This is a genomic window from Saccharomonospora halophila 8 (assembly GCF_000383775.1).
GTDB classification, from domain to species: Bacteria; Actinomycetota; Actinomycetes; order Mycobacteriales; family Pseudonocardiaceae; genus Saccharomonospora; species Saccharomonospora halophila.
Genome location: NZ_KB912586.1, coordinates 135,188 through 175,662, shown reverse-complemented (window position 1 = coordinate 175,662; position 40,475 = coordinate 135,188). Strand labels below are relative to the sequence as shown.

Annotated in this window: 23 protein-coding genes and 1 pseudogene; 15 read left to right on the top strand and 9 right to left on the bottom strand. The window is 68.3% G+C overall.

What is annotated here, in order from left to right; genetic code table 11:
- Nucleotides 1-191: 191 nt before the first annotated feature.
- Nucleotides 192-830, top strand: a complete 639-nt coding sequence (locus tag SACHA_RS0119255; protein WP_019812390.1) for a TetR/AcrR family transcriptional regulator — start codon at nucleotides 192-194, stop codon at nucleotides 828-830.
- A gap of 398 nt (nucleotides 831-1,228) precedes the next feature.
- Entirely contained in the window at nucleotides 1,229-2,245 is a 1,017-nt protein-coding gene (locus SACHA_RS0119250) for a serine hydrolase domain-containing protein (RefSeq protein WP_232211926.1), read from the top strand.
- Between the two features lie 25 nt (nucleotides 2,246-2,270).
- Here the strand turns inward: SACHA_RS0119250 and SACHA_RS23220 are convergent, their stop codons facing one another.
- Entirely contained in the window at nucleotides 2,271-3,563 is a 1,293-nt protein-coding gene (locus SACHA_RS23220) for an MFS transporter (RefSeq protein ID WP_019812388.1), read from the bottom strand.
- A gap of 521 nt (nucleotides 3,564-4,084) precedes the next feature.
- Here SACHA_RS23220 and SACHA_RS0119240 point away from each other — a divergent pair.
- The 10 genes from SACHA_RS0119240 (at nucleotide 4,085) to SACHA_RS0119195 (ending at nucleotide 31,609) form a co-directional block, all read left to right on the top strand.
- The gene (locus tag SACHA_RS0119240; RefSeq protein ID WP_019812387.1) at nucleotides 4,085-10,543 is read left to right on the top strand and encodes an amino acid adenylation domain-containing protein; all 6,459 of its coding nucleotides are present in this window, start codon (nucleotides 4,085-4,087) and stop codon (nucleotides 10,541-10,543) included.
- A gap of 76 nt (nucleotides 10,544-10,619) precedes the next feature.
- Entirely contained in the window at nucleotides 10,620-10,838 is a 219-nt protein-coding gene (locus tag SACHA_RS0119235; protein WP_019812386.1) for an MbtH family protein, read from the top strand.
- 75 nt (nucleotides 10,839-10,913) lie between these two features.
- A complete protein-coding gene (locus SACHA_RS0119230; RefSeq protein WP_083935919.1) occupies nucleotides 10,914-15,785 on the top strand; it encodes a non-ribosomal peptide synthetase in 4,872 nt (1,623 codons plus the stop codon).
- On the top strand, nucleotides 15,785-23,416 hold the full coding sequence (locus SACHA_RS23215) for a non-ribosomal peptide synthetase (RefSeq protein ID WP_051110282.1): 7,632 nt from the start codon (nucleotides 15,785-15,787) through the stop codon (nucleotides 23,414-23,416). Before SACHA_RS0119230 ends, SACHA_RS23215 begins: the two co-directional genes overlap by 1 nt.
- A gap of 30 nt (nucleotides 23,417-23,446) precedes the next feature.
- Nucleotides 23,447-24,406, top strand: a complete 960-nt coding sequence (locus SACHA_RS23505) for an alpha/beta hydrolase family protein (RefSeq protein WP_019812383.1) — start codon at nucleotides 23,447-23,449, stop codon at nucleotides 24,404-24,406.
- Between the two features lie 29 nt (nucleotides 24,407-24,435).
- The gene (locus tag SACHA_RS0119215; protein WP_039739834.1) at nucleotides 24,436-25,260 is read left to right on the top strand and encodes a thioesterase II family protein; all 825 of its coding nucleotides are present in this window, start codon (nucleotides 24,436-24,438) and stop codon (nucleotides 25,258-25,260) included.
- Nucleotides 25,261-25,331: 71 nt separating this feature from the next.
- Nucleotides 25,332-26,249 carry a TauD/TfdA family dioxygenase gene (locus SACHA_RS0119210; protein ID WP_019812381.1) on the top strand — a complete coding sequence of 306 codons (918 nt, stop codon included), beginning with the start codon at nucleotides 25,332-25,334 and terminating at the stop codon, nucleotides 26,247-26,249.
- 316 nt (nucleotides 26,250-26,565) lie between these two features.
- Nucleotides 26,566-27,858 (top strand): helix-turn-helix domain-containing protein, encoded by a 1,293-nt coding sequence (locus SACHA_RS23205; RefSeq protein WP_019812379.1) that lies wholly within the window; start codon nucleotides 26,566-26,568, stop codon nucleotides 27,856-27,858.
- Between the two features lie 621 nt (nucleotides 27,859-28,479).
- On the top strand, nucleotides 28,480-30,315 hold the full coding sequence (locus SACHA_RS0119200; RefSeq protein ID WP_157601763.1) for a B12-binding domain-containing radical SAM protein: 1,836 nt from the start codon (nucleotides 28,480-28,482) through the stop codon (nucleotides 30,313-30,315).
- Between the two features lie 115 nt (nucleotides 30,316-30,430).
- Nucleotides 30,431-31,609 carry a MalY/PatB family protein gene (locus SACHA_RS0119195; protein ID WP_019812375.1) on the top strand — a complete coding sequence of 393 codons (1,179 nt, stop codon included), beginning with the start codon at nucleotides 30,431-30,433 and terminating at the stop codon, nucleotides 31,607-31,609.
- 98 nt (nucleotides 31,610-31,707) lie between these two features.
- Here the strand turns inward: SACHA_RS0119195 and narI are convergent.
- A pseudogene (narI, locus tag SACHA_RS23200) lies at nucleotides 31,708-32,447 on the bottom strand (respiratory nitrate reductase subunit gamma).
- A gap of 80 nt (nucleotides 32,448-32,527) precedes the next feature.
- Nucleotides 32,528-32,887, bottom strand: a complete 360-nt coding sequence (locus SACHA_RS0119185) for an ArsR/SmtB family transcription factor (protein WP_019812372.1) — start codon at nucleotides 32,885-32,887, stop codon at nucleotides 32,528-32,530.
- Nucleotides 32,888-32,966: 79 nt separating this feature from the next.
- Here SACHA_RS0119185 and SACHA_RS0119180 point away from each other — a divergent pair, with 79 nt between their 5' ends.
- A complete protein-coding gene (locus tag SACHA_RS0119180; protein ID WP_019812371.1) occupies nucleotides 32,967-34,043 on the top strand; it encodes a cation diffusion facilitator family transporter in 1,077 nt (358 codons plus the stop codon).
- A 72-nt stretch (nucleotides 34,044-34,115) separates the two neighbouring features.
- On the opposite strand, the gene SACHA_RS0119175 is transcribed toward SACHA_RS0119180, so the two are convergent.
- A complete protein-coding gene (locus SACHA_RS0119175; RefSeq protein ID WP_039739831.1) occupies nucleotides 34,116-35,162 on the bottom strand; it encodes an iron-siderophore ABC transporter substrate-binding protein in 1,047 nt (348 codons plus the stop codon).
- Nucleotides 35,163-35,298: 136 nt separating this feature from the next.
- Here SACHA_RS0119175 and SACHA_RS0119170 point away from each other — a divergent pair, with 136 nt between their 5' ends.
- Nucleotides 35,299-36,114, top strand: a complete 816-nt coding sequence (locus SACHA_RS0119170; protein WP_019812369.1) for an alpha/beta fold hydrolase — start codon at nucleotides 35,299-35,301, stop codon at nucleotides 36,112-36,114.
- Nucleotides 36,115-36,136: 22 nt separating this feature from the next.
- Here SACHA_RS0119170 and SACHA_RS0119165 read toward each other — a convergent pair whose 3' ends face one another.
- Genes SACHA_RS0119165 through SACHA_RS0119145 form a run of 5 tightly spaced genes read right to left on the bottom strand, consistent with a single transcriptional unit; the run spans nucleotide 36,137 to nucleotide 39,921 of the window.
- A complete protein-coding gene (locus SACHA_RS0119165; RefSeq protein ID WP_028663353.1) occupies nucleotides 36,137-37,138 on the bottom strand; it encodes an Rv1681 family radical SAM protein in 1,002 nt (333 codons plus the stop codon).
- The gene (locus SACHA_RS0119160) at nucleotides 37,129-37,941 is read right to left on the bottom strand and encodes an Rv1680 family SBP-like protein (RefSeq protein WP_019812365.1); all 813 of its coding nucleotides are present in this window, start codon (nucleotides 37,939-37,941) and stop codon (nucleotides 37,129-37,131) included. Before SACHA_RS0119160 ends, SACHA_RS0119165 begins: the two co-directional genes overlap by 10 nt.
- A gap of 15 nt (nucleotides 37,942-37,956) precedes the next feature.
- Nucleotides 37,957-39,072, bottom strand: coding sequence for an Rv1679 family acyl-CoA dehydrogenase (gene fadE16, locus SACHA_RS0119155; protein ID WP_019812363.1), 1,116 nt, complete (start codon nucleotides 39,070-39,072; stop codon nucleotides 37,957-37,959).
- A gap of 4 nt (nucleotides 39,073-39,076) precedes the next feature.
- Nucleotides 39,077-39,451 carry an Rv1678 family membrane protein gene (locus SACHA_RS0119150; protein ID WP_019812362.1) on the bottom strand — a complete coding sequence of 125 codons (375 nt, stop codon included), beginning with the start codon at nucleotides 39,449-39,451 and terminating at the stop codon, nucleotides 39,077-39,079.
- A complete protein-coding gene (locus tag SACHA_RS0119145; protein ID WP_019812361.1) occupies nucleotides 39,448-39,921 on the bottom strand; it encodes a TQO small subunit DoxD in 474 nt (157 codons plus the stop codon). Before SACHA_RS0119145 ends, SACHA_RS0119150 begins: the two co-directional genes overlap by 4 nt.
- A 346-nt stretch (nucleotides 39,922-40,267) precedes the next feature.
- Here SACHA_RS0119145 and SACHA_RS24195 point away from each other — a divergent pair.
- Nucleotides 40,268-40,475: FAD-dependent oxidoreductase (locus tag SACHA_RS24195; protein ID WP_039739828.1), on the top strand; the 208-nt coding region annotated here is incomplete at its 3' end.

Below are 40,475 nucleotides of genomic sequence, written 5' to 3'. Positions count from 1 at the left end.
GGGCGTCGGCCGGGTCCACGGGTGGTCCGGGCGGGACGGCCCCGAGGGCGGTCATCGCGTCGGCGGCGGCCTCCGGGAGGTGGCCGGGTGCGTCGACGTCGCCCCACAGATACGGGTGGCGGCCGACGGCGGGCAGGTCGTACTCGGTCACTCTCGGGCACCTCCAACTGGTCGCTGTTACACTTTGACATATGGTGTCGCAGCGACACAACGAGATCGGTGCCGGGCCGGGCGAGTCGCCGGGGGAGGCCGGGGTGCCCCGCGCCGCGAACGCGATCCCCGAGGAGTCCCTGCTGGACGCGGCCTACGACCTGTTGCTGGCCGTCGGGATGCGGCGGATGAGCATGGCCGACATCGCCCGGCGCGCCGGCATTTCCCGCGCCTCCCTCTACCGCCGCTGGCCCCACGTCCGCGCCGTGGTGGCGGCCCTGGTCACCCGCGAGTTCTCGGCGCTGGCCGCGCAGGCGCCGGACGTGGGAGGCACCGGGCGGGAGGCCGTCGTGTCCGCGGTGACGCACCTGGTCACCACGCTGCGGATGCACCCGCTCGTGCGCAAGATCGTCGAGGTCGACCCGGAGTTTTTGGTCCCGTACCTGCTGCACCGCACCGGAGCGACCGCGGACGCCCAGCTCGCGATGATCGAGGACGGGCTGCGCCGGGGCCGGCGGGACGGCTCCGTCCGCGCGGGTGAGCCGGCGATGCTCGCGCGGTCGGTGCTGCTCACCGCGTGGTCGTTCACCCTCACCGGGCCGGTGCTCGTCCCGGAGGACTCCTACGACGCGCTCGATCAGGAACTCACCCTCCTGCTGGAGCGGTACCTGAGGCCCTGAGCGAGTCGTGACGTCCGACCGGTGCAGACCGGGTCGATCATCCTTTCTCAAAGGGTCGGGTTCGCGGAAGGCCAACCACTGCGACGCCGGCCGAGTGGAAGTGAGCGGACAAAGTAATGAGCTCTGTCGTCGCCCGTTCCCCGCACTGCGAGATCACGCTCGGCGTCCGGTGGATACCAGGGGCGTGGTCAGGGTGTTCCCCGATGGCCGAGTCGCCGGTTCTCCGTACCGTCACCGGCATGAACCATTCTTGGGTCATCCATGGGCTTCGGACAACTGTCGGTCTCGTTGTGACGGTCGTGGTCGCCATGACGTCGGTGCCGACGTCCGCCGGGACCACCCGCCAGCACCGTCCGTCTTGGTCCGGCGATCCGGGCCATGCAGCCACCGGCGCCGCATTGGAGAACCTCGTCGCACAGGGCACGCCCGGTGTCATCGCCAGGGCCGACCTGGGGCGGCGGTCGTGGCAGGGCTCGGCCGGCGTGGCCGAGCTGGACCGGAACCGCCCGCGGGTCCCGGCGGAGCATTTCCGGATCGGCAGTGTCACCAAGACCTTCACCGCCGTCACGGTGCTCAAACTCGAGGCGGAAGGACGCCTGAGCCTTCAGGACAGTGTCGAGGCGTGGCTACCCGGAACGCTCGACGACACCGGTTACGACGCCCGGAGAATCTCGATCCGCCAGCTCCTCAACCACACCAGCGGTGTCTTCGACATACTCCAGGACCGCGGATTTGTCGACCGCTACCGCGGTCCGGCGTTTCTGGAGCACCGGTACGACAGCTGGACACCGGAATCGCTCGTGGGAATCGCCACGGCGCACCCTCCCCTGTTCGCCCCGGGCGCGGGGTGGAGCTACTCGAGCACCAACTACCTGCTGGCAGGGATGATCATTGAGGCGGCGACCGGGGAGAGCTACGCCGACGCGGTCCGGACCCGGGTGCTCCGGCCCCTCCGGTTGCACGGGACCGTTGTGCCCGGATTCTCGCCCACGCTTCCGAAACCTCATGCGTTGGCGTACTCCCGGTTGTTCGTCGACGCCCCGGATGCGGACATCTACGACGCGACCGAGTTCAATCCCTCCCTCGCCGGTGCGGCCGGCGAGATCATCTCCACCACCCGGGACCTGAACCGGTTCTTCCGCGCGCTCTTCGCGGGGCGGATCCTGCCCGTGCCACAGCAGCGGGAACTGCTCACCGGGGTCGACACCGGGCGGGGATACCACTACGGGCTCGGGGTGCGCACCTATCGGTTGCCCTGTGGAACGCGGTGGGGCCACGACGGCGACATCCTCGGTTCGGTGACGCGGACCGTGTCGACCGCCGACGGTCGCCACGTGCTGTCGGTGAACACCAACGACAACTGGCACGACGACGACCTCATGACGGAGGTGTTCACCGCCGAGTTCTGCCGTTGAGCTCCTGGTCGCCGCACCGTCCCGGTCACCGTTGCGTCGGCGTCCGAGCCGCATCGGGGCGGGACCGGTCGTCGTTCGTCGATCTCTGCTCGCTGCCGACCTGCCTCCACGTCCTTCGGTCGAGAAGCGGAGCGACGGTGGCGGCGAAGAAGAGGGCTGCTGTGAGCAGCAGCGACGCGGTGAAGCCCAGTGACGGCATACTCCACGCCGCGAGCAGGCTGCCCAACGGCATTCCGGCGAACGCGGTCGCTGTCACGGTGCCGAACACCCGCGCTTGCATGTCCGTCGGAGTCCGCTCGTACAGCACCGCCGTGATGATCGGGTTGACCGCGGCCAAGCCGAGCCCGGCGACGAACATGACGAGGGTGACCAGCAGCATCGAGTCACTCGTTCCTACCGCGAGAAAGCGAGGTGCGCCGCCGATCAGCAACCCGGTCACCAAGGTCGCATAGCGCGGGATCCGCTTGGTGAAGGCGACGATCCCGACATTGCCGACCAGGGCGCCCGCCGCGAAAGCGCCGCTGCACAGGCCCAGGGCGAGCGGAGAACCGACGATCTGCTCGGCCCACACCGGAAGGTAGACGCTCAGCGCCGCCGTGTCGAACAGGTTGACCAGGAACATGATGGCCATGACGGACAGCATCAACCGGTCGCGCCTCAGGTGTCGGAACCCACGCCGAAGCGCCGTCCAGTAAGGCTCTCGATCCTCGGGAGGGGAGTGCGGGTCGCGTGTCGACGAAGCGTCGCCGTCATCGGGGCGCCGTCGGATCGTGAGCATCACGACAACCGCGCACACGGCGAACGATCCGGCATCGATCCCGATGACCACCGGGGCTCCGAACCATGCGATCAGGACACCGGCGACCGGTCCCCCCACCAGAGCGCTGAATCGGTGTACACCGTCATACAGGGCCGTCGCACGGGTCATCGGCATGGTGGCGTCGCGGACCGTGTGCGGCAGGAGCACCCGCTTCGCGAGGTCGCTCAGACCACGAAGTCCTCCCACCACGAAGACGAGCGTGAGAAGCAGAGCAGGACCGAGGTGGTACAGGAACGGCACGGCACCCAGCACGGCCGCGCTCAGCCAGTCGGCGAGCAGGGACGCGCGCCGTGCACCGAACCGGTCCACCAGGGGGGAGCCGAGCGCTCCGGCGAGCACGTAGGGCACCGTCTCACCCGCGGCGACGATGCCCGTGAGCGCCGGACTGCCGGTCGTGGTGAGAACGAGCCAGGGCAGGGCGATCAGTGACATCCGGCTCCCCATGATGGAGATACCCTCGGCCGCCAACAGGCCGATCAGTGCTGATCGTCGGGCCATCACGTCCCTCGATGCGCCGGTGACACTGAACTCGCGGACACGGTTCCGCGAATTCTACCGAACCAGAACGGTGAAGCGTCGTCCAGAAAAAACACGGAAACGCCGGTAATCCGGTGTGGTGTGGTCGTCGAAGGCGGCCGGAGCGGGACACCGACACCCGGCAGACGACCCCGGAATTGTCGCCGGGATGGACGAAGCCGAACGGCGGTCCCTTTGGTCACCAGCACGTTCGTGTCCGGTTCGTGCTGCGCCGAGCCCGATACCGAGCTCGCGTCCCGGTCCCGCCGGTCCCGGGGCGGCGCCGTGCGCGGTGTTTCCCCGAAGAGGAAACAGAGAAACTCTTTGCCTCGGACGGGGCTCGGACGGACGATCAGTGGCACGGTCGATCCGTCGCTTGCAGCCCGGTTCGAACGGCGCGTCGAGTTCGGCGTCGCGGTGATCCGGGCAATCCTCTCGGAGCATCGACGGATCGCCGATTTGAAACCGGAGGAACGCGTCTTTCGGTCCGATGGAGGTTGACGTTGCCAGAGGAAGCACGCGAACCGGAAACCCTGGTCGACCTCTTCTCCGTACGTGTACGGGAGCGGCCGAACGAGGTGGCGGTCGAATGCTCGGGAATCGAGCTCTCCTACGCCGAGCTAGACCGGCGTTCCGCGCGTGTCTCCCGGTTTCTCGAAGAGAACTACACCGAGGTCGAGGAACCCGTCGGGATTTTGATGGACCGCGGTTGTGATGCGGTGGCGTCCGTCCTCGGTGTCGTGAAGGCGGGATGTGCGTATGTCCCGTTGGACATACGGTCGCCCGACGAGCGCCTCCGTCTGATCATCGAGGAGAGCGGCATCCGGCTCGTGCTCGTCGATCGCGAGAGCAGGGCCGAATACCTGCGTGGTGTGTGTGGTCGTACGGTGCGGGCGATCGTTCACGGTGAGATCCCGCGCGCGAGTGGGACCGGAGTCGCGAGCGGCGCCCGCGGCCGCCGTCTCGTATCGCCGGCACAGCTCGCCTACGTGATCTATACATCGGGATCGACCGGCGTCCCCAAGGGCGTGGAGATCACGCACGGTGACCTCGCCACCTTCGCGACCGACCCCTGCTGGTCGGGTGTCGACGGCAGGGTTCTGCTGCATTCGCCGCTGAACTTCGACGCCTCCGTCTACGAGATGTGGGTACCGCTGCTGCGCGGCGGATGTGTCGTCGTCGCTCCGCCTTCCGCGTCGGACGCGGCGGCGTTGCGCAGGATCATCGCGGACGACAACGTGACCTCGACGTTCGTGACGACATCGCTGTTCAATGTCGTGGTCGACGAGTACCCGGATGCCTTCGCCGGGGACTGCCAGGTGTGGATGGGTGGTGAGGCCGCCTCCGCGGCGACGGTCCAGCGTGCGGTACGGGCCTGTGGTCCTCGGTCCGTGGTCAACGTCTACGGCCCGACGGAAGCGACCATCTTCTCGACGTACCACGTCGTCCCGGATCCGGTCGGTGATTCCGTACCGATCGGCACACCGATGGACCAGGTCCGCGCCTACGTCGTCGACGAGGAGTTGGTCCCCGTGAGCGGAGGCGATCCAGGGGAGCTGTGTCTGGGTGGAGTGGGGGTCGCACGGGCGTACCGCGCGCGTCCGGGACTGACGGCGGAACGGTTCGTGCCGGACCCGTTCGCCGGTGACGGCACCAGGATGTATCGGACCGGCGACCTCGTGCGGACGGGCCGGGACGGCCTGCTCGAGTTCGTCGGGCGCCGGGACGACCAGGTGAAGATCCGGGGTGTCCGGATCGAACTCGGCGAGATCGAGAACCATCTCGCCCGACGGGCGGACATCGCGCGCGTCGCCGTCGTCACACGCGAGGACGAGCGCGGGGAGAAGGTCCTGGTCGCCTACGTCGTGCCGCACGAGGCGTGCGTGCGCGTCGGTCACGGATCCGAAGAGCCCGTTGTCGACGACGAGTCCGCTCGCTGGGGACGGCGGTTGCTCACCGAACTGCGGCGGCACCTGCCCGAGCACATGGTTCCCTCGGACTGTGTGGTCCTCGATCGGTTGCCGCTCACGCCGAACGGCAAACTCGACCGGCAGGCCCTGCCCGCCCCGGTCCGCACCGGTGGATCCGGTGCACCGCGCAACGCGGACGAGTCGTGGCTGTGCGGACTGTTCGCGGAGATCCTCGCGCTCCCCGTGGTCGGGGTCGACGACGACTTCTTCGAGTTGGGTGGTCACTCCCTGCTCGCGGCGAGGGTGATCGCTCGGGTCGAGGAAGCCTACGGCATCCGATTGTTGATCAGCGACCTGTTCGACGCGCCGACCGTCGCCGGACTCGCGCCCCGTCTGAGCGCCCCGCCGAAGACGGCGACACACACACGCCGGAGCCTCGTCGCCGGGGTGCGCCCGGAGACCGTACCGCTCTCCTACGACCAGCATCGACTGTGGCTGCTCAATCAGATGGAGGACAGCGAGGCGCATCCCGCTCAACACATCGCGGTGTTGTTCCGGCTACGTTCCCTTCCCGACGTGGACGCGCTCCGAACCGCGATCACCGACGTCATGCGCCGGCACGAGGTTCTGCGGACCGTGTACCCCTCTGCCGACGGTGCCCCGCGCCAGCTCATCCTGGAAGCCGATCAATGCGACGTCGGTCTGTCCGTGGCGGACATCCCCGGGGAGAAGCGCGACGAAGTGATCACCGCTGCGGCGCGGCATCCGTTCGATCTGCGGCGGGACCCGCCGCTCAGGGCGCGGATATTCCGTACCGAGGACCAGGTGGTGCTACTGCTGGTGCTGCACCACATCAGTGCGGACGGGTGGTCGCTCGCACCGTTGAGCCGGGATCTCGGTGAGGCCTACGCTGCGAGACGTGCCGGGTCGGAGCCCGGGTTCTCCCCGCTGCCGGTGCAGTATCGCGACTACGCCGCCTGGCAGCGTGATCTTCTCGACGCCGGGGGAGACCCGGACGGAACCCTCACGGAGCAGGTGAGCTACTGGACGAACAGACTCGCCGGAATCCCGGACGAGCTACGCCTGCCGACCGACCGGCCACGGCCGGCCGTCGCTACCCACCATGGTGATCTGGTCCGGTTCCGCCTCCCCGCGGAGGTGCACCGGAATCTCGAAGAGCTGGCTCGTCGCCACCGGACGACGCTGTTCGTGGTGCTGCACGCGGGATTGGCCGCGCTCCTGCATCGGCTCAGCGGTGAGGAGGACATCGTCGTCGGCAGTCCGGTGGCGGGGCGCTCGGAGAGCGTTCTCGACGACCTGATCGGCTTCTTCGTCAACACGGTGGTGCTGCGGACGAGGGTGTCGGAGGATCCGGATTTCCACGAGCTCGTCCGCCGCGTGCGGCAGGAATGGGACTCGACCCATGCGAACCAGGATGTGCCGTTCGATCTCCTGGTCGAGAAGGTGAACCCGACCCGGAGTCCTTCGCGTCACCCGATCTTCCAGGTCGCGCTCGGCCTGCTGAACACGCCGGGGTCGGTGATCGATCCGGACGGGATGTCCGGAAACTGGGAGTTCGCCGACACCAGGGCGGCGAACTTCGATCTCGCCTTCACCTTGATACCCCGACCGTCCGTCGACGGTCACCACCGGGGACTCGACGGCGTACTCGAGTACGCCACGGACCTCTTCGATCGTGCGACCGCCCGTCTCCTCGTCGATCGGTTTCTGGTGCTGTTGCGGGAGGCCGTGGCGAAGCCCGGCGATCCGATCCGGTCGCTCGATCTCCTCGTCGACGGACGCGAACGTGCCGCGCTCGTTTCCGGGTCCGCTGCGGAGGGGGACAGCGATACCGTCGTCGACCGGTTCCGGGATCGGGTGGCACGGCGGCCGGACGATTCGGCCGTCATCGCCGGCGATGCCGTCCTTACCTACCGGGAGCTCGACGATCGCTCGGATCGTCTCGCGCACCGCCTGCTCGCACAGGGGAGCGGGCCGGAACGTTGTGTCGCACTGTTGTCGGATCGCGGAATCGAGGCGGTCACGGCGCTACTCGGAATCCTCAAGAGCGGGGCCGCCTATGTGCCGCTCGACCCTCGTTTCCCCGCGTCACGGATGCGCGACATGCTCGCCGAGTGCGAGGTGGGTGTCGTGCTGGTGGACTCCGAGGAACGACGCGCGTTCGTCTCCGGTCTCGGGGCGGAGGCCGACGTGTTCCGTATCGGGGACGCGGTGCACAGCGAGGGAGGGTCGCGCACCGGGATGCTTCCCGGGACGGACCCGGATCGGCTGGCGTATGTGATGTACACGTCGGGTTCCACCGGCAGACCCAAGGGTGTCGCGGTCACGCACCGGGACATCACGGGACTCGTCACGGACACCCGGTGGACCGATGAGGATCTCGCCAGGGTCGCGTTGCACTCACCACTGGCGTTCGACGCCTCGGTGTTCGAAGTGTGGACACCGTTGTCACGCGGTGGAACGGTCGTCGTGGTTCCGCCCGCTCCGGTGGACGGGGCGGCGTTGAGTCGTACGTTGATCGACGCCCGGGTGACCACGGTCTTCCTCACGACGGCACTGTTCAACCTGATGGTGCAGGAGCACCCGGAGGCACTGGCGTCCGTGCGGCAGGTGTGGGCCGGAGGTGAGACGGCGTCGCCGACCGCGTTCGCGAAAGCCACCGAGGTGGTCGGCGGGGGGACTGTCGTCCACGTCTACGGCCCGACCGAGACCACGACGTTCGCGCTGTGTCACACCGTGGGGGAGGTCGACGGACCTTCGGTACCGCTCGGCGGTGCGATGGACGGCGTCCGCGCTTACCTCGTCGACACGTTCGGGCAACTGGCCGGCTTCGGCATGGTCGGGGAGCTGTGCCTGGGTGGTTCCGGTCTCGCGCGGGGGTACGTAGGTATGCCGGGACTGACCGCGGAACGGTTCGTTCCCGATCCTTACGGACCGCCCGGGTCCCGCATGTATCGGACCGGTGACCTGTTTCGCCTGCGTGCTGACGGGTTGCTGGAGTTCCTCGGCCGGGTGGACCGACAGGTCAAGATCCGTGGATTCCGGATCGAGCCGGGCGAGATCGAGTCGGTCCTGACGGGGTGCGCCGACGTCGGACAGACGGTCGTCATTGCCCGTGACGACCGGTCGGTTGGCAAGACACTCGTGGCGTACATCGTTCCGGCTGACGGTGCCGACGGTGCCGACGAGGACGTGGAAAGTCTACGGGAGCGTGTGCGGGAGTTCCTGCGGGGACGCGTGCCGGACTACATGGTTCCGACGGCAATCGTCGTACTGGAGACGTTCCCGCTGACCACGAACGGCAAGATCGACCTTCGACGTCTGCCGGAACCGGTGGTCGACACGGGGGCCCGTGGCCCCCGGACAACGGCCGAACGCGTGTTGTGCTCGCTGTTCGCCGAGACGCTCGCGTTGGACACGGTGGGCATCGACGACGACTTCTTTCGATCGGGTGGGCACTCGGTGCTCGCTGTCCATCTCATCGGCCGGCTGCGGACCGAATACAAGATCGATCTTGCGATCAAGCAACTCTTCCGTGCCTCGACGGTGGCCGATCTCGCCGTCGAACTCGGTGCGTCCGGGGAGGCCGCACTGGCGACCGGGAAGGGGGATCCCTCGCAGGACGGGACGACGATACCGGTCACGACGTGCCCGGACGTGGGTGCGCCACTGTCGTTCGCGCAGCAGCGCCTCTGGTTCCTCGACCAGATGTGGCCGGGGCGACCCGATTACAACGTGCCGGTGGCGCGGTGGCTGAGTGGATCGCTCGACACCTCGAGATTGCGCGGCGCGATCAGCGCACTGGTTCGGCGACACGACATCCTGCGGACACGGTACGAGATGGACGACGACGGTCCTTACCAGATCGTCGACCCTACCGCGGAGCCGGATCTCCGGGTCGTCGACTGTTCCGATGGGGCACAGGGCCGGGCGCGACGTTCCGCCGAGCACGTGCTCAACGAGGAAGCCCTGCGGCCGTTCGAGTTGAATTCGGCTCCCGTCGCACGTTTCCTGTTGATCCGGCTCGCCGATGACGAACACATTCTTCTGTTGGTGGTGCACCACATCGCGACCGACGGATGGTCGAACGAACTGTTGTGGCAGGACCTGGCGTCCCTGTACAACGACGGCGACACGGCGGTGCTGACGGCACCGCCACTTCGCTACGCCGACTACGCGCGATGGCAACACGAACAGCAGGAAACGGCGCGACTGCGCCGCGACGTCGACTACTGGCGTGAGCGCCTCGCCGGTTTCGAGCCCGTGGAACTGCCGACGGACCGGGAGCGTCCACCCTTCCAGAGCGGCCGCGGCGCCGAGATCCGGTTCCAGGCGGGGCGGGAGTTGCGCAGCCGAGTCCTGCGGGTGGGGACCAGATACGGCACCACCGCCTTCATGACACTGTTCACCGCGTTCGAGATTCTCGTGGCGAAACTCACCGGCCGGCGCGACATCGGGATCGGAGTTCCCGTGGCAGCGCGCGATAGACCCGAGTTGGAGTCCCTGGTCGGCTTTCTCGCCAACACCGTCGTGATCCGCTCGGACATCGACCCCGAGTGCGGATTCGGCGAACTGCTCGCGAAAACGAAAAACGACGCCGCGGAAGCCTATTCGCACGGCGAGTTGCCCTTCGACCGGGTGATCGGCGAGCTGAGGACGCCTCGAGATCCGAGCCGTAACCCTCTCTTCCAGCTGATGTTCGGGACCACCGAATCGACTCTTTCCGGTGCCCGGGAGCAGTGGCCGGGGCTGCGTGCGCGGGAACACCCCGTTCCCTTCAGCGCGGCCAAGTTCGACCTGGCCCTCGGGATAGCCGATCACAGTGATCGGCTCGTCGGTCAGGCCTGCTATGCCACGGACCTGTTCGATCGGACGACGGTCGAGCGGTTCCTGCGCCGATACCTCAGCCTGCTCGAAAACCTCTGCGAAAAACCGGATGACCCTGTGGGCACTCTTGATCTGACGGACGAGCACATGGATACCACGGCTGAGTTCGTCCAGCCCTCATCGGTGATACCCGTCAGTCCCTGAACAACGGGAAAGTGAATACGCGAACGACCGAGTGGGGGCCGCCCGCTCCGTCCACGTGCAGGGAAAGGAATCTGTGATGTCCGACGAGACTTCCGACGACCGCACCTACTGCGTCGTGCTGAACGACGAGGAACAGTATTCGATCTGGTTCGCCGACAGGGAGCTGCCCGCGGGGTGGCGCAAGGACGGTGTCGAGGGGACCAAGAACGTCTGCCTGGCCCATATCGAGGAAGTGTGGACCGACATGCGTCCGCTCAGTCTGCGCCGAAGGATGGCGGAGAACGGGACCGACTGACGGAGATGACACGGACGTCCTTGTTCTCCGTGGTGGGGAATCGACCGATCAGCCGCGAGCTCACGGGTGGGTAACATGACCGTATCGTCCAGTCCGGTTCGACGGCCCGCGCTTTCGGGTGCGTGTCTGTACACCCTGTTCGAATCTGTGAAGGACCGGGCTCCCGACGCGGTCGCGATCGAATCGGAGACGCGGAGCGTGACCTACGGTCAGCTCGCCGACGAGGCCGAGACGCTCGCGGGTGCACTCCGTGCACAGGGCGCAGGTCCGGAATCGACGGTCGGCGTCTGCCTTCCGAGCGGGCCGGAACTGGTGGCGACCGTGTTGGCCGTCCTCCGAACGGGAGCCGCCTATGTCCCGATGGATCCCGGTCTTCCGGAGAAACGACGACGGCTGATAGTGCAGAACACCGGAGCGCTCGGCGTCGTGCGTCCGGAGTCACCGCCTTCCGCCGTGCCTGACGGATCGATCGTCGCCGATCCCCCCACGGTCGGTCCGGACAATGCCGCGTACATCAGTCACACCTCGGGGACGACCTCGCGGCCGAAAGGCGTGGTGGTGCCGCACCGGGGTGTCATCAATCGCGTCGTGGACACGATCCGACGACACGGAATCACCGCGGACGACCGCGTGCTCCTGCGCACACCGGTCGGGTTCGACGCCTGTGCCTGGGAAATCTTCGTCCCGCTGCTCGGGGGAGCGACCGTGGTCGTCGGTTCCGGAGACACCGCCGGGGACCCGGAAGCGGTCGCGCGGACGGTCCTGGAACGCGGTGTCACCGTGCTTCAGGTGGTTCCGTCGATGTTGCGTCTCGTGGGCGAGACCCTCGGGACGCGCCACACGAGACTGCGACTCGTCTATTCTGCCGGTGACCAGCTCGACGAAGCTACGGCCCGGGACGCCCGCACGGCCCTCGGTCCGATCGAGCTGTGGAACGTGTACGGGCCGACCGAGTGCTCGATCGGCTGCGTCGAGGGGCGGTATGAAGCCGATGGGACGGGAGTCGTCCCCATCGGGGAACCGATCGACGAGATCACGACCCGGGTTCTCGATGCGCAGGGGGAACCCGTTCCCGCCGGCGTCCCGGGCGAGCTGTACGTCGGTGGTCCGGGGGTGGCTCGTGGATACCTCGGAATGCCCGGGCTCACCGCCGAGCGTTTCGTACCGGACCCGTACGGGACAGCCGGAGCGCGCCTGTATCGCACCGGCGACCGCGTCCGCGTGCTGGCCGACGGACGACTCGAGTTCCTCGGGAGGATCGACCACCAGCTCAACATTCGAGGAGTCCGGATCGAGCCGGACGAGGTGGAACGGGCGCTACGGGAGCACCCGGGCGTCCGGCACGCGGTCTCCGCGGCGAGCCGGGACCGGCTGATCGGGTACGTCGTCGGTGCCGACGACGTCACCGCAGGCGGGCTGCGAGAGCACCTCCGAAGCCGGGTACCGGCCGAGTACGTGCCGTCCCACTTCGAGTTCCTGGACGAGTTCCCGCTGAACGACAACGGCAAGGTCGACAGGACCGCGTTGCCGGAACCACGGTGGGATGACGAGCACGTCGCACCGCGCGACGCCGCCGAAACGTTCGTCAGTCGGATCTGGGAAGACCTGCTCGGAGTCTCCGGGGTGGGCGCGAAGGACGACTTCTTCCAGCGTGGGGGGTACTCGCTGCTCGTCCCGCGCCTGGCGGCCCGCCTGAGGGAATCCGGCCATCCGATTCCGGTGGCCGAGCTCTATGCCGCGTCGACCGTCGAGGCCCAGGCTCGACTGGTGAACGAGGAGCACGACGGTGCCGGGCTCGTTCGCACCGAGCAGCGCGGGGGCAGGCCGCCCTCGCCGGGACAACGTCGGTTGTGGTTCCTGCAGCAGCTGGACCCGGACAACACCGAGTACCTGGTACCGCTGGTCATCCGGCTTCCCGGGCGCCCCCACCCCGGACGTCTCCGGGAGTCGCTGGGCGACCTCGCCCGAAGACACGAGATCCTGCGGACCCGGTACGTCGCCGAGGAGGGTGAGCTGCGGCAGGTCGTCGACCAGCAGCCGCACATCGAACTGGATGTGCCGGGACACGAGCTCGCGCAGGTGCTCCGTACGGAGATCACGCGAGGGATCGACCTCGGGCGGGGACCGGTCTGGCGTGCCACCCTGACGTCCGACGATCGACTCGTGGTGCTGATACACCACATCGCCTGCGACGGCCTCTCCGCGGCGATCCTGGAACGTGATCTGCTCGAATTCGAGGCCGGGCGAGCCGAGAACCGCCGACCACGACTGCCCGAGCTTCCCGTGCAGTACGCGGACTACGCCGTGTGGCAGAACCGGCGACTGGACGACGGTGAACTGGACGGCGAGCTGGAGTACTGGAAACACCGACTCGCCGGGATCACCACGCTGACCCTCCCGATGGACCGCCCACGGGGGCAACAGCGGGATTCCGAGGGAGCCGTGTACCGCTTCGACGTCGATGCCCCACTGAGTGCGGCGGTCCGGCAACTCGGGCGCGAACGCGGGGCGACCCCGTTCATGACTTTCCTCGCGGCGTACTGCTGTGTGTTGGCACGTCTCTGCGGGACCGACGACGTCACCCTCGGGACCCCGGTCGCCGGACGGCTCCGGCCCGAGGTGCACGAGCTGGTGGGGTTCTTCGTGAACACCCTCGTGTTGCGTTGCGACATGACCGATGTACGGGAGTTCGCCGACGCCGTGTCCCGCGCCCGGGAGACGGCACTGGAGGCGTTCGCGCACCAGGAGCTTCCGTTCGAGCGGCTCGTCGAGGAATTACAGCCGGAGCGCGACCTGTCCAAGACCCCGTTGTTCCAGGTCATGTTCGAACTGGTCGACCAGCGCTCCCCGGGCGCGCAGGACTCCTCCGAGGCGGTGCTCGAACACTGGGACACCGCCAAGTTCGACCTCACGCTGCATCTCGAGAACCGCGCCGGTGGGTCACTCAAGGGCTCCTTCGAATACGCCACCGACGTGTTCGACCGGGAGACCGTCGCCCGGATGGCGCGTGCGTTCGTCCGTGTGCTCGACGGGGCCGCGACCGGAACGCCGCTGACCGAGCTGGACCTCATGGATCCCGCGGAGCGTCACCGTGTCGTGGTGGAACTCAACGACACCGCCACCGAGGTCACCGACCGGTGCATCCACGAACTGATCGAGGAGCAGGCACACCGGACACCGGACGCCGTCGCGGTGGAGTACGAGGGCTCACGGCTGACCTATGCGGAGGTGGACGCCCGAGCCAACGCCCTGGCGTTACGCCTGCGGAAGCTCGGGGTCGGGCCGGACATCCCGGTGGGGGTGCTGTTGGATCGCTCTCCCGCACTCGTCATCGGGATGCTCGGGGTACTCAAGGCGGGTGGGTGTTTCGTACCGCTGGAAACGGACTTCCCCGTGGCGAGAGTGCGGCAATTACTGAACGACGTCGGCGCCCGGACGTGTCTCGCCGACGTCGGCACGCCGGTCCCGGAAGGGGTCACAGCCGTGACCGTGGGCGACGACGAAGCCGCTGCGGGACCGCCTTCCCAGGTGATGGCGGACCACCTGGCCGCCGTCTACTACACCTCGGGATCCACGGGGAAGCCCAAGGGTGTCGCCGCGACCCATCGCGGTTGGGTCAATCGCCTCGTCGCCATGCAGGACGCACTCGCTCTCCAACCCGGGGAAGCGGTCCTGCAGAAGACCACGGTCGTCTTCGACGACACCCCGGTCGAATGTTTCTGGCCGCTCATGGTCGGCGGACGCGTGGCAGTGCTGGCTCCCGGCGCTCACCGGGACCCGGTCGCGATCCTCGACGCGACGGCGCAGCACGACGTCTCGGTCGTCCTCTTCGTTCCCAGCATGTTGTCCCTGGTGGTCGATGCGCTGACGCCCGACCGGAGGCGCGGGTTGCGCGTGCTCCGCGAGATCGGGACGAGTGGCGAGGCATTGAGCGCGGAGCTGGTGCGCTCGTACCGGGACCGTGTCGGACCAGAGGGGCCGGCGTTGCACAACCACTGGGGTGTGACCGAAGCCTCGATCGACTCGACCCGACACACGGTCGGAGCGGCCGACGCAGCCGGCTCCGGAACGGTCACGATCGGTCGACCGCTGGCGAACAATCGAATCTACGTGCTCGACGGACACATGCGCCCGGTGCCACCGGGAACGGTCGGTGAGATCTATGTCGGTGGTCTCGGACTGGCACGCGGGTACCACGACGATCCGGCGAGAACGGCGCTGGCCTTCGTGCCCGACCCGTTCGGCTCGTCCGGACGGCTCTACCGCACCGGCGATCACGCCCGTCTGCGGGCGGATGGTTCGATCGACTTTCTCGGCCGTGCCGATCACCAGTTCAAGGTCCGCGGGGTCCGGGTCGAACTGGGGGAGATCGAGGAGACACTACGCTCGCACGCCGGCGTGCGCGACGCGACTCTCCATGTCTGGCAGGCACCGTCCGGTGACAAGCGGATCGTCGGGTACGTCGTCCTCCGAGACGGAGCCTCGGTCAACGAGCTCTGGAGACACCTGGAGGACCGGCTCCCCGGGTACATGGTCCCTTCGGTGCTCAGTCCGTTGTCGGAGATTCCCCGTACGCCGAGCGGGAAGGTCGACCGGCAGGCTCTCACCGCTCCCGACATGCCCACCTTGGTGCGGGAGCAGGGGTTCGTGGCGCCGCGCACCGCTGCGGAGCAAGTGCTCACCGGGATCTGGAGCGAAGTGCTGGGCACGGAGGTCGGTGTGCACAACGATTTCTTCCGTGCGGGTGGTCATTCGCTGCTGGTGGCCCGGGTGGTCTCCCGGATCCAGGAGGAGTTCGGTGTCGAGTTGCCGATCCGGGAGATCTTCGACAGATCGACCGTCGCCGAACTCGTTCCGGTGATCGAAGAGCGGATCCGTGCGGAGATCGAGGGTCTCCCGGACGAGGAGATCCGGAGAGCCGCGACGCGGCGAGAGGACGTGCAGTGATGGTTGACACCGACGCGCTGCGGGAGGACCTCGTGCAGGCCCGGCTGGCCGGACGGGCGCGAGACCTGCGGACCTCGACGGAACCGGTCGCGGATCGCTCCGGACCGGTGCCCCTGTCCTTCGGTCAGCAGGGCATGTGGTTTCTCAGCCAGCTTCGTCCGGACAGTCCCGAGTACCTGGTCTCCTGTGCGCTGGAGATAACCGGCCCGTTGGACTCCGGCGCGCTGCGTGCGGCGTTGCAGCGAGTCGTCGAGCGGCACGAGATATTGCGTACCCGGTACGAGTTGTCCGACGGCGAGCCGGTCCAGGTCATCGACGAGGCGCCGGTGGTTCGGCTGCCGATCGTCGAGGTCGCGGACGCCACGGAGCCGTTGCGGCAGGATTTGGGCACGCCGATCCACCTCGGTCGGCAGCATCCCTTCCGGGCACGTCTGCTTCGTCGTGGCGCGCACGACCATGTGCTCAGCCTGGTGCTGCACCACATCGCCTGTGACGCCGCATCCTGTGACCTGCTCGTCGACGAACTCGCACAGCTCTACCGGTCGTACACCACGCGAACGTCGGCCGATCCGGCACCGTTGCCCACCCAGTATGCCGACTATGCGGTACGGCAGCGACAGCGCAGCTCCGGTGAGGTGCTCGATCGTCGGCTGCGCTACTGGCGGGAGATGTTGGCCGGGTCGGTGCCGCTCGATCTTCCGACCGACCGACCGCGGTCCGCGGCACGGGACCGGTCGGGGGAGGATGTGCTCTTCCGTGTCTCCGCGGATCTGACGCGGGCGTTGCGTGCGGTCGCGACCCGGTGCGAGACAACCTTGTTCGTCGTGCTGTTGACCGCGTTCCAGGTGCTGTTGGCCCGTTACAGCGGGAAGCGTGACGTCGTCGTGGGCAGCGCGGTGTCGGCACGTACCCGTGCGGACGAGCAACGGATGATCGGTTACCTGCAGAACGTACTACCGCTGCGGGCGAACTGGACCGGTGATCCGGTCTTCACCCAACTGTGCGGGCAGGGAGGAGAACGGCTGCTCGACGCGCTCGACAACCAGGAAGTGCCGCTGCGTTCGCTGACCGGCGGTGGGCACAGAAGTCCCGGGCAATCCGACGACCCGCTCTTCCAGGTCATGTTCGATCTGCTCGAACACGTGCCGACCGGATCGGCGAACCTCGGGGTGGACTGGGCCCCTGTCGACGTCAACGGCAAGGTGGCACGGTTCGACCTGACGTTGCAGATGGCCGAGCAGGCCGATGGATCGCTGCGCTCCGGACTCAACTATGCCACCGCACTGTTCGACCACGACACCGCCGAGCGAATGGTGGGTCACTTCGAACGGTTGGTGACGGCGATCGCCGGCGACCCGGACAGGCCGCTCTCCACACTCGAGATGCTCGCACCGGACGAACGGTCCCGGCTGCTCGCGGGCGGCGACGGTGGTCGTGCCGCACGGATCCGGACGACCGTGAGCGACGCGGTCGCCGACCACGCCCGGCGGACCCCGGAGGCCCCGGCCGTGGTGCCCGTCGGAGCGACCGGAGTGGGGCTCTCCTACCGTGAACTCGACGAGGACGCCAACCGCATCGCGCGGTACCTGACCGAACGCGGGGTCGGTTCGGAGAGTCTCGTCGCCGTCTGCCTCGGTCGGGGACGGTGGTTGCTGCCCGTGCTGCTCGGGGTCTGGCGTGCGGGCGCGGCCTACGTTCCGCTGGATCCCGCGCATCCCGACGATCGGCTCGGCAGTGTAGTCGGCGACTCCGGAGCCCGGACCCTGATCACCGAGTCGGCGCTCCGCGCGCGTCTCGACGCCGTGTGCGGCGAATGCGCCGTGGTCGTCGTTGATGACGACGCGGCGATCCCCCGGTGTTCGGCGCGGGCGCTCGACCACGCCCCGGAACCGGAGACACTGGCCTACGTCATCTACACCTCGGGCAGTACCGGACGTCCCAAGGGAGTGCTCGTCTCCCATGCGAGCCTGATGAACTATCTGTCGTGGGCCGCCGACGACTATGTCCGGGACACGCGAGAGTCCTCCGCGGGCGCACCGGTGCTGTCCTCGGTGGCCTTCGACCTCACGGTGACTCCGCTGTACACGCCGCTGCTGTGCGGTCGCCCGGTGTATCTCCCGGAACCGGACCTCGGCCCGGAAGAGCTCGGCACCGTACTGGCCGGGCACGCTCCGTTCGACTTCGTGAAGCTCACTCCGGGGCATCTCGACCTGCTCACCAAACAGTTGACTCCGGACGAGAGGGCCGAACTCGCCGACACCGTCGTCGCGGGGGGCGAGTCGTTCTCGACCGGGCTGGCGGCGGAGTGGCGCCATACCCGGGTGGTCAACGAGTACGGCCCGACCGAGACGACGGTCGGGAACGCCGCTCGCACGGTCGACGGGACGGAGGAAAGTGGCATCCTGCCCCTGGGCCGCCCCATCCCGGGGACGAGCGCTTACGTGCTGGACGAGACGCTCGCGCCGATGCCCGTCGGTGTGGCCGGTGAATTGTACATCGGCGGTGGGCAGCTCGCCCGCGGCTATCTGGGGCAACCCGCGCTCACCGCGGAGCGATTCGTGCCGAACCCGTTCGGCCCGGCGGGGGCGCGGCTCTACCGGACGGGGGATCGGTGTCGGGTGCTCGCGACCGGCGAGTTCGAGTTCCTGGGACGGACGGACACCCAACTGAATATCCGTGGCTACCGTGTCGAGCCTGCCGAGATCGAAGCGGTGCTGAAGCGGTATCCCGGAGTCGAGGCCGCCGTGGTCGCTGTGCGGGACGGGGTGTTCGCCGGTTATGTCGTCGCGGCGGACGAATACCACCTCGACATCGCGGAGCTCGAGAAGTTCCTGACCGGGGTCGTGCCGGCGTACATGGTTCCTTCGGTCCTGGTCCGGCTGGACGCCGTGCCGCTCACCGCGAACGGCAAGATCGATCAGGATGCGTTGCCCGTACCCGGCCGTGCCGAGTTCAGCACCGATACCTACACGCCTCCGTCCGGGGACGTCGAAGAGCGCATCGCCCGGGTGTGGCGCTCGGTGTTGCGGCTCGACGAGGTCGGTGCGAACGACTCGTTCTTCGACCTGGGAGGGGACTCCCTGCACGCGGTGGCGGTCGTCGGTGCGCTGCGGGAGGACGGTCTCGAAGTCTCGATGCAGGAGATCTTCCAGCGGCCCACGGTCGCGGGACTCGCCGAGGTCGTCGGCGAACGCCCGGAGGTGTCCCCGGAACCGTCCGGTGTCGCGCCGTTCGCCATGGTGACTCCGTCCGATGCCGAGCGGGTCGGTGCGGGAGTGCGGGACGCGTACCCGCTGTCGATGGTCCAGGCCGGCATGGTGTACGAGATGGTCGCGGACGCCGACGCGTACCCTTACCTCAACACGACCACCTACGGTATCCGGGACGGCCGTCCCTTCTCCGTCGAGGCGATGCGGGAGGCGGCCGACGTCGTCGTGGGCCGGCACGAGGTCCTGCGCACGTCGTTCGATTTCGACACCTTCAGTGAACCTTTGCAGCTGGTGCACGACCGGGCACGATTGCGGGTGAAGGTCCACGACCTTCGCGGACTGGATGAGCGGGAACAGCAGGACCGCATCGGGGCCCACCGGGCCGAGGAACGCCGCACCCCGTTCGACCTCGCCAGCCCGTCGCTCCTGCGGATGTGCGCACACGTCCACGCGGACGACCGTTGGTCGCTGACGATCACGGAGTGCCATCCGATCCTCGAAGGATGGAGCTATCACCTGCTGCTGATGGAGCTGTTGGACTGTTACGCGGCGATCCGTGACGGGAGGGATCCCGAATTCGCCCCGGCCCCGGAGGTCAGGTACGCGGATTTCGTCGCCGCGGAACGCGCGTCCCTGGACTCCGATGCCGACCGGGAGTACTGGACGCGCGTGATCGAGGGTACGGAGAAGCTGGAGCTCCCGCGGGCATGGGCGGGTCCGCCCGGACCGGGCTACTACAGGCTGGAGGTCCCGTTCCGCGATCTGCTCGAAGGGCTGACCGCGGTATCCCGCGCTGCTGAGGTGCCGCTCAAGAGTGTGTTGCACACGGCGCACCTGAAGGTCATGAGCATGCTGACTCCTCAGCGCGAGTTCTTCACCGGTCTGGTCTGCGACGCGCGGCCGGAACTCCCGGGCGCCGAGCGGGTTCTGGGCATGTTCCTCAACACTGTCCCGTTCCGTTTTCGGTTCGCCGGTGGTACCTGGCGGGACCTGGCGCGCGAGGTCTTCGCAACCGAAACCGAATTGTGGTCACACCGCCGTTTCCCGCTGCCCGCCATGCAACGGCAATTCGGTGATCGGCGACTTCTCGACGTCATGTTCAACTTTCTCGACTTTCGCGAGGTCGACGAGGACCTCGTCGACGTATACGGAACCGTGGACGACAGTCCGAACGAGTTCCCCCTGTCGGTCACGGTCTTCCGGCTCGGGCTCGTCGATCTGACCTTCCGGACGCGCGTGATCGGGCGGGAACACGGGCACGCGCTGGCCGAGATGTACCGACTCGTACTCGAAGCGATCGCCGCGGGTCCCGACGGTGATGCCCGGGTCTCTCCCGTCCCGAACACGGTCGGCCCGCTCACGGGCACGGAAGTCGTGGGGAAGGGGATCGGCGGATGTCGGCCCGTGCACGAACTCGTGGCGGGGCACGCGAGGACGAGACCGGACGGTGTCGCCGTGCGGAACGGGTCGGAAGGGATGACCTACGCACAGCTCGACCTGGCGGCGAACCGGCTTGCCCGTCATCTGATGGAGCTGGGCGTACGGCCGGAGACCCCGGTCGGCATCTGTCTCGACGGCGGGCCGGACCTGGTCGTCGCGATACTGGGAGTACTCAAGGCGGGAGCGGCCTATGTTCCGCTCGACCCGGCACACCCCGCCGACCGTGTCACCTTCTGCCTGACCGACAGCGGCGCGGCCATGGTGCTCACGCGCGAGGGTCTCCTCGGTTCATCGCCCGCGGTCGGAACGGTCCCGGTCGTCTGTCTCGACGCCGAGTGGACGGCCATCGGCCGTCGGCCGGACACCTGTCCCTCCGTCGCTGTCGAACCCGAGAGTCTCGCGTACGTCATCTACACGTCCGGCTCGACCGGGCGCCCCAAAGGAGTGATGGTCACTCACGGTGGATTGGCGAACTATCTGACGTGGGCCGCGGAGTACTACGGCCCCGCAGCGGACGGCGGGGCCCCGATGGTCGGTTCGGTGGCTTACGACCTCTCGGTCACGAACCTGTTCCTGCCTCTGGTACTCGGCAGGGAGATCGATCTGCTGCCCGACGGCTCCGACATGGTCTCGCTGGCGGAACGGCTCCGCGGGGACGGGGATTTCACCGTGCTGAAAGCCACACCGACGCATCTGGAACTGCTCCGGAGCGAGTTGGACGGTTCCGGGCCGGTGTCCTCGGTGAGTACCGTCGTCATCGGGGGCGAGGAACTGAGGCAGGACACGGTCGAGGCGTGGCGGGCCCTGGCGCCGTCGGCGCGGTTCGTGAACGAGTACGGCCCGACCGAGACGGTGGTGGGTTGCTCGGTGCACGAGGTGGGACCGGGGACCACCGGATCGGTACCGATCGGCACGCCCATCGCGGACACCCGGCTGTACGTGTTCGACGCGTTCATGCGGCCGGTGCCGGCCGGAGTATCCGGTGAGATCTACATCGGCGGCGCGGGTGTCGCCCGCGGTTACCGTGATCGTCCGGGACTCACGGCGGAGCGGTTCGTTCCCGATCCGTACGGCCCACCGGGAGCGCGCCTCTACCGCAGTGGTGATCTCGGCTTCGTCCGCGCCGACGGGGAACTCGCGTTCCAGGGGCGGCTCGATGAGCAGGTCAAGATCCATGGTCATCGGATCGAGCCGGGCGAGATCGAATCCCGGCTCCGGGAACACCCGCGGATCGAGGACGCCGTCGTGGTGGCGACACCCGGTCCGGAGGGACATTCGCGGTTGATCGCTTACGTCGTCGGCGAGGCCGAGGACGACCTGTCCGCCTTCCTGCTCGTGACCCTTCCCACCCACATGGTGCCCAGCGCTTTCGTGCCACTCGACGCTCTCCCCGTGGGGCCCGGGGGAAAGGTCGACCGTGCGCGGCTGCCCGAACCGCCGAGCGTGGTGGATCGCCGTGCGCGGGACACCGTCGCGCCACGGACCGAGACCGAACGCGTCCTCACCGAGATCTGGGCGAGTGTGCTGGGACTGGAGCGGGTAGGTGTGCAGGACGACTTCGTCGAACTCGGCGGAGACTCGGTCCTGACCATTCACGCGGTGTCGGCGGCGCGCAAAGCCGGCGTTCCCGTGTCACCGCGATTGATGTTGCGGCACGGCACGGTGGCGGGATTGGCGGCCGCGCTTCGCGACGACATACCGACCACGAACGCGGAACAGGGCGTCGTGACCGGTGAGGTGCCGTTGCCCCCGATCCACCGCGCCTTGATCGCCGAGGGAGCGGATCTCGACGAGTACACCCAGACGGCTCATCTGCTCGTGGATCCGGCACCGGTCGATCCGGCGCTGCTGGAACGCGCGCTGCGGGAGATCGTCACGCATCACGACGTTCTGCGGCTGCGGATCCGGGACGGACACGCGCACCTGGTGGCGGCCGAGCAGCACCGGCTTCTCGAAGTGAGCGATCTGCGCGGTCTTCCCGCCGCGAAGCAGGACAGGATGCTGTCCCGGCTCGCCGCGGAACTGTCCCCGGATATCGTGACGGGGCCGGCCCTGCGGGCCCGGCTCTTCCGGTTCGACGACGCAGACCCGGCCCGACTGGTCCTCGCGGCGCACCGGAGCGTGGTGGACGGTGTCTCCTGGCCGGTGCTGGTGTCCGATCTGGACACGGCATACCGGCACCTCGAAGCGGGACAGGCGGTCGCGTTGCCCTCGAAGACATCGTCGTTCCGGGAATGGGCCCGGAGGCTGGATCGGTACGGTCGTGGCGCCGAGATCGAACGTCAGATCCCGTACTGGCTCGCGCGGGGTGGACAGATACGTGTTCCGGCGGACCGTGACGGGGGAGCGAACACGCCGAACAGCGTCCGAACGGTGACGATGCGTGCGAGTCTGGACCGCCCGCCCGCCGACATGCGGGATATTCTTCTCGCCGCATTGGCACTGGTCGTCACGGGGAGGACCGGCGACGACCGGATGGTGGTCGAGCTGGAAGGGCACGGTAGGGAGGAGCTTTTCGCCGACCTCGATGTGTCCCGCACGGTCGGCTGGTTCACGACTCTGTACCCGGTCGAGATCCCGGTACCCGTGGCGCGCGAGGACGTCACGGCGGTGTCCCGTGCGGTGAACGGGGTACCGGACGGTGGGATCGGTTTCGGACTGTTGCGTCATCTGGACGGCAACGAGCAGAGAGAACGGCTGCGCGCCCTGCCACCGCCACAGATCCGGTTCAACTACATGGGCACGAGTCCGGGGGGCGAGACACACGCGAGGTTCCGGCCTGCGCCGGGGGGTGTCTCCCCGGCTCGGCCGACCACCGGGCGGCGGTCGCGCGAGTTCGAGATCGACGCGGGGGTCGACGGCGGAGAGCTACAGATCGTGTGGGCCTACTCGGAGAACATCCACCATCGGCGAACGGTTCGTGCCTTGGCCGAGCACCATCTCGCCGAAGTGCGGACGATGTTGGCGCAGCGTTCCGGATAGACGACAACGACGACAGGGGAAGTCGATCAGATGCTCACCTCCGAGGTGTCCTTCCCGTTCCGGGACGAGGTGCTGTCCGGGACGGTGTTCCTGTCCGGCAGTGCGGAGCCACACCCCGCCATCGTCATGGTGCACGGGTCGGGCGGAGTCGATCGCTACGGTGCCCAGGGAACCCTGCAGCCCGTCATGGAGCGGTTCGTGAGGGCGGGCTTCGCGGTGCTCTCCTACGACAAACCCGGTGTGGGCGGATCGACGGGCCGGTGGGAGCGGCAGACCTTCGACGACCGTGCCGCGGAGACACTCGCCGCTGTGCGTTTCCTGGCGCAGCGCCCGGACATCGATGCGGCTCGCATCGGGCTGTGGGGGATCAGCCAGGGTGGGTGGACCGTGCCGATCACCGTGGCATCGGCGGCCGCCGAGATCGCCTTCGCGGTCCTCGTTTCGGCCTCGGCTCTCACGCCCTGCGAGCAGTCGATTCACCAGATAGTGAGAAGACTGCGCGGTGACGGCTTCTCGGAGGTACAGGTCGCCCGGGCGGTGGAGCTCCACGAGCGACGCACCGCTGCTCTCGCGGCGGCGACGCCCGGATCGCGGATCCTCGCCGAGGAACCGGAATCAATGACGCGGCAACCCTGGTACGAGTACTGCCGGACCTCCCCGGAGGAACTCGACTTCGTGCGGCCGATCTGGCACTTCGACGTCCTGCCGTTCGTGCGCCGCCTGTCGTGCCCACTGCTGGCGATCTGGGGTGCGGAGGACGTGCACATGCCCGCTCAGCGCTGTGCCGCCGCCTTCGCCGCGTCCCTGGCGGAAGCGGACCACGAGAGCTTCCGGATCGAGGTGTTCCCGGCCGCGGATCATCGGATCCGTGTCCCCGGTGCGGGCAACGGAGCGAGCGCCCTCGCCCCCGGTTACGCGGAAAGCATGGTGACGTGGTTGGCCGGGGTCCCCACTCGCGGTGCTCGGACCATGGACGGCCGACGGCGATGAACAGGCAAGCCGAGCGAAAGGGAAGCACGATGTCCGAATCGGACCGCGCGAGCGGGTCACCCTGGATGAGGTTCTTTCACCCCGGGCGCCATCGCGAGGTCGTCGTCGTGTGCCTGCCGCATGCCGGAGGATCGGCGAGCTTCTACCGGGAGTGGGGCGCACACGTTCCCGAGGAGTTCGAGGTCGGCGTCATCCAGTACCCGGGACGGGAGGATCGTCTCGGAGAGCCGTGCGTCGACGACATGACCGTGATGGCCGATACGGTTACCGCGGCCCTCCGCCCGTACTTCGCCTCGTCGGTGGTGCTGTTCGGCCACAGTATGGGCGCGGCCGTGATGTACGAAGTGGCACGCCGGTGTGAGGCCGAGGGACTGTATCCCGATCTGCTCGTGGCGTCCGGACAGCCGGCGCCGCACTGCCGCGGTGGGAGGGTGCTGCACCGCGACGGCGACGAGGCTTTGATCGCGGAACTGCGACGGTTCTCCGAAACCAGCGAGGCCGTGTTGCGGAGCACCGAGATGCGCGAGCTCATGCTTCCGGCGATGCGGGCGGACTACAAGCTGATCGAGACTTACGAACCCGGGAGAACGGTCCGCCTCCGGACACCTTTGGCGGTGTTCCGTGGTCTGGATGACCCCGAGGTAAACGGGGTCGGTGCGCTCCGCTGGCGTGAGCTGACGGTCGGCGGCGAGTTGTACGCCCACCGGGTATTCGAGGGCGGACATTTCTACCTGCGGGAGCACCGGGACGCCGTCCTGACGGCGATGACCGGGTTGGTGCGGGAAGTGTGTGATCGGCATGGCCCGCCCCGGGTCCCGAACACGAGTCGGACCGGTACCGACGGCCCATCGTAATGGAGGAGATGTTTTCCGTGGATGAAATGTCGATTCCGACAGTTGAGCTGACTGAGCCCGAACGAGCGAGTATGGAGCGGTTGGCGCGGCGACTCGTGTCGGCGGCGGACGGGTTGATCGACTCGAGGGAGTGGGTCGCGGCCGTGCGAGACGCCTGGTCGAGCGCACCCGCGGGATTACGGTCGAGGCTGGCGGAGTTCCGGAGTGATTCCGGCCGGGACGGGGTTCTTCTGCTGCGTAATCTACCCGTGGACGCGGCGAACCTGCCGGACACTCCGAACGAGAAGGATTCGGTGCTGCGCGAGGCGACCGTGTCTGCCGCGACGCTGATGCTCGTCTCCCACGGGCTCGGTAGCCCGGTGGCCTTCCGCGCGGAGAAGTCCGGAGCACTGGTGCAGAACGTGGTACCCGTGCCGGGTAAGGAGGAGTTGCAGGCGAACTCCGGCTCGGTACGGCTCACGTTTCACACCGAGAACGCCTTCCATGAGCATCGACCGGACTTCGTGATGCTGCTCTGCGTGCGACCGGACCACGACGAGATCGCCGAGCTGTGTACTGTGAGCGCGCATCGGGTGGTGGCCCGACTGCCCGTCTCGGCACGCGAGACGTTGGCGACGACGAGCTTCGTCACCCAGGCACCGCCGTCGTTCGGTTCGGCTGGGGGCGGGTCCGGACGGCACGCGATCCTGTCCGGGGATCGTGACCGGCCTACGATGCGGGTTGACGAGGCCGCGACCGAGCCGGTGACCGCGGCGGGTGCGAAGGCGATGACCGAGCTGTCCGCGGCATTCGAGGACTGTTACCGTGCGATCCGATTACGATCGGGTGATCTCGCCGTCGTGGACAATCGTGCGGTGGTGCACGGGAGGTCGGCGTTCACGCCTCGCTACGATGGCCGTGACCGTTGGTTGCAACGCATGTTCGTGCTCACCGATCTCCGCTGTTCCCGGGAGTACCGTAAGGACGACGGGTACATCCTGGACGCCTAGACGCGCTCGTCCGCGCTGAACGGCCTGCCTCCCGGCCCCGGATCGTACCGGCGTGATATTCCTCGGGAAGCCGTTCACGGATCGCCGCGACGACCGTATCGGACAGTGGTAGGCGCCACACAGCGTAGACAGGTATCACCCGGTCAGTGCAGTTACACACGGGTGGTACATGTCATACTGAGAAAATGATCAACGTGGTAGTGGTGACCGATGTGGGAGTCACCCCGCCACCAGTGGTCGGTTCGTGGGTGCGCCCGGTATTCGCCACCCGGTTCCTTCGGTGGTCCCTCTTGTCCCTCGGCAAGGAGTCCGCAGAGTGAACAACAAAGTGACGTTCGGTGCCGTGCTCCGCCGAAGAAGGGAGGAGCGGGGTCTGTCCCTGCGCGGACTGGCCGGTCTGATCTGCTACAGCCCGGGCTGGTTGAGCAAGATAGAGAACGGTCTCGTCCGTCCCACCCTCCCGATGGCGATGTTGTGTGACCGGGAGCTCGCCACGGGCGCGGAGTTCGCGACCCTCGCTCGGGAGTTCGCCCAGCGGGACAGCGAATCCCCGACACCGGCCCAGCTCCCGCGGGAAACCGACGGCTTCATCGGACGCGAGCGCGAGATCGAGTTCCTGGACACGTCGTACGAGGGTTGCGACCGGATCCGGCGAGGAATGTTGGCGACCGTCGAGGGAAACGCCGGTACGGGAAAGACCGCGTTGGCTCTCCGTTGGGCGCACCGGGTCGCTGACAGGTTCGACGACGGGATCATGTTCGCCGGCCTCCAGGGTTACTCCGCGAATGCGAGACCACTCGACCCAGGACAAGTGCTCGGCGAGTTCCTCGTCGCGCTCGGGGTCGGGGAGAAGAACATCCCTTCACGCCAGGAACAGCGGGCGAGTCTCCTGCGTACCCTGACCGCGCGCCGCCGAATGTTGATCATACTCGACGACGCGGCCAGTTCGAGCCAGGTACAACCGTTGCTGCCGAGCGGCCACGACTGCGCGGTCGTGGTGACCAGTCGACGTCGACTGACAGGTCTGACGGTCCGGAACAAGGCGACATCGCTCACTTTGCGTCCGATGCTCGCCCGCGAGTCGGGCGAGGTACTCAGGTCGTTCCTCGGAGAAGCCGACTACGACGCGAAATCCGGAGCGTTTCAACGGCTGGCCCGACAGTGTGCGCACATCCCACTCGCGCTCCGGATCGTCGGCGCACGCCTGGCGTCGACCTCGTTACGCGTCGAGCATCTCGTCCGCGACCTCGCGGACCCGGAGACGAGACTCGATCTGCTGTCCGACGCCGAGGACGCCAGTCTGTCCATGCGGACCGCCCTGGAGCGCTCCTATCGCGATCTGGACAGGCAGAGCGCACGGATCTTTCGGGTGCTGGGACTGAGTTCTCCCGATACGGTTCCCCCGCTCGCCCGCGTTCTGAGCGAGTGTCCGCATCGGCGCGCACGTGAGGCCCTGCACCGTCTGGCGGATGTCCATCTCATCGGTGACTCCGATGGTGGGGCGTACGCACTCGACGAGTTGACCGGTGCCTTCGCGGCCGAGAAGGCACGCGGCGAGAACGACCGCGGATGTGTGGCCACTGTGAAACTGTTGGGCGCGACGGTGTGACCGCGTGGCCCCCGTTCGGCGGAACGGCGGAGGCGGTCGGCCGCCCGTAACGAGCCGATTCGTCACACCTGTCCCACGGTCGTCGCGTGAACGGTACGAATCGCGTGCAGACCCGGAGAGTCACCAGGACCGTCCCGGCCACCGGTCACCGGGACGCGCGGTTCGCAGTGCCGTCCGCAGTGTCGTCCGCAGTGCCGACCGCCGTAGCGGGACCGGTCGCTGACCGGCACACTCGTCGAAGGCCACCGATGTTGAGTACACCGCGCAACACGGAAACACTTTCCCGCCGAATGACGTCCGTATAAGGTCCCAGTCGAGGGCGATGTCTCTCGAAATACGTGGTCGCGACGAAAACGCGACCGACGAGAACGGAAGCGACGAGGCGTAAGGTCATGAACGCTCTTCCGGGGTAGCCGATGCGGATTCGCCGGGATGTTCCGAATCGAGGCGGGAGGAACAATGGGTGCGCTTGGGACGGACGAGAACTGCTTCGAAACGCCGGAGATGCGTGTGCACGACACGACGCACGCCGACACGGTTCGCGACGCGGCTTACTCGGCCGGAGTACTCCGATCGCGCAGGGACCGACTGGCCGAGACGATCGCCGTCGAAGGTGAATCGATGCGGTACTTCCCGGTGCTGTCCGTCCTGGCTCCGGTGATGACGCAGACAGAGGGAGAGATCACCTACCCCGGTGATCCGATGTGCTTGTACAGTGCGTTGAGCGTCGCCGTGCATCGGGCGGTCGCCGATGCCGGCCCGCTGAACGACGCGCGGCATTACAACGATCTTGCACCACAGTGGACACGGTATCCGTCGAAGGAATACCGGCTGCGTGTTCAGGATGACGGCTATCGGCCGTACCGTACGGATCCGAACACCGACGAGACGGTGTTCGATCCGCGTGTGTGGGACGAGATGTCGAGAGCCCGGTGGATCCAGTTACTCCGCGAGGTGCGACCGCGAGTGGTGCTCATCAGCGCCGTGTCACCGGCTCACCGGTACGCGTTGGAGATCGCGACGCTGGTGAAGGCCGAGGTGCCGCGGGCATTCGTCGTCCTGGGCGGTCGGCACGTCGACGAGACGATCAGCGTCGTGTCCGGCCGTTCGAGGGTCGTCCAACGGTCGAGCAGCACGCTGGCCGTCATGGCCGACGGGCGTGCACCTCGGGTGGTCGACGCCGTGGTCACCGGCGAGGCCTACTTCTCGCTGGACGTACTGATGCGGGCTCTGGCACTGTCCATGGACCTGACGGGACGGTGGGTGGATGCGGAAGAGGCGGTCGGTGCGTTGCGTTACCTGCTTCACCGGGACGGTCCGCCCGCAGGGAAGTCGGCGATCTATCTGGCGGACGCCTCGGGATCCGACGGAACCGTGCACGCGTTCCCGTTCGACGGGAGTTCGGTGGATCTCGCGTCGTTGCCCGCACCCTACGAGGCGTTCGCCATCCGATCGCATTTTCCGATCTTTTCCGATCCGGAAACCGGCCGAACGCTCCGGACCGCGCACTTCATGATGTCCAACTCGTGTCCCTATCAGTGCAATTTCTGCTCCGAATCGTCCTTGCTGAACACATTGAACCGCTTCAAGGGGGACGCCGTACACCGGGGAGTGGACCGGGTCTGCGAGTACGTCAGCTACGGTGCGGAATCAATATTCTTCGACGACTCGATCTTCTGGAGTGGGCGCTTCAGCGACATCATCTCGTTCTGCACCGAACTCCGGGATGCCCGGGAGTGTGCGCGGGCGGCCCTGCCGGCACGGTATCGCGAACTCCTGGACGAGACCGATATGGCCCGGTTCAAAAGACTCCAGTGGGGGGCACAGTTGACGGTCGACACCCTGGTCGCGCTCCACCGCAGACAGGAGTCGGCGGAGGTGTTGCGCCGGATGCGGGAGGCAGGGTGCAACTACGTGTATGTGGGTGTCGAGAGCATGTCCGAGCAGGTGATGGGGCATGTGCACAAGAACCTCCGTAAGACCGGGGACGGGAGTTGGCCCGGTAAGGTGCGTGACGCCGTGTCTCTGGTGAAGGATCAGGGCCTGCGGGTCGGTACGTCGGTACTGTTCGGGCTGGAGGGCGAGACCCGGGGCAGCATCGACGAGACGATCGAGGAGGTCGGTAAGTTGATCGACAATCGTCTCATCGACCTGGCCAGTCCGAACATCCTCACCTATCACCCGGCGACGCCGATCACGCGCAAGCACGGCATGCACGACAAGCTCGATTACCATTCACCCCGAGTGGACAACAGGCGACCCTACACGTATTTCGAGGAGGCGTTTCCGGGCGTCGTCTCCCGCTCGCTGAGCGAGGACGACATCTGGCATATCCACCGCGAGACCGAACACCGGTGGTCGAGTGTGCGTAACGATACGTCACCGGAAACCGGAGACCGGGTCCCGGGACTCGGTTCGGTCCCGCCCGCGACGAGCGGGCGGGAAGTGCCGGGTTGAGCGTTGCGTCGTGTTGATTCGGGGATGCGCGGTGGCGCCCGGGATCGTGTGGACGGGTGGGATTCCGTGGTAGCGCCGCACGAGTGCGGAAAAGGTTGATGTCCGGGGGTGGAGCATGGCTGTCGGTGAACGGGAGAGCGGCTGGGCCGGTATTCCGGACCTGGCGCGACGGGACGGGGAGAAATGGCACGGGGTCGGCGAGGGAGTGGTGTCGGCATGGGTGGCGGACATGGATTTCGCACCGGCTCCGGCGGTACGGGAGGCGCTCTCCCGCCGTTCGGCCACCGACCTGGGTTATCCGGCGTGGTTCGACCAGAGTGACGGTGGTCCACTGGGCGAGATCTACGCCGCGCGCACCAGTCGGCTTTTCGGCCATTCACCCGTCGCGGAGTACGTGCGCCTGTTCACCGACATCAATCACGCCCTCGGTGTGACCCTGCACGTGGCCACACAGCCCGGAGACGCGGTGCTCCTGCAGACGCCCGCGACGCCGCCGTTCACCGACGTCATCAGCCGACTCGGGCGTCGCCCGACGACCGTGCCGATGGTGCGGGCGGGTGACCGGTGGGTCGCCGACCTGGACGAGATCGAGACGAGAGTCCTCCGCGAGGGATGCCGGGTGCTGTTCCTCGTGAACCCGCACAACCCGACCGGACACGTCTACGAGCGGACGGAACTCGAGCGTTTGGCGGAGATCGCGTGTCGGCACGGTCTGCTCGTGGTCTCGGACGAGGTGCACGCGGAGCTGACGTACGAGCCACACCGACACATCCCGTTCGCCTCGTTGAGCGCCGAGGTCGCGGACCGGACGGTGACGTTGACCTCCGGGAGCAAGGCGTTCAACCTCGCCGGGATCCGGTGTGCTGTCGCCCATGTGGGAGCACGGGCTGTCCGGAAGGCACTGGATGCCCAGCACGGTCTGCTCTTCGGTCAGGTCGGTGTCCTCGCCGTGGAGGCGCTCAAGGCGGCCTGGACGGGTTCGGACGACTGGTTGACCGAGATCCGTGGCCGGTTGGCCCGTAACCGGCAACGTTTGAGCCAGGATCTCTCGCCCCGGATCGGGTTCGCGATGCCCGACGCCACGTACCTGGCATGGCTCGATTGTCGGGAGCTCGGCGTGGGCGATGCACCGTGGACGTACTTCCGGGAACAGGCCAGGGTTCTCCTGTTCGACGGAACCTCGTTCGGTGCGCAGGGACGGGGATTCGTTCGGTTGAACTTCGCCACGCCCGAAACGGTGCTGGACGTGATGATCGACCGGATCAACAACGCGGTCGAGGCGCTGCCGTCGTGAAACGTGGACGTTCGGGAACCGGAGTTCGATGGTCCTCACGGGTGGTCGTCGACGGGTGTCGATGATGGTGGCGCCATATCAGCGACGCGGATCGCCGGTTATCGCACCCGTTCCCAGCCCCGCCGTGCGATCCGGCTGTCCCGGGCGGCGTCGCGGCTGCGGTAGACGACGTAGGGCCGGATGAGGTAGCCCAGCGGCATCGAGAACACGCGCACCAGGCGGCTGGACGGCCAGAACGCGAATAGCGCCCACGCGGCGAGGGCGTGCAGCTGGAAGCCGAGGGTGGCCCGGGTCATCAGCTTCGGATCCGGCTGGAAGGAGAAGATCGACCGGAACCACGGGGACACGGTCTCGCGGTAGTCGTGCGGGCTCTCCGTGAGGTTTCCGAACACGGTCGTGCCGAGGCCGAGCACGATGGTGCCGAGCAGCAGCACGTACATGACCTTGTCGTTGCGGGTGGTGGCCGAGAACACCGGCCCGACGGTGCGGCGCCGGTAGACCGGGATCGCGGCGCCGACGAGGGTGGTGAACCCGACGACGACCCCGACCGCGACGGCCATGACGTGGTAGGCGGTGTCGCTGATGCCGACCGCCGCGGTCCAGGACTTCGGGATGAGCAGGCCGCCGACGTGCCCGACCGCGACGAGCAGGATGCCGAAGTGGAACAGTGGCTGCCAAGCCGCAGCAGCCGGTTCTCGTAGAGCTGGGAGGAGCGGGTGGTCCAGCCGAACTTGTCGTAGCGGTAGCGCCACACGTGCCCGATGACGAAGATCGCGATCGACACGTACGGGACGACGACCCACAGCAGGAGGTCCAGGGTGCCGGTCGTGGTCGGAATGCATACACTCGTCTCCTGGCGGGCGTGACGTCAACCTCCTGCCGCGCAACCGGTGTCCGGGTCCGGCGCTGCACGTGGCGTCAGCGTGGTGCGGAGTCCCGGTGGTGCGGGATGCCGTGGACGGTGTGGTGGGCGTAGCCGAGCGCCTCGTCGACCAGGCTCGCGAGATGGTCGCTGGTGATGCGGTAGAGCATGCGCCGCCCGTCCCGCCGTGCCTCGACCAGGCCGGCCAGCCGCAGTCGCCCGAGGTGCTGGGACACCGAGGAGCGCGAGGCCCCCACCTGCCCGGTCAGTGTGGTGACGTCCTGCTCGGTGCCCAACAGTCGCAGCAGACGCAACCGGGTGGGGTCGGCCAGCAGGCCGAGCACCTCCGCGGCCGCCCCGTACTGCTCGTCGGTGTACTCGGCCGGAGCCCCGTAGCGGTTGTTATGTGCGCACATGTTTGCATATTGTCGGATCGCAGCGGTGCGCCGCAAATGGACGGGCGCCCCGACCGGAGAGAGACGCGGGCAGGGTTTCATGGCTGATCAGCACGACCACGACCACGATCATCCCCACGGCCACGGCCACGGCCACGGCCACGGCCACGGCCACGGCCACGGCCACGGCCACGGGCCGGGGGCGGGAGTGTGGGCCCGGCTGCGGCACGCCGTCACCCCGCACAGCCACGACACGGCCGACCGGTTCGACCCGGCCTTGGAGACCAGTCGGCTGGGGATCCGCACGCTGGTGTGGTCGTTCGTGGCGCTGATGGTCACGGCGGCCGCGCAGGCCGCCATCGTGGCGGTCACCGCCTCCGTCGCGCTGCTGGGGGACACCATCCACAACTTCGCCGACGCGCTGACCGCGCTGCCAGTGGGCATCGCGCTGCTGCTGGGCCGGCGCGTGGCGACCCGCAGATTCACCTACGGGCTGGGGCGTGCCGAGGATCTGGCGGGGATCGTCGTGGTGGTGCTGATCGCGGCCTCCGCCGCGCTGGCCGGGTACGAGGCCGTGCGCAGACTGGCGGATCCGCAGCCGGTCGCCTATCTCTGGGCGGTGGGTGCCGCCGGGGTGGTCGGCTTCGCCGGCAACGAACTGGTGGCCCGCTGGCGGGTCCGGGTGGGTCGGCGGATCGGCTCGGCCGCGCTGGTGGCCGACGGGATGCACGCCCGCGCCGACGGTTTCACCTCGCTGGCCGTGGTCGGCGGCGCCGCCGGGGTCGGGTTGGGATTCCCGATGGCCGATCCGCTCATCGGGCTGGCCATCACCGTCGCGATCGCGTTCGTCGGCTACGGCGCGGCCAGGGAGGTCGGCGGCCGGTTACTGGACGCGGTCGACCCCGCGCTCGTGTCGGCGGCCGAGCGTGCCGCCGTGGAGGTGGACGGTGTGTCCGGTGTCGACGCGGTGCGGATGCGCTGGATCGGGCACAGCCTGCGCGCGGAACTGTCGGTGTCGGTGCCCGCGGACCGGACGGTGCAGCAGGCGCACACCACCGCGCACGCCGTCGAACACGCCCTGGTGCACGCCGTGCCCCGGCTCAGCGCCGCTGTGGTGCACACCGAGCCCGACACCGGCGCAGAGGCCGCCCACCGCGAACTCGCCCACCACCGCTGAGCAGGACACGCCACGGCGGGTGTCCCGCTGCCGCTGGGGACCGTGCGCCCGCACCGACAGCGGGGCGGTTCCTCACGCGATCGTCGCCGGGTCGCCGTCGACGGCGGCACTCAGCCGGGGTGTGAGCCAGTCGAGCAGGTACGGCAGGCTCAGCACGGACACGTGGGAGAAGGCGGCGCCGTGATCGCCCGTCTCGTCGACGAGGACCTCCCGTTTCTCCTGCGCCACCGGCAGATCGTTGTAGAGCGGATCCTCCCGGAGCCGTGCACCCGCGTCCCCGGTCCGCCAGACGATGACGTCGGTGTCGAGCAGGTCGGCGCGCTCCCGACTGAGGTTCGCACCCCATTCGTTGTCGACGACCCGGTCGAGGTCGGGAGGCAGCGAGAAGCCGAGCTCGGTGAGGATCCGGGACCGGTGATCGCTGCGGCCGTAGACGAAGTAGCCGTCGTGCGGAGCGGCCACGACCGCGCTCGCGCCGTCGAACTCGGGGTGCTCCCGGCGGCTCCGCGCGAAACGGTCCTCGACGTCGGCGACCAGCCGCCGCGCCTCGGCCGGTTTGCCGACCGCCTTGCCGACCGTCGTGGTGAGCTCCTGCCAGGGGATCCCGTAGTCGGCGTGGTCCCGCGGTGGGGCCACCGTCGGTGCGATCCGGGAGAGTTTGGCGTAGTCCTCCGCCGACATCGCCGAGTACAGCCCGACGATGAGGTCGGGGTCGAGGTCGGCGATCTTCTCGAACCGGATGCCGTTCCTGTCGCGGAGGACCTCGGGCGTCGGCGCCTCGCCGAGGGCATCCTGAGCCCAGGGGCCGAGGGCGCCCGGATGGTCGCCGAGCCAGTGCGTGGTCGCCACGGGGACGACCCCGAGAGCGATGAGCGCATCCTGGTCGGTGTATCCGACGGTGACCACCCGCTGCGGTGCCCGTTCGATGGTGGTCGAGCCGTAGCGGTGTTCCAGGGTCACCGGGAGTGCCCCGGGCTCCGGCCGCACCGTGGGACGGTCCGCCTGCTCCGCCCGCACCCGCTCCTCCGGGGTGTTCGAACAGGCGGCCGTGAGGAGAGCGAACGCGGCCAGCAGGGCGGAGACCACCGGGCGGCGCCGTGAAGTGGGAACATGCGACATGTGATTAGGATTGCCTAACCAAACCTTGTGGTCAAGACCGGAGCGGCGTGGACCACCGGATCAGGACGTGTCCGCTGCGGCCGGACCATGCGTAGACCTGCCCTCGTCGGGGCACCCACGGCGTGGAGGTGGTCCGGTGCGGGAACGGACGGACGTGGTGGACACGATCACCATGCGGTGGTTGGAGCACGGCGAGGGGACCCCGGTCGTGTTCGTGCACGGTATTCCGACCTCACCGGAGTTGTGGCGGCACGTGCTGCCGAGGGTCACCGGCGCCCGGTGTCTGGCGTGGGAGATGGTGGGCTACGGCCAGAGCATCCCCGCCGGCCGGGACCGGGACATCTCGGTCGCCCGGCAGGCCGCGTACCTCGACAGCTGGCTCCGTCACCTGGGCATCGAGCGTCCCGTGCTCGTCGGCCAGGACCTCGGCGGCGGGGTCGCGCAGATCCTCGCCGCGCGTGCGCCCGAGCGGGTCACGGGGCTCGTCCTGACCAACAGCATCGGCTACGACTCCTGGCCGATCCCGAGTGTGATGATGATGCAACGTCTCGCGCCCGGGCTGCGGTTCGCGCCCGACGTGGCGCTCTATCCGATGTTCGTGGCACTTCTGCGTCGCGGACACGACGACCGGGCGCGGGCGGGGGAGTCGATCGGCGTTCACTGGCGCCACTACGCCGCCCACGGTGCGGCCCGGAGTCTCGTGCGCCAGGTGTCGGCGTTGCACGTCGAGGACACCCTCGCGGTCGTCGACCGACTGCCCGAACTCGGCCTGCCCGCGCGCGTCGTGTGGGGCGAGGCGGATCGGTTCCAGAAGGTCTCCTACGGACAGCGACTGGCCGACGACCTCGGTACGACCCTGGAACGCATCGACGGCGGCCGGCATTTCACACCGGAGGATCATCCGGACCGGATCGCCGCGGCGGTCGACGACCTGATCACGACATCGGGCTAGCCTGTCCGCGAGTGCGCACTCCTCAGGCGCAGGGGAACCACTGCGCCGCGGCCGTGGCGCGTGCCCGGTCCTCGGCGAAGCGTCCGCGGACCTCGGCGATGGCCGTCGCCAACGGGAAGAGGTCGCGGGTGACCAGCTGGTCGGCGTGGTCGGCGCCCACCGGGTGCCAGTAGACACCGTCGCTGGTGACCGTGACCTCGGGCACCAGCGAGTCGACGGTGAGCTCCACGCCGGTGTCGGCGAGCCCACGGCGGGCGACCTGGCGGATCACCTGGTCGTGGCGGGCGATGTCCAGGGAGTCGAGGAATTCGCGGAACGGTTCCCCTTCGTGCGCCTGCTCGGGTTGCAGTGTCGCGGCCACCCGGACCCGGAATCCTTCCGCACGGGCGAGACGGATCCCCGCCACGGCGCGTTCCCACGAGCCCCGGCCGCGGTGGGCGTCGTGCCGTTCGGGATCGGCGGAGTCCAGGCTGATCTGCAGCGCCAGTCGGTCCCGGTCCATCCGGCGCAGCGCGTCCAGCCGCCGCCCCCGGAACAACATCCCGTTGGTGAGCAGGGTCGTGGGCAGCGCGGTGGTGCACGTGGCGACGAGCTCGTCGATGTCCGGCAGCAGCATCGGCTCGCCGCCGGTGAGCAGCAGTTCGGCGACGCCCGCGTCGACGGCCTCGTCGGCGAGCCTGCGTACCCGGTCGAGGCCCAGCGCGCGGCGCGGCGTGCGCGGTGCGGAACGGGCGCAGCAGTAGTCACACGCCAGGTTGCAGTCGAAGTTGGTGTACATCCACAGCCGGGTTCCGGGCACCTGCTCCGGCGCGAGTCCCGCGAACGGGTCGGGTGCCCGGCCGCGGCGCACCACGGCCACGTCGCCGCGTACCGCGACCAGCTCGTTGCCGGTGCGGGCGCACCACGCCCGGACGGTGTCCGCCCCTTCCGGGGGATGGTTGCCCAGCGGAATTTCCACCGTCGACCCGGATGCCGCCGCGGAGACGCGTTGCACCAGGTCGAGGACCAGGGGGCTCACCACCATTCCGGGATGCCCTGCCGTCGGACGGCCTCGAACAGGGAGTCGTACCCGTCGAGCCGGGGTTCGACCCACTGCCGCAGACCCTCCATCTCCAGAATGGGCCGGTGCCGCGGGTCGTTCCAGTCCATCGCGAGCAGCTGCTCCACCCACGGGCGTACCCGCTCCTCGGTCACGTGTGGCAACACCGTGAAGTTGCAGTGCGAGTACGTCGGTGACTCCCAGACCACCTCGAAGGCCCCCGGCATCAATTCCTCGCGGCCGATCGCCTCCCAGGTGTTGATTCCGATGGCCGCGGCGTCCGCCCGGTCGTCCAGCACGGCGCGCAGCGCGTCCAGTTCGCTGCGCCCGGTGTCGCCGTGCTTGCCCACGTCGCTGTCGATGCGCAGCAGCTTCACCTCGCCGTCGCGGACCCCGGCCTGGTCGAGGAAATGGACGGGCAGGATCGCGGCCTGTGCCGAGTCCTTCGAGCCGAGCGCGAGTGTCCGGTCCCGGAGTCCGTGCAACCCCTCGATCGCACTGCCGGTGCGGGCCACGATCACGGTGCGGAACTCAGCGTCCGTGTCGCGCATCGCCAGCGCGCGGCAGGCGCCGCCGGTGCGGGCGACGGTGCGCACCCATGCCAGGTTGGTGTTCCACGCGATGTCGATCGTGCCGTCCAGCAGGGCCTCGACCTGCCTGCCGTAGTGGGAGAACAGCACGAAATCCATCTCGGCGGGACCCTCCGCGAAGTAGTCCCGGAGTCCTTCCCAGATGGTCACCACGTTCGGTGTGTAGGCGACCGATCCGACGAGCAGTGGTGTGTCCACAGGTCGTCCTCCTCCTCAGAACAGCGGTTGCCCGGTGAGGGCCTTGCCGTAGAAGTCGTAGAGCGCGTCCGCGGTCGGGGCCATCACGTGCCCGGCGCGGGCGTCGCGGAAGTAGCGGTCGATGCGCAGGTGCTCGGAGAACGCGGCACCACCGCAGACCCGCATCGCCGCGTCGGTGATCCGCAGCGCCGCGTCGTTGGCGGCGGCCTTGACCCCGAGGACGTGCAGCATGGTGTCGTCGCGGGGGTCGACGAGACGGCCGGCCGCGCGGTCGAGGTAGGCACGGGTGCTGTCCAGGTCGAGCGACATCCGGGCCAGTTGTGCGCGGATGGTGGGCAGCGCGGACAGACTCTCGTTCCGGTGTTCGAGCGTGGCCGTGCCGACGTGCCCGACCGCGGTGTGCAGGGCCGCCTCGCACAGGCCGACCGAGACGGCGGCGTTGCCGAGGTTGAACCACGGCAGCACCGTCCGCATCATCAGGTCGAACCCGGCGCCCTCACCGCCGAGCCGGTGACCCTCGGCCACCTCGACGTCGAAGAACATCGGTGCCGAGGCGTTGCCCCGCAGACCCATCCCGCGGAACTCGCCGGTCACGTCGACGCCCGGGGCCTCGGCGGGAACCGCGAAGAAGTCGACCGTGTCGGTGTCCGGGGACCGCGTCGACGCGACGTAGACGTCCGCGTGTCCGGCGGTGGTCACCCAGCTCTTCGTCGCGCGCAGCCGCAGTTCCGCGCCCTCGCGGTGGGCCTGCGACACCGGTGCCCAGAAGTGGGAACGGGAGCCCGGTTCGGACAGCGCCAGCGAGGCGAGCGTCTTGCCCGAGGCGAGTTCCGGGAGGAGGTCGTCGAGGCCGGGCGGGGGCGCCGCGGCGAGCGGCATCGCGGCACTGACGTGCATCAGATAGATCATCGCCGTGGACCCGCACTCCCGGGCGAGCGCGCTGGTCACCTCGGCGAACTCGCGCGGCCCCTGCCCGAGCCCGCCCGCGCTCTCCGGAAGAGTGAGGCCGAGCAGGCCGGACTGGCGAAGCTCGGTGACGGCCTCGTCGGGAAACCGTGCCGTGGCGTCCACGTCGGCCGCCGCTTCCCGGGCGGCGGCGAGCACGGGGTCGAGGCAGGAGGTGAGGTCCATCGATTCACTGTTCCTTCCGGTTCGGGGAGGTTCGGCGTGCAGCGAACCCGACGGCCAGTAACCCGGCCGCGAGCGCGAGCAGGACGGACAGGGTCGAGCCGTCGCCTTCGAGCCAGTTCGGTGAGCGTCCGGCCTGCACGAGTTGGATGATCGCGGCCGCGGCGAACGCGACACCGGAGGCGAGGACGAGCAGCGGTTTCCGCAGCAGGCCCCCGAGCAGTCCCAGCGCGCTGAGCGCCAGGATCACGACGAGGCCGACCCCCTGTATCTGCAGGAAGTCGTACGGGCGGTAGGCGCCGTCGGAGAAGGTGAACACGAAGGTCAGCAATCCGCCGACACCCAGTGCGACGGCGGCGCGGTCGAGCCTTCCGCCGTTCATGCGAGCCTCGCCAGACCACGCGCGACGGCATTCGGGGAGGTGACCATGATCGGTCGGAGGACACCGTCGAGACCGAAGCCGCGCCCCGCGGCGGTGGCGAACAACGCGAGATGCACCAGGATCATCAGGTAGTAGGACCAGTGCCACTCGTTCGGTGCATTCAGTACCGACAGCGCGATGGCCGAGGACTGGACGATTCCCAGCACGGCCCACAACCGGGTCGCCAACCCGATCAGCAGGAACGCGCCGAGGCCCGCCTCCACGAGCAGCGTGAGCCAACCGAACAGCACGAAGTTCGGCAGGACGACGTGCTCCACGAGCCACGCGAACGGTCCGAGGACCGGATACTCCACGGCGTAGCGGGTGAAGTGGTAGAGGCCGCCGCCGCTGCGCTCGCCGAAGTCCGGGGGGATCTTCCACGCCGCGTTCTGGATCCACAGGAACGCGACGCCGATCCGCACGAACGCCATGACTCCACGGGTCGTCCGCGAACCACCGTCCGCCGTGCCGGCGGCGGGCACCGATGCCATGTCACGCCCCTCCCGACGCCGTTCAGGGAAGTCGACGCGGAGTGCCGGCGCAAACGGGATGCCACGGTGGAGTGAACGTCCGCACGGTTTTCGGCTCCCGCGTGCCCGCGTCCGGGCATCGTCGGCGTGCGGACGCCCGAACCGCGGGCAGTCGTGTCCGCGGGGCACCGCTGGGTGCGTGTGAGGTGCGTGTCGTCGCAGCGGGGCCTAGCGTCGACCGGAACGGGTGCGCGGTGGTCCCGGATGCGCGCGCGACGCACGCGGGGTGGCGATTGAGGGGAGCGAGATGGCGCAGCAGTACGACGTGGTCGTGCTCGGAGGCGGGGCGACCGGGGAGAACGCGGCCGCCTACGCCCGGGAGCACGGACTGAGCGCCGTGGTGGTGGAAAACGAACTGATCGGTGGACAGTGCTCCTACTGGGCGTGCATGCCGAGCAAGGCGCTGCTGCGGCCGGGTGAGGCGCTGGCCGCCGCCCGCCGGGTGCCGGCCGCCG

Bases quoted from the DNA above. Each gene is read 5' to 3' on its own strand.
- SACHA_RS0119255 (WP_019812390.1), top strand. From the start codon at position 192: ATGGTGTCGCAGCGACACAACGAGATCGGTGCCGGGCCGGGCGAGTCG.
- SACHA_RS23220 (WP_019812388.1), bottom strand. From the start codon at position 3,563: ATGGCCCGACGATCAGCACTGATCGGCCTGTTGGCGGCCGAGGGTATC.
- SACHA_RS0119235 (WP_019812386.1), top strand. From the start codon at position 10,620: ATGTCCGACGAGACTTCCGACGACCGCACCTACTGCGTCGTGCTGAAC.
- SACHA_RS0119230 (WP_083935919.1), top strand. From the start codon at position 10,914: ATGACCGTATCGTCCAGTCCGGTTCGACGGCCCGCGCTTTCGGGTGCG.
- SACHA_RS23215 (WP_051110282.1), top strand. From the start codon at position 15,785: ATGGTTGACACCGACGCGCTGCGGGAGGACCTCGTGCAGGCCCGGCTG.
- SACHA_RS23505 (WP_019812383.1), top strand. From the start codon at position 23,447: ATGCTCACCTCCGAGGTGTCCTTCCCGTTCCGGGACGAGGTGCTGTCC.
- SACHA_RS0119215 (WP_039739834.1), top strand. From the start codon at position 24,436: ATGTCCGAATCGGACCGCGCGAGCGGGTCACCCTGGATGAGGTTCTTT.
- SACHA_RS0119210 (WP_019812381.1), top strand. From the start codon at position 25,332: ATGGAGCGGTTGGCGCGGCGACTCGTGTCGGCGGCGGACGGGTTGATC.
- SACHA_RS0119200 (WP_157601763.1), top strand. From the start codon at position 28,480: ATGCGGTACTTCCCGGTGCTGTCCGTCCTGGCTCCGGTGATGACGCAG.
- SACHA_RS0119195 (WP_019812375.1), top strand. From the start codon at position 30,431: ATGGCTGTCGGTGAACGGGAGAGCGGCTGGGCCGGTATTCCGGACCTG.
- SACHA_RS0119185 (WP_019812372.1), bottom strand. From the start codon at position 32,887: ATGTGCGCACATAACAACCGCTACGGGGCTCCGGCCGAGTACACCGAC.
- SACHA_RS0119180 (WP_019812371.1), top strand. From the start codon at position 32,967: ATGGCTGATCAGCACGACCACGACCACGATCATCCCCACGGCCACGGC.
- SACHA_RS0119175 (WP_039739831.1), bottom strand. From the start codon at position 35,162: ATGTCGCATGTTCCCACTTCACGGCGCCGCCCGGTGGTCTCCGCCCTG.
- SACHA_RS0119165 (WP_028663353.1), bottom strand. From the start codon at position 37,138: ATGGTGGTGAGCCCCCTGGTCCTCGACCTGGTGCAACGCGTCTCCGCG.
- fadE16 (WP_019812363.1), bottom strand. From the start codon at position 39,072: ATGGACCTCACCTCCTGCCTCGACCCCGTGCTCGCCGCCGCCCGGGAA.
- SACHA_RS0119150 (WP_019812362.1), bottom strand. From the start codon at position 39,451: ATGAACGGCGGAAGGCTCGACCGCGCCGCCGTCGCACTGGGTGTCGGC.
- SACHA_RS0119145 (WP_019812361.1), bottom strand. From the start codon at position 39,921: ATGGCGTTCGTGCGGATCGGCGTCGCGTTCCTGTGGATCCAGAACGCG.